General features: G+C 56.2%; 52 protein-coding genes (2 of these 52 cut by a window edge). 17 read left to right on the top strand and 35 right to left on the bottom strand.

Annotation, left to right across the window (positions count from 1 at the left end; translation table 11 throughout):
- Both abgT and AC6I8I_RS01525 read left to right on the top strand, forming a co-directional pair.
- A protein-coding gene (gene abgT, locus AC6I8I_RS01530; RefSeq protein WP_312056354.1) for a p-aminobenzoyl-glutamate transporter crosses the window boundary here: on the top strand, positions 1–344 show its 3' portion. 1,174 nt of this gene lie to the left of the window's left edge; the window shows 344 of its 1,518 coding nt (coding positions 1,175–1,518); its start codon lies off the left edge, out of view; the stop codon is at positions 342–344.
- Between the two features lie 179 nt (positions 345–523).
- Positions 524–1,936 carry an MFS transporter gene (locus tag AC6I8I_RS01525; protein ID WP_312056353.1) on the top strand — a complete coding sequence of 471 codons (1,413 nt, stop codon included), beginning with the start codon at positions 524–526 and terminating at the stop codon, positions 1,934–1,936.
- A 47-nt stretch (positions 1,937–1,983) separates the two neighbouring features.
- Here the strand turns inward: AC6I8I_RS01525 and AC6I8I_RS01520 are convergent, their stop codons facing one another.
- Genes AC6I8I_RS01520 through AC6I8I_RS01510 form a run of 3 tightly spaced genes read right to left on the bottom strand, consistent with a single transcriptional unit; the run spans position 1,984 to position 5,827 of the window.
- Positions 1,984–3,294: a c-type cytochrome gene (locus tag AC6I8I_RS01520; protein ID WP_312056352.1), complete on the bottom strand. Its 1,311-nt coding sequence runs from the start codon at positions 3,292–3,294 to the stop codon at positions 1,984–1,986.
- 11 nt (positions 3,295–3,305) lie between these two features.
- Positions 3,306–5,090 (bottom strand): GMC family oxidoreductase, encoded by a 1,785-nt coding sequence (locus tag AC6I8I_RS01515; protein ID WP_312056351.1) that lies wholly within the window; start codon positions 5,088–5,090, stop codon positions 3,306–3,308.
- Positions 5,091–5,092: 2 nt separating this feature from the next.
- Positions 5,093–5,827: a gluconate 2-dehydrogenase subunit 3 family protein gene (locus AC6I8I_RS01510; protein ID WP_046288559.1), complete on the bottom strand. Its 735-nt coding sequence runs from the start codon at positions 5,825–5,827 to the stop codon at positions 5,093–5,095.
- A gap of 272 nt (positions 5,828–6,099) precedes the next feature.
- On the opposite strand from AC6I8I_RS01510, the gene sbmA reads away from it, so the two are divergent.
- Positions 6,100–7,341, top strand: coding sequence for a peptide antibiotic transporter SbmA (gene sbmA / locus AC6I8I_RS01505; protein WP_312056350.1), 1,242 nt, complete (start codon positions 6,100–6,102; stop codon positions 7,339–7,341).
- Positions 7,342–7,521: 180 nt separating this feature from the next.
- Here the strand turns inward: sbmA and yncE are convergent, their stop codons facing one another.
- The 3 genes from yncE to AC6I8I_RS01490 form a co-directional block, all read right to left on the bottom strand.
- Positions 7,522–8,574 carry a 7-bladed beta-propeller protein YncE gene (yncE, locus tag AC6I8I_RS01500; protein ID WP_312056349.1) on the bottom strand — a complete coding sequence of 351 codons (1,053 nt, stop codon included), beginning with the start codon at positions 8,572–8,574 and terminating at the stop codon, positions 7,522–7,524.
- 207 nt (positions 8,575–8,781) lie between these two features.
- Positions 8,782–8,991: a YdgH/BhsA/McbA family protein gene (locus AC6I8I_RS01495; RefSeq protein WP_094122178.1), complete on the bottom strand. Its 210-nt coding sequence runs from the start codon at positions 8,989–8,991 to the stop codon at positions 8,782–8,784.
- A gap of 212 nt (positions 8,992–9,203) precedes the next feature.
- On the bottom strand, positions 9,204–10,391 hold the full coding sequence (locus tag AC6I8I_RS01490) for an MFS transporter (protein ID WP_312056348.1): 1,188 nt from the start codon (positions 10,389–10,391) through the stop codon (positions 9,204–9,206).
- A gap of 105 nt (positions 10,392–10,496) precedes the next feature.
- On the opposite strand from AC6I8I_RS01490, the gene AC6I8I_RS01485 reads away from it, so the two are divergent.
- Entirely contained in the window at positions 10,497–11,462 is a 966-nt protein-coding gene (locus AC6I8I_RS01485) for an AraC family transcriptional regulator (protein ID WP_312056347.1), read from the top strand.
- Here the strand turns inward: AC6I8I_RS01485 and AC6I8I_RS01480 are convergent.
- The 4 genes from AC6I8I_RS01480 to gltP form a co-directional block, all read right to left on the bottom strand.
- Positions 11,459–13,003, bottom strand: a complete 1,545-nt coding sequence (locus AC6I8I_RS01480; RefSeq protein WP_312056346.1) for a methyl-accepting chemotaxis protein — start codon at positions 13,001–13,003, stop codon at positions 11,459–11,461. The genes AC6I8I_RS01485 and AC6I8I_RS01480 overlap by 4 nt on opposite strands.
- A 240-nt stretch (positions 13,004–13,243) precedes the next feature.
- Entirely contained in the window at positions 13,244–14,674 is a 1,431-nt protein-coding gene (gene murP, locus AC6I8I_RS01475) for a PTS N-acetylmuramic acid transporter subunit IIBC (RefSeq protein ID WP_312056345.1), read from the bottom strand.
- Positions 14,674–15,585, bottom strand: coding sequence for an N-acetylmuramic acid 6-phosphate etherase (gene murQ / locus AC6I8I_RS01470; protein WP_312056344.1), 912 nt, complete (start codon positions 15,583–15,585; stop codon positions 14,674–14,676). Before murQ ends, murP begins: the two co-directional genes overlap by 1 nt.
- Positions 15,586–16,152: 567 nt before the next feature.
- On the bottom strand, positions 16,153–17,454 hold the full coding sequence (gene gltP / locus AC6I8I_RS01465; protein ID WP_312056343.1) for a glutamate/aspartate:proton symporter GltP: 1,302 nt from the start codon (positions 17,452–17,454) through the stop codon (positions 16,153–16,155).
- A gap of 585 nt (positions 17,455–18,039) precedes the next feature.
- On the opposite strand from gltP, the gene acs reads away from it, so the two are divergent.
- The 3 genes from acs to actP all read left to right on the top strand — a co-directional run bounded on the left by acs (position 18,040) and on the right by actP (position 22,117).
- Positions 18,040–19,995 carry an acetate--CoA ligase gene (gene acs, locus AC6I8I_RS01460; RefSeq protein WP_312056342.1) on the top strand — a complete coding sequence of 652 codons (1,956 nt, stop codon included), beginning with the start codon at positions 18,040–18,042 and terminating at the stop codon, positions 19,993–19,995.
- A gap of 140 nt (positions 19,996–20,135) precedes the next feature.
- Positions 20,136–20,465, top strand: coding sequence for a DUF485 domain-containing protein (locus AC6I8I_RS01455; protein WP_312056341.1), 330 nt, complete (start codon positions 20,136–20,138; stop codon positions 20,463–20,465).
- On the top strand, positions 20,462–22,117 hold the full coding sequence (gene actP / locus AC6I8I_RS01450; RefSeq protein WP_497828249.1) for a cation/acetate symporter ActP: 1,656 nt from the start codon (positions 20,462–20,464) through the stop codon (positions 22,115–22,117). The genes AC6I8I_RS01455 and actP overlap by 4 nt, the downstream gene beginning before the upstream one ends.
- 72 nt (positions 22,118–22,189) lie before the next feature.
- On the opposite strand, the gene AC6I8I_RS01445 is transcribed toward actP, so the two are convergent.
- The 3 genes from AC6I8I_RS01445 to AC6I8I_RS01435 form a co-directional block, all read right to left on the bottom strand.
- On the bottom strand, positions 22,190–22,735 hold the full coding sequence (locus tag AC6I8I_RS01445) for a YfaZ family outer membrane protein (RefSeq protein ID WP_031375496.1): 546 nt from the start codon (positions 22,733–22,735) through the stop codon (positions 22,190–22,192).
- Between the two features lie 142 nt (positions 22,736–22,877).
- Positions 22,878–23,579 (bottom strand): LrgB family protein, encoded by a 702-nt coding sequence (locus AC6I8I_RS01440; RefSeq protein WP_312056339.1) that lies wholly within the window; start codon positions 23,577–23,579, stop codon positions 22,878–22,880.
- Positions 23,572–23,997 (bottom strand): CidA/LrgA family protein, encoded by a 426-nt coding sequence (locus tag AC6I8I_RS01435; protein WP_312056338.1) that lies wholly within the window; start codon positions 23,995–23,997, stop codon positions 23,572–23,574. The genes AC6I8I_RS01440 and AC6I8I_RS01435 overlap by 8 nt, the downstream gene beginning before the upstream one ends.
- A 103-nt stretch (positions 23,998–24,100) precedes the next feature.
- Here AC6I8I_RS01435 and AC6I8I_RS01430 point away from each other — a divergent pair, with 103 nt between their 5' ends.
- Positions 24,101–25,003, top strand: coding sequence for a LysR family transcriptional regulator (locus tag AC6I8I_RS01430; RefSeq protein ID WP_312056336.1), 903 nt, complete (start codon positions 24,101–24,103; stop codon positions 25,001–25,003).
- A gap of 44 nt (positions 25,004–25,047) precedes the next feature.
- Here AC6I8I_RS01430 and AC6I8I_RS01425 read toward each other — a convergent pair whose 3' ends face one another.
- The 4 genes from AC6I8I_RS01425 to soxR form a co-directional block, all read right to left on the bottom strand.
- Positions 25,048–26,697, bottom strand: coding sequence for a Na+/H+ antiporter (locus tag AC6I8I_RS01425; RefSeq protein ID WP_312056335.1), 1,650 nt, complete (start codon positions 26,695–26,697; stop codon positions 25,048–25,050).
- A 147-nt stretch (positions 26,698–26,844) separates the two neighbouring features.
- Positions 26,845–28,194, bottom strand: coding sequence for an NCS2 family permease (locus tag AC6I8I_RS01420; protein WP_312056334.1), 1,350 nt, complete (start codon positions 28,192–28,194; stop codon positions 26,845–26,847).
- 362 nt (positions 28,195–28,556) lie between these two features.
- Positions 28,557–29,222, bottom strand: coding sequence for a glutathione S-transferase family protein (locus AC6I8I_RS01415; RefSeq protein ID WP_312056371.1), 666 nt, complete (start codon positions 29,220–29,222; stop codon positions 28,557–28,559).
- A 39-nt stretch (positions 29,223–29,261) separates the two neighbouring features.
- Positions 29,262–29,747 (bottom strand): redox-sensitive transcriptional activator SoxR, encoded by a 486-nt coding sequence (gene soxR, locus AC6I8I_RS01410; RefSeq protein WP_312056333.1) that lies wholly within the window; start codon positions 29,745–29,747, stop codon positions 29,262–29,264.
- 100 nt (positions 29,748–29,847) lie between these two features.
- On the opposite strand from soxR, the gene soxS reads away from it, so the two are divergent.
- Both soxS and AC6I8I_RS01400 read left to right on the top strand, forming a co-directional pair.
- On the top strand, positions 29,848–30,273 hold the full coding sequence (gene soxS / locus AC6I8I_RS01405) for a superoxide response transcriptional regulator SoxS (RefSeq protein ID WP_031375503.1): 426 nt from the start codon (positions 29,848–29,850) through the stop codon (positions 30,271–30,273).
- 253 nt (positions 30,274–30,526) lie between these two features.
- Positions 30,527–30,808: a YjcB family protein gene (locus tag AC6I8I_RS01400; protein WP_046288557.1), complete on the top strand. Its 282-nt coding sequence runs from the start codon at positions 30,527–30,529 to the stop codon at positions 30,806–30,808.
- A gap of 92 nt (positions 30,809–30,900) precedes the next feature.
- On the opposite strand, the gene AC6I8I_RS01395 is transcribed toward AC6I8I_RS01400, so the two are convergent.
- Both AC6I8I_RS01395 and AC6I8I_RS01390 read right to left on the bottom strand, forming a co-directional pair.
- Positions 30,901–31,851: an ATP-grasp fold amidoligase family protein gene (locus AC6I8I_RS01395; protein ID WP_094122158.1), complete on the bottom strand. Its 951-nt coding sequence runs from the start codon at positions 31,849–31,851 to the stop codon at positions 30,901–30,903.
- An 8-nt stretch (positions 31,852–31,859) separates the two neighbouring features.
- Positions 31,860–33,116: an oligosaccharide flippase family protein gene (locus AC6I8I_RS01390; RefSeq protein ID WP_312056332.1), complete on the bottom strand. Its 1,257-nt coding sequence runs from the start codon at positions 33,114–33,116 to the stop codon at positions 31,860–31,862.
- 525 nt (positions 33,117–33,641) lie between these two features.
- On the opposite strand from AC6I8I_RS01390, the gene AC6I8I_RS01385 reads away from it, so the two are divergent.
- A complete protein-coding gene (locus tag AC6I8I_RS01385; protein ID WP_031375507.1) occupies positions 33,642–34,037 on the top strand; it encodes a transposase in 396 nt (131 codons plus the stop codon).
- A 924-nt stretch (positions 34,038–34,961) separates the two neighbouring features.
- Here the strand turns inward: AC6I8I_RS01385 and AC6I8I_RS01380 are convergent.
- Together AC6I8I_RS01380 and AC6I8I_RS01375 are read right to left on the bottom strand one after the other, a co-directional pair.
- Positions 34,962–35,921 carry a DMT family transporter gene (locus tag AC6I8I_RS01380; protein ID WP_312056331.1) on the bottom strand — a complete coding sequence of 320 codons (960 nt, stop codon included), beginning with the start codon at positions 35,919–35,921 and terminating at the stop codon, positions 34,962–34,964.
- 75 nt (positions 35,922–35,996) lie between these two features.
- On the bottom strand, positions 35,997–36,824 hold the full coding sequence (locus AC6I8I_RS01375) for an AraC family transcriptional regulator (protein WP_312056330.1): 828 nt from the start codon (positions 36,822–36,824) through the stop codon (positions 35,997–35,999).
- Positions 36,825–36,951: 127 nt separating this feature from the next.
- On the opposite strand from AC6I8I_RS01375, the gene AC6I8I_RS01370 reads away from it, so the two are divergent.
- Positions 36,952–37,482, top strand: a complete 531-nt coding sequence (locus AC6I8I_RS01370) for an isochorismatase family protein (RefSeq protein WP_312056328.1) — start codon at positions 36,952–36,954, stop codon at positions 37,480–37,482.
- A gap of 87 nt (positions 37,483–37,569) precedes the next feature.
- On the opposite strand, the gene ssb1 is transcribed toward AC6I8I_RS01370, so the two are convergent.
- Positions 37,570–38,124, bottom strand: coding sequence for a single-stranded DNA-binding protein SSB1 (gene ssb1, locus AC6I8I_RS01365; protein WP_094122154.1), 555 nt, complete (start codon positions 38,122–38,124; stop codon positions 37,570–37,572).
- Positions 38,125–38,348: 224 nt separating this feature from the next.
- Here ssb1 and uvrA point away from each other — a divergent pair, with 224 nt between their 5' ends.
- Both uvrA and AC6I8I_RS01355 read left to right on the top strand, forming a co-directional pair.
- Complete coding sequence (gene uvrA / locus AC6I8I_RS01360) at positions 38,349–41,177, top strand: excinuclease ABC subunit UvrA (RefSeq protein ID WP_312056327.1); 2,829 nt, start codon at positions 38,349–38,351, stop codon at positions 41,175–41,177.
- Between the two features lie 233 nt (positions 41,178–41,410).
- Positions 41,411–42,475: an NAD(P)-dependent alcohol dehydrogenase gene (locus AC6I8I_RS01355; RefSeq protein WP_031375512.1), complete on the top strand. Its 1,065-nt coding sequence runs from the start codon at positions 41,411–41,413 to the stop codon at positions 42,473–42,475.
- Positions 42,476–42,527: 52 nt separating this feature from the next.
- Here the strand turns inward: AC6I8I_RS01355 and AC6I8I_RS01350 are convergent, their stop codons facing one another.
- The 6 genes from AC6I8I_RS01350 to dnaB all read right to left on the bottom strand — a co-directional run bounded on the left by AC6I8I_RS01350 (position 42,528) and on the right by dnaB (position 47,498).
- Complete coding sequence (locus AC6I8I_RS01350) at positions 42,528–42,851, bottom strand: MmcQ/YjbR family DNA-binding protein (RefSeq protein ID WP_312056326.1); 324 nt, start codon at positions 42,849–42,851, stop codon at positions 42,528–42,530.
- A complete protein-coding gene (locus AC6I8I_RS01345; protein ID WP_312056324.1) occupies positions 42,851–43,270 on the bottom strand; it encodes a secondary thiamine-phosphate synthase enzyme YjbQ in 420 nt (139 codons plus the stop codon). The genes AC6I8I_RS01350 and AC6I8I_RS01345 overlap by 1 nt, the downstream gene beginning before the upstream one ends.
- Before the next feature lie 119 nt (positions 43,271–43,389).
- Complete coding sequence (locus AC6I8I_RS01340; RefSeq protein WP_312760440.1) at positions 43,390–44,583, bottom strand: amino acid aminotransferase; 1,194 nt, start codon at positions 44,581–44,583, stop codon at positions 43,390–43,392.
- A 42-nt stretch (positions 44,584–44,625) separates the two neighbouring features.
- Positions 44,626–45,240, bottom strand: coding sequence for a YitT family protein (locus AC6I8I_RS01335; RefSeq protein WP_159861699.1), 615 nt, complete (start codon positions 45,238–45,240; stop codon positions 44,626–44,628).
- Between the two features lie 242 nt (positions 45,241–45,482).
- On the bottom strand, positions 45,483–45,962 hold the full coding sequence (locus tag AC6I8I_RS01330) for an Lrp/AsnC family transcriptional regulator (RefSeq protein WP_312056322.1): 480 nt from the start codon (positions 45,960–45,962) through the stop codon (positions 45,483–45,485).
- Positions 45,963–46,091: 129 nt separating this feature from the next.
- Entirely contained in the window at positions 46,092–47,498 is a 1,407-nt protein-coding gene (gene dnaB / locus AC6I8I_RS01325) for a replicative DNA helicase (RefSeq protein ID WP_031375516.1), read from the bottom strand.
- Positions 47,499–47,594: 96 nt separating this feature from the next.
- Between dnaB and AC6I8I_RS01320 the strand changes: the two genes are divergently transcribed.
- Complete coding sequence (locus tag AC6I8I_RS01320) at positions 47,595–48,578, top strand: quinone oxidoreductase (protein WP_312056319.1); 984 nt, start codon at positions 47,595–47,597, stop codon at positions 48,576–48,578.
- Positions 48,579–48,784: 206 nt separating this feature from the next.
- On the opposite strand, the gene pspG is transcribed toward AC6I8I_RS01320, so the two are convergent.
- The 3 genes from pspG to AC6I8I_RS01305 form a co-directional block, all read right to left on the bottom strand.
- Complete coding sequence (pspG, locus tag AC6I8I_RS01315; protein WP_069729440.1) at positions 48,785–49,051, bottom strand: envelope stress response protein PspG; 267 nt, start codon at positions 49,049–49,051, stop codon at positions 48,785–48,787.
- Between the two features lie 178 nt (positions 49,052–49,229).
- Positions 49,230–50,225, bottom strand: coding sequence for a tRNA dihydrouridine(20/20a) synthase DusA (gene dusA, locus AC6I8I_RS01310; RefSeq protein WP_312056317.1), 996 nt, complete (start codon positions 50,223–50,225; stop codon positions 49,230–49,232).
- A 106-nt stretch (positions 50,226–50,331) separates the two neighbouring features.
- Complete coding sequence (locus AC6I8I_RS01305) at positions 50,332–51,582, bottom strand: conjugal transfer protein TraF (protein ID WP_312056315.1); 1,251 nt, start codon at positions 51,580–51,582, stop codon at positions 50,332–50,334.
- A gap of 450 nt (positions 51,583–52,032) precedes the next feature.
- Here AC6I8I_RS01305 and zur point away from each other — a divergent pair, with 450 nt between their 5' ends.
- Positions 52,033–52,554, top strand: a complete 522-nt coding sequence (gene zur / locus AC6I8I_RS01300) for a zinc uptake transcriptional repressor Zur (protein ID WP_072051006.1) — start codon at positions 52,033–52,035, stop codon at positions 52,552–52,554.
- 72 nt (positions 52,555–52,626) lie between these two features.
- Here zur and AC6I8I_RS01295 read toward each other — a convergent pair whose 3' ends face one another.
- From AC6I8I_RS01295 to AC6I8I_RS01280, 4 genes are all read right to left on the bottom strand, one after another.
- Entirely contained in the window at positions 52,627–52,839 is a 213-nt protein-coding gene (locus tag AC6I8I_RS01295; protein WP_159861694.1) for a CsbD family protein, read from the bottom strand.
- Positions 52,840–53,010: 171 nt separating this feature from the next.
- Positions 53,011–54,333 carry an MATE family efflux transporter DinF gene (gene dinF, locus AC6I8I_RS01290; RefSeq protein ID WP_312056313.1) on the bottom strand — a complete coding sequence of 441 codons (1,323 nt, stop codon included), beginning with the start codon at positions 54,331–54,333 and terminating at the stop codon, positions 53,011–53,013.
- Between the two features lie 104 nt (positions 54,334–54,437).
- The gene (gene lexA / locus AC6I8I_RS01285; protein WP_497828248.1) at positions 54,438–55,052 is read right to left on the bottom strand and encodes a transcriptional repressor LexA; all 615 of its coding nucleotides are present in this window, start codon (positions 55,050–55,052) and stop codon (positions 54,438–54,440) included.
- A 105-nt stretch (positions 55,053–55,157) separates the two neighbouring features.
- Complete coding sequence (locus AC6I8I_RS01280; protein ID WP_312057378.1) at positions 55,158–55,526, bottom strand: diacylglycerol kinase; 369 nt, start codon at positions 55,524–55,526, stop codon at positions 55,158–55,160.
- A 129-nt stretch (positions 55,527–55,655) separates the two neighbouring features.
- Here AC6I8I_RS01280 and plsB point away from each other — a divergent pair, with 129 nt between their 5' ends.
- A protein-coding gene (gene plsB / locus AC6I8I_RS01275) for a glycerol-3-phosphate 1-O-acyltransferase PlsB (protein ID WP_312057403.1) crosses the window boundary here: on the top strand, positions 55,656–57,671 show its 5' portion. The gene runs 408 nt beyond the window's last position; the window shows 2,016 of its 2,424 coding nt (coding positions 1–2,016); it begins with the start codon at positions 55,656–55,658; the stop codon falls past the right edge of the window.

Raw genomic sequence — 57,671 nt, 5'->3', positions numbered from 1 at the left:
CGGCGTTTCTCTGTATGTTTATCGCCAGCGGCTCGGCTATCTGGTCGATTCTGGCCCCGGTGTTTGTACCGATGTTTATGCTGCTCGGCTTTCATCCCGCCTTTGCGCAGATGATTTTCCGTATTGCCGATTCAGCGGTGCTGCCGCTGGCGCCGATGTCACCGTTTCTGCCGCTGTTTCTCGCTTTTTTGCAGCGATACCAGAAAGATGCGCAGCTCGGCACCTATTACGTGCTGATCTTCCCCTATCCACTGGTGTTTTTTATCAGCTGGATAGCGCTGCTGGTGGTGTGGTACTGGCTGGGACTGCCGATCGGTCCGGGCATCTATCCGCAACTGCCTTAAGGCACATCGCCACGGACGGCGAAAAGTGCAACATACGTTGCTAAAAACTCACCATCATCCCTCTCGGCAACCGCAGGCGAATTGATTATTCTGCTATTTCTTCGCGTGCTAAGGGTTAACTATTTTAATAAGCATCAGCCCTGCGACACCTGCAAACACTGCCCGAGGTTTAACCTGACATGACAACCACCTGCACCACCGGGATCACGCCGATTGCCACCGCATCGGCTGACCGTTCCAGCTTAGCCGGCCGCATTGATGCGCTGCCCTCCTCCGCCGGATTATGGCGGTTTATCACGCTGCTGGCGCTCGGCGGCTTTTTCGAACTCTACGATCTGTTTGAAACCGGCTATATCAGCTCCGGCCTGCTGGCGGCCGGACTGTTTCACACCGGCGGCGCTGGCGTGTTCGGGTTTTCCGATCAGGCGGCGTTTGCCTCCGCCACCTTTCTCGGTCTGTTTATCGGTGCCAGCCTGCTGGCTCCTTACGCCGACCGTTTTGGCCGCCGTCTGACCTTTATGTGCGCGCTGCTGTGGTACGGGCTGTTTTCACTGCTGATGGCGTTTCAGCAGAGCGCGGAGATGATCATCCTGTTTCGCCTGCTGGTCGGTATCGGTCTCGGGGTCGAACTGGTGACTATCGATACCTATCTGTCGGAGTGGGTGCCCAGCCATCTGCGCAGCCGGGCGTTCGCCTTTTCCTTTTTTGTGCAGTTTCTGTCGGTGCCCGCCGTGGCCCTGATGTCATGGTGGCTGGTGCCACAAACGCTGCTGAACCTCGAAGGCTGGCGCTGGGTGGTGATCGCCGGTGCCGTCTGTTCACTGGTGATCTGGTTTATCCGCAAGAACCTGCCCGAATCGGCGCGCTGGCTGGCACAGCAGGGCCGTCATCAGCAGGCACACCAGGTGTTATCCACCATGGAACAACGCTGCGGCCTGACGCCCGGCGCGCCCTTTCCGCCCGATGACGCCGCGGCACAGTTGCCAAAACGGGGGCGTTTTCGTGAAATCTGGTCACCCGCATATCGCCAGCGCACCCTGATGCTGGTGGTGATGAACTTCTTCCAGGCGATCGGCTTTTTTGGTTTCGGTAACTGGCTGCCTGCGCTGCTGTCGGGCAGCGGCACCACGGTGACCCACAGTTTGCTGTATGCCTTTTTTATCACCCTGGCCTATCCGCTGGGATCGCTGATCTGCAGCCGCTATGCGGATAAGCTGGAGAATAAATGGCAGATCGTGCTGTCGTCGCTGATGACCGTGGTGTTCGGTACGCTGTTCGCCTTCCAGACCAATCCGCTGTTGTTGATCGCCTGCGGGTTCCTGATCACCTGGTCCAACGCCTGGCTGACCTTCAGCTTCCACGCCTATCAGACCGAGATTTTCCCGACCCATATTCGGGCGCGGGCGGTCGGCTTCTGCTACTCCTTCAGCCGCCTCTCTACGGTGTTCAGCAGTATTCTGATTGGAGTGATCCTGCAGTATGCCGGCACGCCAGGTGTGATTACCTTTATCGTGCTGAGCATGGTGATGGTGATGCTGTCGGTAGGGATTTACGGGCCGAAAACGCGCGGTATCGATCTGGAGAATATCTAAAAGAAAAGGCCGTCATCCTGATGATGACGGCCTTTTTTTACTGCCGATTATTTGCCTTCCAGTACCCGGATATCGGCGCTGCCCAGACGATCTTTCTCATCTTTACGCAGCGCAGCGACCTGCTTCGCGCTGACCGGTTCAGACGCCTTGTTGCCCCAGCTGTTACGCACGAAGTTGACCACGTCGGCAACCTGCTGATCGTTCAGACGCCAGCCAAACGCCGGCATGGTGATGGTCGACGGCGCGCCCTGTACGCCAGGCAACTGTCCGCCCACCAGCACGATATGGATCAGCGAGGTCGGATCATCGGCCTGCACCACCGGATTGCCACGCAGCGCCGGGAAGAAGCGCTGATAGCCGCTACCGTCGGTTTTATGGCAGGCGGCACAGCTGTCGACATAGGTGGCTGCACCGGTCGCGCTGTCATCACCTTTCCACAACGCTTTGGCGGTGGCGTCATCGACGCTGAAGACCGTCTGGTGCGGATCTTTCGCGCCCAGCGACTTCAGATAACGCGCAATGGCAGTGATATCCGCGTCGCTCAGATGCTGCAGGCTGTGTTCAACCACCTCGGTCATGCCACCAAATGCGGCGGTCTGATCGTTGCGGCCATAGCGCAGGAACTGCCGCAGATCGTCTTCACTCCAGCGACCCAGTCCATCACGGTTGTCGCCACGCAGATTGCTGGCGGTCCAGCCATCAATCGGCGCGCTGCTGCCAGCCAGATAGTCACTGCCTTCCTCGTTGGTCAGCGCCTTCTCCTGCATGGTGACGCTACGCGGCGTGTGGCAGGCGCCACAGTGCCCGAGACCTTCCACCAGGTAGCGGCCGCGCGCCAGCACCGGATCTTCCTGTGCAGCAGGCTGGAACGCCTTCACCTCAGGAGCAAACACCGTACGCCAGATCGCCAGCGGCCAGCGCATCGACAGCGGCCACGGAATGTCGCTCTCTTTATTCGGCTGCTTCACCGCCGCCACGCCGTGCATGAAGTAAGCATACAGCGCCTTCATGTCCTCATCGCTGACCACCGCGTAAGAGGGAAACGGCATCGCCGGGTAGAGCGTATCGCCATTTTTCGCCACGCCATGACGCACCGCCTTCTGGAAGTCGTCGTAGCTGTAGTCGCCAATGCCGGTTGCCGGATCGGGCGTAATGTTGGTGGAATAGAGGGTGCCAATCGGCGTAGCCATCGGCAGGCCGCCCGCAAACGCCGCGCCGTCTTTTGCGGTGTGACAGGCAACACAGTCACCGGCACGCGCCAGATACTCACCTCGTTTCACCAGCTCGTCGCGGTTGTCGTCCGCCAGCGCGGCGAAGGTCAGGGTGCCCAAAATCAGGGCCAGAATGCCATTTTTCATCGCCATGTTCCTTATGCCTGCACCAGTGGACCTGGGTTCTTCAGGTACTGCTCACGAATCGCTTTAGCTGACCAGTAGGTCAGCGCCGCCACCATGCCGGTCGGGTTGTAGCCCAGTCCCTGCGGGAAGGCGGAAGCGCCTGGCACAAACACATTCGGCACATCCCAGCTCTGCAGATAGCGGTTTACCGCGCTGGTTTTCGGATCGTCGCCCATGATCGCCCCACCACTGATGTGGGTGGTCTGATAAACGGTCGAATCGAAATGGGTGCCCGGCTTTTTCGCGCCGCCAATGATCATTTTCGGGTTCATTGCTTCGGCGATTTTATGCATCTTGCCGACCATGAACTGCGCCATTTTGATGTCGTTCTCCTGCCAGTCAAAGGTCATACGCAGCAGAGGCTGACCGTAGGCATCTTTGTAGTTCGGATCGAGATCAAGGTAGTTAGCGCGATAGGACTGGTGCGCACCGTGGGCATCCATCGACAGGTGATGGGTATAGGTGTCGGCCACCGCGGCTTTCCACTGGCTGCCCCAGTTCGGCGTACCCGCCGGCACCGGCAGGCCGGAGATCGGTTTGGTACCCGCCTGGTTAACCCAGAATGGCGATCCCCCGACAAAGCCGTGCGGACCGTGGTCGAAGTTATCGGCATTGAAATCATCAACCCCGACGCCCGCGCCACCCGCACCGATAAATGGGTTAGTGGTGGTGTTTTTGTCGAACAGTGCCTTCAGCGTCGAAAGGTTCTGATAGGCGAAGTTACGGCCGACGGTGCCTTCGTTGGTGATCGGGTTGTAAGGCTGCCCAATGCCCGACAGCAGCATCAGGTGCACGTTGTGGAACTGGAAGGCGGAGAGGATCACCAGGTCAGCGGGCTGAATCTGCTCGCGGCCCTGACCATCAACATAGGTCACGCCGGTGGCGCGTTTTTTGTCGTCGCTAAGGTTAACCCGCAGCACATAAGAGTTATTGCGCAGCTCAAACTTTGGCTCCTGACGCAGCGCAGGCAGGATATTGACGTTAGGCGACGCCTTGGAATACATGTAGCAGGCATAACCACTGCAGTAACCGCAGAAGTTGCACGGGCCCATCTGTGCGCCGTAGGGATTCGTGTATGGGCCGGAGGTGTTAGCGGACGGCAGATCGTAAGGGTGATAGCCGACCGATTCTGCTGCCTGGGCGAACAGCTGCGCCGAATAAGTGCGCTTCTGGGCGGGCAGTGGGAAGTTATCTGAGCGATCGGGCGCAAACGGGTTACCGCCCTTGTCTTTCCCCACCACCTGGCCTTTGATGCTCCAGGCGCTGCCTGAGGTACCAAACACCTTTTCCGCCTTGTCGAAGAACGGCTCCAGTTCGTCATAGCTGACGCCAAAGTCCTGAATCGTCATGCCCTGCGGAATGAAGTTCTTGCCGTAACGCTCTTCGTAATGGCTGCGCATCCGCAGTTCAATCGGATCGACGCGGAAATGGACGCCGGACCAGTGCAGGCCGGCACCGCCGGTGCCGGTACCCGGCAGAAACGCTGCCAGCTGGCGATAAGGCACCGCGGTCTGCGAAGCATCATGACGAATGGTGACGGTGCTTTTAGAGAGATCCTGGAACAGTTTTTTGCGGACGTTGTAGGTCAGCTCATCAATTGACTGTGGGTAAGAGCCGTCAGGATAGGTATCGCGATGCGGTCCGCGTTCCAGTGCCAGCACGTTGAGACCCGCTTCGGTCAGCTCTTTCGCCATGATCGCGCCTGCCCAGCCGAAACCGACGATCACCGCATCCACTTTTTTCATTTCGTTTGCCATGCTTACGCTCTCTCCCCGCGAATCGACACTGACGGGAACGGATAACGTTCGCCGCGCTCTACCCAGTCCATGAAATCGGCGCGTGCGCCAGGGAAGTTGATCAGCTTCCAGCCCACCATTCCCTGATTACCGCCGTGGATAGGATCGCTGAAGAAGCCTTCGCGGGTGTTTTGCAGCAGAAACGCAAAGAAAGTTTTGGCCGGCAGCTGGCTGAATTCAGCGCTGCCGCTCTCCATCGCCTGCAGTAAGGCATCCTGCTGCTCGCCGCTCAGCTGCGCGAACACCTTGCCATGTTGCTGTTTGCTGTAGCCATCGGCGTCAGCAATGCCCAGGCGGTAGATCTGCTGCGGCACCAGCGGCAGCTGATAGCCCAGCTCTTTTGGCAGGTCGGGATTAAACGGTCCCTGCATATACCAGTTAGAGCCGGTGGCGTATGGGGTATTCATCTGGCGATCAATGAACTCTGGTACGCCGGCTTCCAGCGCACCCGGGCCGCGCTCATCGCGCGGGATCAGACGTGCAACCGCGGCAGAGATAAAGGCGAACTCTTCGGCGGTGAACCAGGCTGGCTGGTAGTCACGCGCCTGCTGGGGCGCGGCCGGGGTCTCAGCCGCCTGTGCCGCCAGCGGCAGCGACAGTGCGCCCATCGCCGTACTGCCTACCGCCATTGCTGGCGCCAGGGTAATAGTCTTCAGCAAAAAATCCCTGCGTGAATGACCCTTTTTTTGTTCTGACATGACATTGCCTCATTCCCGCCAGGGGCGGTATGAAAGGGTAAATGGGTGCGTTGTTATGATTTTTATTTGCGGATTAAGGGTTACAGCTTCATTGTTACCGGTAACAATGCGCGCTAGTGTAACACCACTGTCGATAAAGATTTAGTTCCTGGAAACAAAACCGCACAATTTCATTAACATCCATTTCTTTTCTGTCATCAGCAGAAACAACAGACTACAGACATCAGGCAGGCAAAACGTTATAACAAGCAACACACAACAGCGGAGTGCCTATGTTTAAGTCTTTTTTCCCGCGGCCAGCGCTGTTTTTCAGCTCAGCGGCCCTCTGGAGCTTATTAGCGATTTTTGCCTGGTTTGGTTTTGCCGCGCATCTGCCCGGCATGTGGCCTACCTTTGACGCAGCGATGAAACAGCCGTTACCCACCAGCGCCGCGCGGTTTATTGCCGCCAGCCAGCTGTGGTTTTATCTCTATTACTGGGTCATGGTGGCCCTTTTTGCCCTCGCCTGGCGGCTGATTGACAATCATCCGTGGCAGCGCTGGTCTGTCTGGGGTTCGGCGCTGATTATTTTTGTCACCTGGTTTGGGGTGCAGGTCGGCGTAGCGGTTAACGCCTGGTACGGGCCGTTTTATGACTTAATTCAGAAGGCGCTGACGAAAGCTGGATCGGTGCAGATCGTTGAGTTTTATCACGAAGTGCGCGCCTTTCTCGGCATCGCGTTGATCGCGGTAGTGATTGGCGTGCTCAATTCGTTCTTTATCAGCCACTGGGTATTCCGCTGGCGTACCGCCATGAACAATTACTACATGCACAACTGGCAGCGACTGCGTCATGTCGAAGGCGCCGCGCAGCGTGTGCAGGAAGACACCATGCGGTTCGCCTCTACGCTGGAAGACTGGGGCGTCAGTTTTATTCAGGCGATCATGACCTTAGTGGCCTTTTTGCCGGTGCTGGTGGCGCTGTCGCACCATGTCAAAGATGTGCCGTTCCTCGGTAATATTCCGTATGCGCTGGTGATTGCCGCCATACTGTGGTCGGTATTCGGCACCGGTTTACTGGCGGTAGTCGGCATTAAGCTACCCGGACTGGAGTTTCGTAATCAGCGGGTGGAAGCGGCTTACCGTAAAGAGCTGGTGTATGGCGAGGATAATGCAGACCGCGCCCGGCCACAGACGGTGCAGGAACTGTTCGGTCGGGTGCGGTTCAACTACTTCCGCCTCTACTTTCACTATCTCTACTTCAACATCACCCGCATTCTCTATCTGCAGGTGGATAATGTATTTGGCCTGTTCCTGCTGTTTCCGTCGATTGTAGCGGGCACTATTACGCTGGGCCTGCTGAACCAGATTACTAACGTGTTTGACCAGGTACGTGGTTCATTCCAGTACCTGATCGCCTCATGGTCAACGCTGGTTGAACTGATGTCGATCTACAAGCGTCTGCGCAGCTTTGAGCAGATTCTGGATGATATCCCTCACGATGAGATGATGCGCGAAGCGTCAGAAGAGGTCTGATCGATTGAGGATAGCGTCGCTGCCGCTAGCGTGATCGGTTCCCGCCTCGGGCGGGAATGACCTCAACTCATGGCCCGCGTCTGCGGGCTTTTTTATCGCAAAAAGCCACCTGTCAGGATGGCTTCAGATAACACAACACCGGGGCTAAACGCCCCTGCGCCGCTAAGCGGCAATCACTTTTTACAAGGCAATACGCATGACGCTGTCGGGATCTTTTGGCGGCGCTTTACGCGAACCTGGCTGCTTGACGCTGACATACAGGGTGTTACCGTCGGCGGACAAGGCGAGGCTGTTCGGCAGACCCGGGGTTTTCACGCTCCGCTTCAGGCGGTAGTTGCTGGCGTCAATGATGCTGACTTCGCCCGCTTTACGGTGAGTGACATAAAGCTCATTGCGATCCTGGTTGAACAGCACCGCCAGCGATTCCGGCACGTCAATCCGTTGGATCACCTGCTGAGTGCTCAAATCAACCACCAGCACCTGAGCCTGCTTTGAATCGCTGAGGAAGGCACGCTGACCGCGCGTATCCAGCGCAATGTTCAGGAAAAAGTGTTCTTTATCGCCGTCGATCTTCTGCTTCTTCTCAATCGCGTTGGTGCGGGCGTTAAGGGTAACCAGTTCACCGTCGCCGTTGGTGACGTAAACTTTCTGCGCCGCGGAATCTACCGCCAGACCGGTCGCCATTTTGCCGGTATTCGGCACGGTACTGATCAGTTGCAGCGTACTGCCATCCACCACCCAGACCACGCTCTGCCGACCCAGTCCGGTAACATAGACACGATTGGTTTTCACATCGACGGCTACCTGACGCGGCTGCAACGGACGCACCGTTTCACTGCGCTTGCGGCCATCGAGTAGCAGGCTGTTGATCACTTTTCCGCTACTGGCATCAATGGCGGTCAGTGACCCTTCAACGGTATTGCCAATGTAAAGCACGTTAGTCTGCGGATTGATCGCTGCGCCAAACGCTTTCAGGTCACTATTAATCGACTGCTGCACCGCCAGCGTAGTGGGATCGAGACGGAAAACCGTGCCGCCGTTACCGCTGCTGTTCTGCGCCGTGGCGACAAAAACCGCGTTATCTTTCGGGCTGAAGGCCAGTTCGTACACGCCTTTGCCGATCGGCTGATTAAGTTCATCTGCCTGCACCGCCGATAAGCCTGACGCAGAAAACAGTGCTGTTGCCAGCATCAGAGGACGCAGCGCCCAGCGCGTATTGATTATCGCTTTCATAACTTCTCCATAGTAAATCCACCGCAGACACGGTGAAAAGAAAGCCCGACATTGCAACCAGAAAGCATCTGAACCGCGATCAGATGAGAATGTTTTTGAGAATAATAATTATTTCGGTGGGAAAGTGACAGGATTATTATTGGTCAGCAACCAACGCCGCCAGGACGCCCGGGGGCGTCCTGTCAGCACAAGCGGAGAATGCGCAGTTTATTTCAGCAGCTCAGCGGTCATGTGAACGCCGTTGTTGGTGTAAGCTTCAGTGATTTTATATGAAGCACCGTGTTCCTGCGCCTGAGCAGCGATTTTCGCTTCAGCGCCATCAAGCGTAGAGTCGATAGCGGTCACAGACTGGGCGAAGCTGGCGAATGGCAAAACTGAAAGGGCGATAACTGCTGCAAAAGTTTTGATAGATTTCATGGTCAATTCCTCGATTACGTTTTATCAGGTAAGGCGTGTTGCCTTGTTGATAGATATATTAGGCCGAATATTGATCAGTAAAAAGCGGAGACTTTTGCTTATCTCTTTCAATAAAACTGATGATGAAAAGCACATTTCGCATAGTTATTGCTCAAAAGGTTAATAATCCACAGCCAATAAAAAAGGCAGCACAAATAGCTGCCTTTGATCGATTATCCGTGATGCCGCACCCGGCTGAAGATGGTCAGCGCCGCCAGCAGCATCAGCACCCCGCTGGCGAGGAATACGCCACCCGCTCCGCGCAGGTCAAACATCCAGCCACCCGCTGCGGCACCGACGGTGATCGCCAGCTGGATAGTCGCCACCAGTAAACCCCCGCCTGATTCGGCATCATCCGGCACCGCGCGCGAAATCCAGGTTGACCAGCCGGTTGGCATCGAACCAAACGCCATGCCCCATACCGCCACACCCACGCCCACCAGCCAGCTGACGTCGCCGAAGCTCACCAGCAGCAGCGCGGTGAGGCTCATCAGCAGCGCCATGCCGCTGAGGGTCAGCGAGACGCTGCGGGTCACCAGGTAGCCAGCCAGCGAGGTGCCGAAAAAGTTCGCCACGCCAAAGGCCAGCAGCGCCAGCGACAGCTGATTGAGATTCAGCTGAGCGACGCCTTCGAGGAACGGGCGCAGATAGGTAAAGAAGGCGAAGTGGCCGGTAAACATCATGATGACGGCCAGCATGCCCCAGCGCATCACGCCGATCCGCAGCAGATCGAGCACCCCGCCGCTGCGCGCCTTATTCTCTGCCGGCATCGCGGGCAGGGTGAAAAATTGCCACAACAGCGCCACCGCTCCCAGACCGGCAGTCAGCATAAAGATGTTGCGCCAGCCGACCAGCCCACCGAGATAACTGCCGAGCGGCGTGGCGATAATGGTCGCCAGCGAGATACCGCTAAAGACGATGGAGAGCGCGCGCGGCACCTGATCGGCCGGCACCAGCCGCATGGTAATCGCGGTCGACAGCGTCCAGAAGCCGCCAATCGCCATGCCCAGCAGCACGCGCGCCAGCAGGATGGTTGTCAGGTTCCCGGCCAGCGCCACCATCAGCGCTGAAGCGATCAGCAGCAGTGAAAACACCAGCATCACAATGCGGCGATCAAGCCGTCGGGTGACGCTGGCGGTGATCAGGCTGGTAAATAGCGCGACCAGCGCGGTAATGGTAACGGTCTGACCCGCCTGACCTTCGGAGACGCCAAGGCTCTGGGCCATCGGCGTCAGTAAACTGACCGGTAAAAATTCGGCGGTGATCAGGCTGAATACGCCAAACGCCATTGCAAATACCGCGCCCCACGCGGGACGGGCGGGCGAGGAAACCTCATCAGCCACTTCGGTTGTCAGACTCATGCTGCTTCTCCGGATGCAAAAAAAAGTAAGTGTGATGATAGTGGGCAGCCGCCAGACGATCTATGATGCTTACACCGTCATTTTTGATAATTCGTCTGGAATCGTATGAGCCATTATGAAGACCTGACCAGTGAACTGCTGATGGGAATGCGGCTGTATGGGGTTAACTATCAGCGCATTGCCGTCAGTGCTCCGTTCGGATTGCGCTTTGACAACGCGCCGGGACGGGCGCAGTTTCACTTTGTCGGACGCGGCGCGTTGCAGGTGCGCAGCGCCTCCGGCGAGGTATTCCAGCTTAACAGTGGCGATGCGCTGTTAGTGCCGCACGGCAAACCGCACAGCCTGATCTCCAGCGAAGAGGTGGAGTGTCAGTGTGTCGCCAATATGGCGAGCAAACCGATCTGCGACAGCGTCTGCGCCATCACCGCCCCGGCCGATGCCAGTGACGACGAACACAGCGTGCTGTTGTTCAGCGCCTGTATGGCGTTTGAACTCGGCGGCATGCAGCCGCTGATTAATACCATGCCGGATGTGATGCTGGTGAGCACCCTGCTGTCGCAGTACCCGGAGATCCGGCCGATTCTGGAGGCGATGGAACGCGAGTCGCGTACCCGCCAGGCGGGCTTCGCTGGCATCCTTTCGCGTCTGGCGGATGTGGTGGCGGCGCTGATTGTGCGTGGCTGGGTGGAGAATGGCTGCGGTAAAAGCAGCGGACTGGTACAGGCGATGCGCGATCCGCGGCTCAGTCAGGCAATTGCCGCCATGCACCGCGAACCGGGCGAGAACTGGACGGTGGCGCGGCTGGCCCGCGTGGCGGGCTGCTCACGTTCGGTATTTGCCGAGCGCTTTCTTAACGCCACCGGCATGACGCCGCTGCGTTACCTGACCGAGCTGCGGATGCGGCTGGCGGTGCAGCGCATTGTCAATAACGGTGAAGCGGTGGAAGCCGTTGCCTTTCATCTCGGCTACGGCTCGATTGCGGCTTTCAGTCGCGCCTTCAAGCGCATTGTCGGTCAGTCACCTGGCGCGCTGCGTGCCGGACGCGACGCCAGCCAGGCGCTGGCCTCTTAGCGAAATACGCTGATCGCTTCCACCAGGCGGTTGGCCTGATGCGTCATGCGGCCGGATGCTTCGGCGCTTTCGGCTACCCGGGCAGCGTTCTGGTGGGTGATGTCATCCAGATCTTCCACCGCGCTACTGACTTCGCTCAGCGCGGTGGCCTGTTCGGCGGTGGCCGCGCTGATCTGCGCAATCAGTGTGGTGACGTTCTGCACCTGCGAGACGATATCCTGCATCGTCCGGCCGGCTGCGCTGGCGTGCTGATTGCCGGAGCTGACCCGGCTGGCGCTGGTCTCTACCAGCGTTTTAATCTCGCTGGCGGCTTTAGCACTGCGCTGCGCCAGGCTGCGGACTTCGCCTGCCACCACCGCAAACCCTTTACCCTGCTCGCCCGCCCGCGCCGCTTCAACCGCGGCGTTGAGCGCCAGGATATTGGTCTGGAAAGCAATGCCGTCGATCACGCTGGTAATGTTGGCGATGCGCTTTGAACTGTCAGCAATTTCGCCCATCATCTGCATCATCTCTTTCATTACGTCGCCGCCTTTTATCGCTGCGTTACTGGTATCGGACGACAGGGTGTTCACTTCATGGGCGGTTTCGGTGTTGCTTTTCACCGTCGCGGTCATCTCATTCATGGTGGCGGCGGTTTGCTGCACGTTGGCGGCGGCCTGTTCGGTACGGCGGCTCAGTTCGTTGTTACTGCGGGCGATGGCATCGCTGGCGCTGAGCACGTTTATCGCCTGCCCACTGACATCATCCACCAGCCAGCGGAACATTAATCCGAGCTGGCCAATGGCGCGCAGCGTGACGCCGACTTCATCAACCCGATCCATCTGATCGACCTTATGGCTGGCACCGGTCGCCACGCTCAGCGCCTGTTTGCACATCCGTTCGATAGGCCGTGAGATCTGCTGCTCCAGCCACAGGCTGGCCAGCGTCAGCAGCGCCACCATCCCCGCCGTGAAGCCACCCAGCGCCGCCGGCGTGACGCCCAGCGCCCAGACGCCGGCCACCGATAGCGGCAGTAAGGCCAGCAGGGTGCTGCGAATGCGCCAGCGAAGCGGCAGCGTTTTCAGGATAGAGGCAGGCCGCCGCCAGCCGCTGCGCACCACCAGGCCTTTATAAAAGCGTCGTCCTTTCGCACGCCCTGCCTGGAAATCCTGATACAGCGCCTCCGCCTGACGCACTTCTTCCGCGCCCGGTTTGGTGCGCACCGACATATACCCCTGCACCTTCCCGTCGCGCACCACCGGAATGGCATTGGCGCGCACCCAGTAGTGATCGCCATTTTTACGGCGGTTTTTCACCAATGCCGTCCAGGGTTCGCCCTGTTTCAGCGTGGCCCACATATCGGCAAACGCCTCTGCCGGCATATCCGGGTGACGCACCATATTGTGTGGCTGGCCGTTGATCTCTTCGGTAGAAAAGCCGCTCGCCTCAATAAACGCATCGTTAGCATAGGTGATGTAACTATTGAGATCGGTGGTCGACATCAGGGTTGCATGATCATCGAACAGATATTCACGCTGGGAAACGGGCTGGTTGTTACGCATCTCAAAAGTCCTTGAAGACCCACTCTCCTGCACGCTGGGGGTGATGCTGTCAGCGCGGAAGCGTTGGGCGAATAAATAACGATTACCTTTTTTTATGTTTTCGGCATGCTTTCCTACTCTCTTTAGCGATTCTGTTAAATTAGTGGTAATAAAAAAGCCGCTTTGCAGCGGCTTTCACATTTTCGCGTCATGTCATTCGTTAGCGTCACTGGAGGGTAGCGACCCGGCGGTATTCCCGGCTCAGCTGAGATCCACATTACGGGTACCGAACCACCAGGTCAGGAGGAATCCTCCGACCCATGCCACCATTAGCCCCACCAGATAGATTGCCATGCCGGCAAAAATGCCCTGGCTGGAGGTCATCAGCGGCAGCGTGACCAGACCCGACGGGCCAAACACGGTGTTCATGCCGATCGGTAAGCCCAGCCACGCCACCAGGCCGATAAAGAAACCGCCCAGCGCCCCGCCGCCACAGGCGGTGATAAACGGCTTGAGTCGCGGCAGCGTGACGCCGTAAATCAGCGGTTCGCCCACCCCGAGCAGCCCCGGCACAATCGCCCCTTTGATTTGCGCCCGCAGCAGCGCCCCTTTTTCTGCCTTACACCACAGCGCCAGCGAAGCGCCGACCTGGCCTGCCCCGGCCATCGCCAGTATCGGGAACAGTGAGTTGAATCCCTGGGTTTCCATCAGCGCGAAGTAGACCGGAATAAAGCCCTGATGAATGCCAAACATCACCGCGATCAGGAACAGCCCGGCCAGTAGCGCGCAGCCAAAGGGGTTGTTATTCAGGTGGATGAACAGCCAGGACATCCCTTTAAACAGTTCGCCACCCAGCGGCATGATCAGCAGGTAAGTAATCGCACCGGTAATCAACAGGGTAAACATCGAGGTGAGGATCATATCCAGATTATCCGGGATGATTTTGCGGATCTGCTTTTCAATCCACGCCCCGATAATGGCCGCCAGCAGCACGCCGATAATATTGCCGCGCGGGTCGATAGTCAGGCCGAAAAAGCTTTCCATCCCGCTGTAGTAGCCGACCGTGGCGGTCGGGACGTAGCCGAGAACAAACAGTGAGGCGATGATCGCGCCATTCACCCCGCTGCCGCCAAAGGCTTTCTGGGCGTTATAGCCGATCAGGATGCTGAGGAAGGTGAACAGTCCTTTGCCGAATACTTTCATGTACGCCACGCTGTGCAGCAGCCAGGGCGCGTGCTCGCCCGGCGCATTCAGGTGCAGACTCTGTTCAAGCAGAGTGGCAAATCCCAGCAGTAAGCCCGCGCCGATAAAGCCGGGAATGAGCGGAGTAAAGATAGTGGCGAAGCGCGACAGAAACTGATGCAGGCCGCTGGTCTGTTTAGCCTTCATCTGCTGCTTGTGCTGTGCGGCCAGTTCGCTGAGCGCAGGTGCTTCACCCTGTGCCAGTAAGTTCTGCATCCCTTCTGCTGCGGTCTGCGCTTTGCCGGGGCCGAGCACAATCTGCAACTGGGCGTCACTGTCGATCACCCCCAGCACACCCGGCAGGCTTTTCAGCCGGGTGAGATCGATCCGTTCAGGTTGATTGAGCGTCAGCCGCAGTCGCGTCATGCAGTTGCCGCAGTTGGCGATATTTTGCGCCCCGCCGACCGCCTGCAAAATGTCGCGTAATAGTGCATCGGTAATTTTCGCCATCAGCGTGCTCCCGCTGCCTGAAGGGCATGGCGGATAAAGCCCTGATGCTGTGCGAGCAGCGCCTGCGCTTCATCAGCGCTCAGCCCGGCCAGTACCATCAGAATGGCCGTTTTGCAGTGCCCGCCACAGGCGCTCAGTGCAGTGCTGGCGGTCGCCTCATCACAGTCGGTTGCCTGCCTGACGATGTTCACCTGGCGCTGTACCAGCTTCTGATTAGTTGCTTCAACATCTACCATCAGGTTGCCGTAGACTTTACCGCTGCGGATCATTGCCCCGGTGGTCAGCATGTTAAGCACCAGCTTCTGGGCGGTGCCCGCCTTCATGCGTGACGAGCCGGTGACGACTTCGGGTCCCACGACCGGCGTCAGGGCAATCGCCGCGGCCTGCGACATCGGGCTGTCGGGATTACAGGTCAGAGCGACGGTGGTGGCACCGAGCTGACCGGCATACTCCAGCGCGCCAAGGACGTAAGGCGTGCGGCCACTGGCCGCGATGCCGACCAGCACATCCTCGCGGCTGAAGTTGATATCCCGCAGATCCTGTGCGCCCTGCGCCCGGTTATCTTCAGCATTTTCTACCGCCTGTAGAATCGCCCGATGGCCGCCGGCGATCAGTCCAACCACCTGTTCCCGCGGCGTACCAAAGGTCGGCGGACACTCGCTGGCATCCAGAATACCCAGTCGCCCGGACGTTCCTGCACCGCAATAGATCAGGCGTCCACCGGCCTGAAACGCAGCGCTGATGGCGTCAACCGCGTCGGCTATCTGCGGCACAATCGCTTCAACCGCCAGCGCCACCTTCTTATCTTCGTCATTAATGACGCGCAACATCGCTTCGGTCGACAGCTCGTCAATGTTCTGACTGGCAGGATTACGGCCTTCGGTGATCATCTGGCTGAGGTCAATTTTCATAACAGGCTCCGCATAGGAATAATTTATTCAATATATGACTCATCATAACGAATGATTAATTCATGGGTGAGATCTTTTTTGCATGGATGCGAATAGGGATCAAATAAAGCGGGGATTCTGGCTGGCGGGTGTTCGCTTCAGGTTGGGTGATGGGATTTAGTGATGCATCTGACCCTGAAGGTGTGAGCCAGAAGCGTGCGTGCTTCACGCCGGGTGCAGGGGCAGAGAAGATTCACCCGATCGTAAAGACGCATTCGTCATCCCTGACGCTCGGCCCACGCCTTCCCTGGCGTGGGACGCTTTACTCTTCGGGTGAACCTGCTCTTCCCGCGGACTTTTGGATCGCTTTTGAAAAGAGAAGAGACAAGGTCAGGTATCAGGTATCAGGTATCAGGTATCAGGTGTCAGGTGTCAGGTGTCAGGTGTCAGGTGTCAGGTGTCAGGTGTCAGGTGTCAGGTGTCAGGTGTCAGGTGTCAGGTAAGGTGTGCGGTTGAACCGGTCACAGTCATTTGCCGGAAACAAAAAAGGCCCAACTTTCGTTGAGCCTTTTTTATTAAGCAGTGCGATTAACTGGCGGTCTGAGTGCGCAGTTGCAGTTCATACTCTTTCGCCTGTTCGGCGTCGAACTGGTTTTCCCAGCGGGCAATGACCAGTACCGCCAGGGCGTTTCCAATCACGTTCAGGGCAGTACGCGCCATGTCCATAATACGGTCGACACCGGCAATAAACGCCAGCCCTTCCAGCGGAATACCGACGCTGCCCAGCGTCGCCAGCAGCACCACGAAGGAGACGCCTGGTACGCCAGCAATGCCTTTCGAGGTGACCATCAGCGTCAGCACCAGAATAATCTCGTCGCTCAGCGACAGATCGATGCCATACAGCTGAGCGATAAAGATGGCGGCGATACTCTGATACAGGGTTGAGCCATCAAGATTAAACGAATAACCGGTCGGCACCACGAAGCTGGTGATCGCTTTCGGCGCGCCGTAGGCTTCCATCTTCTGCATGATGCGCGGCAGTACCGTCTCTGAGCTGGAGGTGGAGTACGAGAGAATCAGCTCATCTTTCAGAATGCGCATCAGCGTGGTGATACGCAGCTTACAGAAGCGCGCAACCCCGCCCAGCACCACAAAAGCGAAGAACAGAATCGCCGCATAGACCAGCAGCACCAGCTTAGCCAGCGGCCACAGCGAGGCGAAGCCGAAGTTAGCGATGGTGACGGCAATCAGGGCGAACACGCCGACCGGCGCATAACGCATGATCATGTGCGTCACTTTGAACATGGTTTCAGAGATGCCACGGAACAGGTTCACCAGCGGATCGCGCTGTTCTGACGGCAGCGATGACAGGCCTAAGCCAAACAGCACCGAGAAGAAGATAATCGGCAGCATGTCACCTTTCACCATCGAGGCGAAAATGTTCTGCGGGATCAGCGACAGAATGGTGGCGACCAGGCTGTGCGGACCGCCCTGCACTTCTGCGGTGGTGGCTTCGTATTTAGAGATGTCCACCGTTGCCAGCGTTGACATATCGATGCCGGTGCCGGGTTGAAATACGTTGGCCAGGGTAATCCCGACCACAATGGCAAGGGTGGTGATCACTTCAAAGTAGAGAATCGTTTTGACGCCGATGCGCCCCAACTTTTTGGCATCGCCGACGCCGGCAATGCCGACGATCAGTGATGAGATCACGATCGGTACCACAATCATCTTTATCAGGTGAATAAAGATGTCGCCCGCCGGGCTGAGAATATTGGTGACTAACCATTCACGATCGTCTGGCTGATTATGCAGCACGGCACCCACAACGATGCCAAGCACCAGGGCTATCAGAATCTGCCAGGCAAGGCTGATTTTAAAACCTTTCATAACGCGTAATTTCCTCAGTCAAAACCCGTTTCTCTCTACTGCGAAGGTGCAGAAGACAATACACACAGGGAAGTGAGCAAAAAGCCCGGTAAATTAGAGGGTGTTTGGAGACAGCGCCTCGCACGAAAATCTGATGATTCCCATACCCATTTTCAGACGCGGTCTGAGTTGATACCTGCAGAACAGGGGCGAGATAAGTACCATTTTCACTGTGGTAAATGCAACCCTTGGCGTCTTCGTTTAAAACTTCACCATCTGAGTAGCATAAAATGCTGCGCCAGCCGCAAATCCCTAACCTGCTGTTATGAAAAGTATTAGTTCGATGAATTAACGCATAGCTATGCAGGATCGCGCAAAAACTCGCCCGGCGCGTTTGCTCGCTTTTTAAACACAGCCAAACACAAAAAGTTACACCTTTATTCCCTATATCAAGCAGGGACTTATCGCTGATTCCTGCTTGATGACCCCCTTATTGTGTGCGCTGTTGAGGGCGTGATCTACGGCGCAAAAAAGAAACAAAGCCTCATGGTGGGCTTTAATTAACCATTGATTGACATATCATTAACAACTTCAAGGAGATCCGCCATGAGCCAAATACATAAACATCCTGTTCCAGAGAATATTGCAGCAAACGCGCTGATTACCGCTGAACAGTATCAGTCGATGTATCAGCAATCTGTCGCCGATCCAGATACGTTCTGGGGCGAACAGGGCAAAATCCTCGACTGGATCAAGCCCTACAGCAAAGTGAAAAACTGCTCATTTGCGCCAGGCAACATTGACATTCGCTGGTACGAAGATGGCACGCTCAATCTGGCGGCAAACTGCCTTGACCGGCATTTGCAGACCCGTGGCGACCACCCGGCGATTATCTGGGAAGGCGACGACGCCAGTGAGAGCAAAACCCTGACCTTCCGCCAGCTGCATGCTGAAGTCTGTCGTTTCGCCAACGTGCTGGAATTGCTCAAGGTAAAGAAAGGCGATGTGGTGGCGATCTATATGCCAATGGTGCCGGAAGCCGCCGTGGCGATGCTGGCCTGTGCGCGTATCGGTGCTGTCCATTCGGTAATTTTCGGCGGCTTTTCGCCGGAAGCCGTGGCCGGCAGGATCGTTGATTCCAGTGCCTCGCTGGTGATTACCGCCGATGAGGGAGTGCGTGCCGGTCGCAGCATTCCGCTGAAGAAGAACGTCGATGATGCGTTAAAAAACCCTAACGTCACCAGCGTGAAAAACGTGGTGGTGTTCCAGCGCACCGGCAATGATATCGGCTGGGTCGAAGGTCGTGACCGCTGGTGGCATGAGCTGATGCTGAATGCCAGCACCAACCATTCTCCAGCCGAAGTCGGAGCGGAAGATCCGCTGTTTATTCTTTATACCTCCGGCTCGACCGGTAAGCCGAAAGGGGTGCTGCACACCACCGGCGGCTATCTGGTTTACGCGGCAACCACCTTTAAATTTGTCTTCGATTACCATCAGGACGACGTCTACTGGTGTACCGCCGACGTCGGCTGGATCACCGGCCACAGCTACCTGCTTTACGGTCCGCTGGCCTGTGGCGCGACGACCCTGATGTTTGAAGGGGTGCCGAACTGGCCAACCCCGAGCCGCATGGCGGAAGTGGTGGATAAACATAAGGTGACGCTGCTTTATACCGCGCCTACCGCGATCCGCGCTCTGATGGCCGAAGGTGATAAAGCGATCGAGGGTACCGACCGCAGCAGCCTGCGCATCATGGGTTCAGTCGGCGAACCGATTAACCCGGAAGCCTGGGAGTGGTACTACAAGAAAATCGGCAACAGCCGCTGCCCAATCGTCGATACCTGGTGGCAGACTGAAACCGGCGGCTTCATGATCACCCCGCTGCCGGGCGCGACCGAACTCAAGGCGGGTTCGGCCACTAAACCGTTCTTCGGGGTACAACCGGCGCTGGTGGATAATGAAGGCCAGCCGCAGCAAGGCGCCTGTGAAGGCAATCTGGTGATCACCGAATCCTGGCCGGGTCAGGCCCGTACGCTGTATGGCGACCATGAGCGCTTTGAACAAACCTACTTCTCCACCTTTAAAAATGTCTACTTCAGCGGCGACGGCGCGCGTCGTGATGAGGATGGCTATTACTGGATCACCGGTCGTGTGGATGACGTGCTCAACGTTTCCGGCCACCGTCTTGGCACCGCCGAGATTGAGTCGGCGCTGGTGTCGCACCCGAAAATTGCTGAAGCCGCCGTGGTGGGTATACCGCACAGCATTAAAGGCCAGGCGATTTACGCTTACATCACCCTGAACCACGGCGAGGAGCCGTCGCCCGAACTCTATACCGAAGTGCGTAACTGGGTACGCAAAGAGATCGGCCCGATTGCCACCCCGGATGTACTGCACTGGACCGACTCGCTGCCGAAGACCCGCTCCGGCAAGATCATGCGCCGTATTCTGCGCAAAATCGCCACCGGTGATACCAGCAATCTCGGCGATACCTCTACTCTCGCCGATCCTGGCGTAGTGGAAAAACTGCTTGAGGAGAAACAGTCGATCAAAATGCCTTAAGCGCACCTTATCCGGCGGGAAGATCATTTCCCGCCCTGCCCGCCCTACGCAGTGTGTTTCTGTAGTCACAAATAAAATTACCAGCCGAACCCGCGCTCTGGCGTGAGGTTTATGCCTGCAAGACCTCTGGAGAAAATGTGATGAATGACGCCCTTTCGAAACAGGATGCAATCTATCAACAGATTGAACGTAATCCCCGCTTTCATGAATTAGTCCGTAAGCGCCAGGCGTTCGCCACGCTGCTGTCACTGATCATGCTGGTGCTGTATGTCGGTTTTATCCTGCTGATCGCCTTTGCTCCTGGCTGGCTCGGTACGCCACTGTACCCAGGAACCAACGTGACCCGCGGTATTCCGATCGGTGTCGGACTGATTGTCATGTCGTTTGTGCTGACCGGCATTTACGTCTGGCGCGCCAACGGCGAGTTTGACCGGCTGACCAAAGCGATCCTGAGCGAGGTGAAATCATGATGCGTCTCTGCTTATGGATGCTGGCGGCGCTGCTGCCGTTTTCGGCGCTGGCCGCCGATGCGATTACCGGCGCGGTGCAGCGTCAGGCGGTTAACTATCAGGCGATCGTCATGTTTGTGATTTTCGTCGGGGCCACGCTGGGCATTACCTACTGGGCGTCGAAGCGTACCCGTTCGCGCAGCGACTATTACACCGCGGGCGGTAATATTACCGGCTTTCAGAATGGGCTGGCGATGGCAGGCGACTTTATGTCTGCCGCCTCGTTCCTTGGCATCTCGGCGCTGGTATATACCTCCGGTTATGACGGTCTGATCTACTCGCTCGGCTTTTTAGTCGGCTGGCCGATGATTCTGTTTCTGATTGCTGAACGATTGCGTAATCTGGGGCGCTACACCTTCGCCGACGTCGCCTCGTATCGCCTGAAGCAGAAACCGATCCGTACCCTCTCCGCCTGCGGCTCGCTGGTGGTGGTGGCGCTCTATCTGATTGCCCAGATGGTCGGTGCCGGTAAACTGATTCAGCTGCTGTTTGGCCTCAACTACCACGTGGCGGTAATACTGGTCGGCATTCTGATGGTGATGTATGTGCTGTTTGGCGGCATGCTGGCCACCACCTGGGTGCAGATTATCAAGGCGGTGCTGCTGCTGTTTGGTGCCACCTTTATGGCGGTGATGGTCATGAAGACCACCGGCTTTAGCTTCAATACGCTGTTTACCGAAGCGATGGCGGTCCATCCGAAAGGGATTGCGATTATGCAACCGGGCGGGCTGGTGAAGGATCCGATCTCGGCGCTGTCACTCGGTCTGGGACTGATGTTTGGTACCGCCGGCCTGCCGCATATTCTGATGCGTTTCTTCACCGTGGCCGATGCCAAAGAGGCGCGTAAAAGCGTGTTCTGGGCCACCGGCTTTATGGGCTACTTCTACTTCCTGACCTTTATTATCGGCTTCGGTGCGATTTTGCTGGTCGGCGCGAATCCAGCCTTTAAAGATGCCAGCGGCGCGCTGATTGGCGGTACCAATATGGCAGCGGTGCATCTGGCTAACGCGGTGGGCGGCAGTACCTTCCTCGGCTTTATCTCGGCGGTGGCCTTCGCCACTATTCTGGCGGTGGTGGCGGGCTTAACGCTGGCCGGTGCCTCGGCGGTCTCACACGACCTTTACGCCAGCGTCTACCGTAAAGGCCAGGCGAGCGAACGTGATGAGCTGCGGGTCTCTAAAATCACCGTGCTGGTACTGGGCGTGGTGGCGATTGCGCTGGGCATTCTGTTTGAGAAGCAGAACATCGCGTTCATGGTCGGACTGGCCTTCTCGATAGCCGCCAGCTGTAACTTCCCGATTATTCTGCTGTCGATGTACTGGTCAAAGCTGACCACGCGCGGGGCGATGGTCGGTGGCTGGCTGGGGCTGCTTACCGCCGTGCTGCTGATGATCCTCGGACCGACGGTCTGGGTACAGGTGCTGGGTCATGCTAAGCCGATCTATCCGTATGAGTATCCGGCGCTGTTCTCCATGGCGATTGCGTTTATCGGCACCTGGCTGTTCTCAGTGACCGATCATTCGCAGCAGGGCGCGGAGGAGCGTTCACGCTTCCGGATGCAGTTTATCCGTTCGCAGACCGGCTCCGGCATCGATCAGGGCAGAGCGCACTAGTTTTCAGTTAAGCGCGAGATAAAAAAAGGGCGGCACCCCACAGGGTGCCGCCCTTTTTCTGCATCAGCAGAATCAGAAACGCAGCGATGCGCCGACGTACGGACCGTCGACCAGCACGTTATCTTTACGGCCATCTTTGTTGTTCAGCTCGATGTACTGATAACCGACGCGCAGGTTAAGCAGTGAAATCGGGGTGAAGCTCAGGCCACCGCCTGCTTCCTGATAGCTGTCGAGCTGATCGGTGAAAGATTCTGGCGCGTAGTAATACTCGCCATACAGACCCCACATGCTGTTGAAGTTGTATTGCGCTGCGCCACCCAGCGCCACCGCAAATCCATCTTTTCCATCTTCAGGATGGGTGAAGATCGCTTTTGCGGTCGGCGCCAGACGCAGAGGTCCGAAATCAACGTTGTAGCCCAGACCGGCACCGTAGGTGCTGCCGTCATGGTCGCTGCGCAGCCAGTTGCCTTTCAGAAACAGGCCTGGGGTTGTGGTGCCGAGACCGACATTCAGGTTGGTGTTGTGCTCGCTGACGTCAACACTGCCTTCGATTGCCTGAGCGGCACCGCTCAGTAAAACGAGGCCAAGTGCGCTCCCGGTAACAAGTTGCTTAAACATGATTCCACTCCGTGAAGGACAATTAATTCGGCCGCAAGGTTAACAGTCTGAAACGCGGAGACAACATTATTTAGCAAGCTTTACGTAAAAATACGTGTCACCGGTCCGGTGTCGCGCCACGGCTGGCAGCACGACGCGCCGGTTACGCCGGTATTGCCCACATCAGGTGGCCAATCAGCGGGGCCAGTACCACGGTAACAACGCCGGACAGCATCATCACCAGGCTGGCCACCACACCCTCCTGTGGGCCCATCTGATAGGCGCGTGCCGTACCGGCACCGTGCGAGGCGGCACCTAATCCTGCCCCTTTTGCCACGCCCTGCTTAATGGCGATCCGCAGAAACAGCACATCGCCGACCGCCATGCCAAACACGCCGGTGATCACCACGAACAGCGCCACCAGATCTGGCTGGCCACCAATCGGCCCGGCCGCCGCCAGCGCAAACGGCGTGGTAATGGAGCGCACCGCCAGGCTGCGCTGAATCGACTCCGGCAGCGTTAACAGACGCGCCAGCCATACTGAGCTGCACACCGCGACCACCGTGGCGGTGAGCACCCCAGCGCTGAGCGACAGCCAGTGGCGTTTAATGATGGCTACGTTCTCATACACCGGTACCGCAAACGCCAGCGTCGCCGGACCCAGCAGCCACAGTAACCAGTGATTTTCAGCAATATAGTCTTGCCAGCTGATGTGGGTCAGCAGCAGCAGCGCCACCAGCACCACCGGCGTCATCACCAGCGGCATCAGCAGCAGCGTGCGCCAGCGGCGATAAAGCCGTTTATTCAGCGCGTAGACCAGCAGCGTCACCGCCACGCACAACAGGCTGATGATCAGATCACGCATCGCTGGCCTGCTTACGTGCAGCGCGCGCGATTTCATAGCGGTAGAGCCGATCAACCACCAGCGCCGTCGAGGCCAGCACCAGCAGTGTGCTGACGCCAATCACCACGCAGATGCGCCAGCCGTCCACCCGCAGCAGGTCGCCGTAATTCACCACCGCCACCACCGCCGGAATAAAGAACAGCAGCATCTCGGCCAGTAACCAGCGGGAGCCCGCTTTAACCCAGCTCAGCGGCACGATCCGGGTGACGATGAGCACCAGCATCAGCACCATGCCGACAATATTGGCGGGCAGCGGCAGGTGCAGCCAGTTGACCAGTTGCTCGCAGGCGACAAAGACGCCGATGTACAACCCCAGCTGAAGCGGCAGGCTGAGCCAGTGCAGCCGGCTGGGTCTGCGTGAACTGATTGCGAATGCCATCGCCTTTTCTCCCCGTTTAAATTCAGGAGGACAGTATAAATCGCCGACAGAAGGTGAAAAAAATGAATTAATATTATTGGAATCATGCCGAAAAGGAATAGTTATGGACGTTCGTGCCCTGCGTTACTTTACCGAAGTGGTACGCCAGCAGAGTTTCACCCGCGCGGCGCAAAAACTGTTCGTCACCCAGCCGACCATCAGCAAGATGCTACGCCAGCTGGAAGAAGAGCTGGGCTGTACCCTGATCCTGCGCGATGGCCGTCGCCTGCACCTGACCGACAGCGGCCAGGCGGTCTATCAGCGTGGCGTGGCGATTCTGCAGGAGTTCCATCAGCTTGAGGCGGAGATCGGCGACATTAACCAGCTGAAGACCGGTGAACTGCGGCTCGGTATTCCGCCAATGGTCGGCATGCAGATTGCCGGTTCGATCTCCGCCTTTCGCCGTCGTTATCCCGGCGTGAAGCTGAAAATCTCTGAGTTCGGCGGCCTGACCGTGCAGCAGGCGGTGCTGGCCGGCAGCCTTGATATCGCCCTGACGGCGCTGCCGGTCGATGCAGAACTGCCGTTGAATACTCTGCCGCTGATGCATCACCCGCTGTGCGTGCTGCTGCCGCGTCGGCCAGAGTGGCTGAGTCGCCGCCAGATTGGGCTGGCCGAACTGGCGCAGCATCCGTTGCTGATTTTTAATGAGGAGTTTTCGCTGAACCGACAGCTGATGCAGGCGTTTCAGCGTCAGAATCTGACGCCAACGGTAGCGGTTCGCAGCGGTCAGTGGGATTTTCTGGCGGCGATGGTGCAGGCGGAGATGGGGCTGGCGATCCTGCCGGAACCCATCTGTCAGCGACTGGATAAACAGTCACTGCTGTGGCTACCGCTGGAATCGGAGCTGAAGTGGAGTCTTGGGTTGATTTGGCGTGAAGGTAACTATCTGTCGCGCAGCGCCCAGGCGTGGATCGCCTGCTGCCGCGAACACTGGCCAGACCAGGTACCGCGCCTGTCGGTCTGAACCGGCGGCCCGCTGCACAGGCGGTGCAGCGGGCCGGCAGAGGCTTACTCTTCTTTTTCGATCAGTAATGCTTCAAGCAGGTCGAGATCGTGCAGCAGTTTCTGCATCGTCTCATTGGAGATCTGCTGGGTCGCGCGCAGATGGTAGACCTCGGCCCGTTCGGCACGCAGGCCGGTCAGGCGGAAGCGGCGCTCCAGGTTCTCCGCGAACAGCGCGTGCTCAAGGTCGTTTTTCCCTTCAGCGCGGCGGCGTAAGTTGCCGATCACCCGCAGACTCACCTCTTTCAGCAGTTCCGGATCGATGTTCTGGTCCGACTCTTTTTCCAGTCGCGCTTCCATCTTATGCAGGCTCTCAATCGCCACGCTGGCCATTACCGCGCGGGCATTTTGCAGCTCACGACGATGCGCACCTTTATCAATGGTATCAATACCGCGCAGCAGAATCGGCAGGATCACCACTCCGACCAGCAGTGAGAACAGGATCACCCCGGTGGCGATAAACACCAGCTCATAACGCGCCGGGAACGGATCACCGTTGCTGAGGAACAGCGGAATCGACAGCACACCGGCGAGGGTAATCGCCCCGCGGACGCCGGCAAAGGACGCGATAAGCAGTTCACGCAGCGAGTAGTTGGAGAACTCCAGCGGCTTCTTCTTCAGCAGGCGTTTGCTGAAGCGCTGCATGATAAACAGCCAGCCAAAACGCACCAGCATCAGCGCCAGATAGACCAGCCCGATATCAGCGAACAGCATCCACAGCTCGACGTTGGGATCGGCATTGGCCTGATCCACCGAGGTTTGCAGAATGTCCGGCAGCTGCAGGCCCAGCATCAGGAACACCATGCCGTTGAACACGAACTCCAGCATCTGCCAGACGCTATTGGCGCGCAGGCGCATCGCCAGCGGTGCCTGACGGATAATGCCGGAACGGGTGATGGTCATCCCCGCCGCGACGGCCGCCAGGATACCTGACACGCCGAGATGTTCCGCAATCAGGTAAGAGGCGAACGGCAGCAGCAGCAGCAACACGGTCTGGGTGGCCGGGTCGTCACCGCTCCAGCGGCTGAGAAGGCGCAGCGATTTACCGTACAGCCAGCAGACCGCTACACCGGCGATCAGACCACCAATCGCCACTTTCAGGAATTCGACGCTGGCACCGCCCCAGGTAAATACCATGGTGCCCATCGCGACGGCGACCGCAAATTTCAGCGATACCAGACCTGACGCGTCGTTCATCAGGGCTTCGCCCTGCACAATCGACATGATTTTCTTTGGGATACGCCCTTCGCCGACAATGCCGGAGAGCGCCACGGCATCGGTCGGAGACAACACCGCCGCCAGCGCAAAAGCCGGGATCAGCGGAATGCCCGGCACCATCCAGTAGATCAGATAGCCAATGCCGACCACGGTAATCAATACCAGCACCAGCGCTAAGCCAATAATCTCGCGGCCATGATGCAGGAACTCGCTGATGGGCGTTTTCCAGCCGTCAGCAAACAGCAGCGGCGGGATAAACAGCACCAGAAAAAGTTCCGGGTCAAAATCTACATGCAGACCAAAAGTGGGCCAGGCCAGCAGTGCGCCAGCGGCGATCTGCACCAGCGGCAACGGGATCTGAAAGGGCAAAATACGGGCAGCGACGCCAGAGAGCGACACCACCAGCGTCATGATGAGAATAGTAAAAAAGATTTCCATGCTTTCCTTAGGCGCGTCGTTATCTTTCAATCATTGTTGAGCGCTAAAGTGTAAAACAAACCGAAGCCTGAAGGGTCAGCTACGCGTGCGGCTGGCGGGAAAAAAGTGAAAAATTCCGGACGCACCGCTGCGCGCCCGGTTGATCAGTCAGATCGCCCAGCCGCCGGCGTAAAACGCCACCAGCACTACGGCGATCAGCACCGTCCCGAGGTTCAGCTTGCGCCATTCACCCGCAAAAACGCGGCCGACCACCAGCGAGGCAAAGCCGATCATGATGCCGGTGACGATGTTGCAGGTCAGCACGATAATCACCGCGGTCAACAGGCCGGACATCGCATCGACGAAGTCATTAAAGTCGATTTTCGCCACGTTACTCAGCATCAGCAGACCGACATACATCAGCGCGGGTGCGGTAGCGTAAGCCGGTACCAGCCAGGCCAGCGGTGACATAAACAGGATCACCATAAACAGCAGGCCGACCACAATGGCGGTCAGGCCGGTTTTGCCGCCCGCCGCAGTACCGGCCGCTGACTCGATATACACCGCCGCAGGTGACGCGCCGACCAGGCCCGCAAACAGGCTGCTGACCGAATCGGTCGTCAGGGCGCGACCGCCATTGATAATCTGGCCCTGCTTATCCAGCAGATTGGCCTGCCCCGCCACCGCGCGAATGGTGCCGGTGGCGTCAAATACTGCGGTCATTACCAGTGCCAGCACGCTCGGCAGCACCACCGGCTGCAACGCGCCCATGATGTCGAGGCTGAACACCAGCGATTGACCGCTGGCGTCACGCAGGCTCGGCAGAGCAAACAATCCTTTGTAGCTCACCGCCGGATCGAAGATCAGCCCGAGCAGCGAAATGGCGATAATCGTCATCAGAATGCCGCCCGGTACCCGCCGTTTTTCCAGGCCAAAAATCGCCGCCAGTCCCAGCAGCGTCATGATCACCGGGAAAGTAGCAAACTGACCCAGCGCAACCGGCAAACCCGGTGCCGGGTTTTTTACCACCAGACCGACGCCATCCGCCGCGATCAGCAGCAGGAACAATCCAATTCCGACGCCGGTGCCATGCGCCACGCCCATTGGCAGGTTGCGCAGGATCCACGCCCGAATGCCGGTCACCGAGATCAGGGTAAACAGCAACCCCATCAGGAATACCGCGCCGAGCGCGACCGGTACGCTGATGTGCTGGCCCAGCACCAGGCTAAAGGCGGTAAAGGCGGTCAGCGAAATGGCGCAGCCAATCGCCATCGGCAGATTGGCCCACAGCCCCATCAGGATGGAGCCGAAACTGGCCACCAGGCAGGTGGCGACAAATACCGCGGTTGGCGGGAAACCGGCTTTACCGAGCATGCCTGGTACCACAATCACCGAATAGACCATCGCCAGAAAAGTAGTCAGTCCGGCCAGAATTTCCTGACGCACGCTGCTGCCGCGCGCCGAGATCGCGAACCAGGCGTCCAGTTTTCCACTGGCCGGGCGTGATTCAATTGACATAGTTGAGCCTCAAAGATTTTTTGTAGTGTGGATCGCTCTGCGACCGTCGCTGTCCCTGAAATAAGCGGGTAATCCGGCTGCGCTGATGGAGTAATTCCGCCAGGCAAACGTTTACCTTGCCGCAGATAGTTGGCAGTCAAAGGACCGCCAGATAAAAAGGCAAACGATTATCCGGCGTTTACCGGCACATTTTCAACTGGCGGAAGGACATTAATCAGCATAAAGATCAGGTGGTGACGGCCGTTTTCAGCCAGGCAGCGGCTGGCCGCATCGGCTGAGGCGTTGAAGTTACAGGCATTTTTAAACGCTGAACGGCTGGCAGCACCGCACGAAAAAAAAACGGAGTGCCAGCAGAGGGAGGATTAACCTGGCAGAGAGAGTTCACCGCCCTGATCGATAGCCCGCTGCCAGGCGGCGCGCTGCTGGACGGTTTGCAGCCACTTCTGACTGGCTGGCATCTGCTCCATCCCGACACGTTGCGCCAGGGCCAGCAGCGGAAAGCTCATCTGAATGTCGGCGATACTGAAGCGCTGACCGGCGAACCACGGATTAGCCGCCAGATGCTGCTCAATCATTTTCATATGCGGTTGCAGCTGTTTATCGAGCCAGGCCTTCTGCACCCCTTTGCCAAACGCCGCGCCAACCGGGCGCAGCAGCCAGGGCACCGGCGCTTTCCCCATCTGTCCGAAGATCAGCTTCATCACCAGCAGCGGCATCAGCGAACCCTCGGCGTAGTGCAGCCAGTAGCGCGACTGCAACAACGACTCTTCGTCACTGAGTTTCAGCCGGAACTCGTGGTCATATTTCTGTTCCAGATATTCGAGAATCGCCCCGGATTCCGCCACCACCCGGTTTTCATCGGTAATCACCGGTGATTTGCCCAGCGGATGCACTTTTTTCAGCGCGTCGGGCGCCAGCATGGTCGGCTCGCGTTGATAACGTTTGATCTGATACGGCACTTCCAGCTCTTCCAGCAGCCATAGCACCCGATGTGAACGTGACTGCTCAAGATGGTGAACGGTGATCATCATGATTCCCTGTGTGTTGACCTTCCACCAGTATAGACGTCACTCCGGGTCCGGATGGTTGCCGTCCTGTTCCGGATCGAGCAGCACCGCTCCCGACCCTTGTTGACCGAGCCGATCGCCCGGATTGCGCAGCGGACAATCGCGCATCGACAGACAGCCGCAGCCGATACAGCCATCAAGGTCGTTGCGCAGCCGGGTCAGGGTTTCGATGCGCTTATCCAGCTCTTCGCGCCAGTGCTGAGTCAGGGCGTCCCACTCCGGGGCCGACATCCGCTTATTGGCCGGAATATGCTCAAGGCTGTCGCTGACGGTCGCCAGCGGAATACCGATGCGTTGCGCAATTTTGATGATAGCCACGCGTCGCAGCACATCACGACTGTAACGCCGCTGATTACCGCCGTTACGGGTGCTGGATATCAGCCCTTTGGTTTCATAGAAGTGCAGCGCTGACACCGCGACACCGCTGCGGCGCGCCACTTCGCCCGGCGTTAATACCGGTTTGGGGTAGTTGCGATCTTTTTTCATCTGGCTCTTTACCTCAAGTTAACTTGAGGAATTATACTCGCATCCCATCAAAACGACTAAACTCCCATTACCGCTTATTAAGCACCAGAAGGATGAGGCCATGATGCAAGAAGAGATCATTCATTCCCTGACGCACTGGATTGACCAGAATCTGGACAAAAGTTTGTCCATTGATGAAGTGGCAGCAAAATCGGGTTATTCGAAATGGCACCTGCAGCGGATGTTCCGTACCGTCACCAAACAGACGCTTGGCGGCTATATCCGTGAACGCCGCCTGACGCTGGCAGCCGAAGCGCTGTCTCAGACCCAGCGCCCGGTGTTTGATATCGCGATGCAGTACGGCTATGACTCGCAGCAGACCTTCTCGCGGGTGTTTCGCCGCCAGTTCTCGCAAACCCCTACCGCCTACCGTCACACCATGCGCCGTCAGGCGATTCAGCGCCCTCGCCTGCTGAGCTTCGGCTGCAATGACAGCATGGCCAGCTTTACCCAGCGCACCACCGGCGAGTGCTGCCCGGTCCGTTAACTGTCAGGACGCCCGTCTTCGGGCGTGCCTGATCGCCTCTTTGATTTGCCCTTCCCGCTGTTCATATCTGCAACAATTTCCTGCCATACCAGTGTCAAATTTTGTTCAAAATTTCAAATCGGGTGATATAATGTGACCCAAGTCACACTATGAACCTGGGTTGACGGCGCTAAAGCACTTCCTGACACGCTTTTCCGCCGCCGGTGATGTCCGCAAACTGTCAGGAATACTTACTGATATTGAGGTCCGGCCGATGGCTACGTTAACCACCAGTCTTCTTGTTATGCGTTGGGAATTGTTGAGCGCCGTAATGATGTTTTTCGCCAGCACCCTGAAAACCAAACTGCGTCAGGATAGTCACCATGTGATGGCGTTCATGTGTGGCGGGATTGGTTTAGGCATGACCTGCTGGTTCGTCACCGGTCTGATGGGGATTACCCTGAGCATGGAAAACGTGCATAACTTCATGGAAATCTCTAAGCACGCCTTCATCGACGTGATGAGTCAGGCGCCTGCTGAATGGCCGATGCCCTGATCGAATGACACCCTGACACTATTGCGTTGATCGCCTGATTTTTGCCAATAAAAAACCCCGCTTAGCGGGGTTTTTTACATTGCTGTGTGTGCTTAAACTTTCTTCAACATGGCAGGGATATTAACATCCTGCACTGTGACGCCCGGTCTCTGCGTTCCGCGGCGGTCCTGAATCCACATATCTCCCATCATCTGGTTTAAACCGCGATCCAATCCGGTCACCAGGCCTGCACCCGGCGTGAAAGTGAGTTCACCGAAATAGATCTGTTCGTCATGGATATACCAATCGACCCGCACGTAATCGAAATCACTGGCCAGCTTTTTGCTCAGATCGAGCGCATGTTGCAGTGACGGCAGAATCGGCGAGACATCCAGGCCGGTATCGCGAATCTTGTGAAACGCCTCGTTGAGGTTATTCACGTAGAAGTTCATCGACAGCAGCGGCTGGCAGCGGTTGTAGATCACCTGCAGCACATATTCGAACTTGCCATCACGCTTGTTGAACATGTGGAACTTGTAATCAATCGGCGCGCTTTTGCCATCACCGATGTATTTCTCCACCAGGATGCGCGGCTTGATGTAGCGATAGTGGATCTCACGTGCTTCGTTAGCGAAGTCGGTCTTCAGCCAGCGGTAGCAGTCGTGAATAATCTGCTGTTTGCGCAGCGCGTCTGGCTCTTCCAGCAGAATCTCCACCATGTTGGAGGCGTGGTTCGGCTTAATCACCGTCCCTTTCCAGCACGGTAAGCTGTTCAGCGTGGTCGGGTCAGTGGTTTCGTGTACCAGCGGAATCAGGTATTCATTACCGATTTTTTCGGCAATAAATTCACGCACCGAATATTTGTCCGACAGGCGGCCATAGTTCTGGTAATCGCCATAGACAAATTTACGGTACAACACCTTTTCGTTGAACACTTTTGGCTGACGCAGATTGGGCAGCTTTCTGAACTTGTGGAAGTAGTAGATGCGGTCCTGGTACGCCCAGGGCATCTTCTTAATAAAGTACTGCACACTTCTTCTGAGTTCTTCTTTCAACTTGAGCATATCGGACCTCATTTGTAGGTTTTGTAGTTGAGTGAGGAAACTTGAATCTTTTGAATGACGCCGTTTTTAAAGAAGTAATTCATGACGGTCAGGGACAAAAGCTCTGAAAGGAAAACGCTCCACGCGGCTCCCATGATGCCGTGGCCCTGAATCAACCACCATGAGAGCGGCAAACTGATGACCATCAGACAAATGATTTTCTTCAGCAGATAGTTAAACCCTCCCTCCTTAACCATGTAGCGATAAGCTACTGTCCCCATTGCCGAAAAGCTGGTCGCTATCGACAGCAACGTTATGAGACTTCCTGACTGTGTAAATTCCGGACCATACAACGCGATAATGATCTGCTCGCCGAATAACGAAATGACCAGCAGCATCAGCAATGAAACACCCATAACGTAGCCATTGAGCCGCGCGGCCAGCTTGATCGCCACCTCGCCACGTTCTCTGAAGATTTCAGTGAAGCAGGAGGTAATCAGCGCCACCGGGATGAAAATCCACGAGGCGGAAATGGTATTGGCCGCGGCAAACAGCCCGAGATCGCGCGCCGGGGCGGTGCCTGCCAGGAACATCTGCGCCGCTTTAACCTGCACAGAAATAAAGATGCTGGAGATCGCCAGCGGCAGGCCGGCATACATCAGGTAGCGCAGATAGGCGGTGCGCTTTTCACGCGGCGGCATCTGATCCTGATGTTCCTGATAAAAGTTGTGCCGCTTGATCAGGTAAGGCACCAGCGTCACCGCCACAATCGACAGCGTCAGCCACAGCGGATTGAGACGCAGCCAGGCGACGGTGAAGCTGATAGCGAAACTCAGCAGCATGCCGACCGCATTGGCAATGGTGTTCAGACGCGAGGCAAGACGCGCATTGTTGTAAACGCTGAACGTATCCTGAGTGACAAAAACTGAGGCAACAAATGAGGCCAGTGCAAATGCCAGGAAGTTTTCCTGCATGTTGTACCAGACCCAGATTAAGACTGGCACCGAGGTGAGCAGTAATAGCACCATGCGCAGGGTTCGCGCGATGGTCATCAGGCGTAAGCCTTTCGACGCATTTTTACTGACACGCTTAAACAGAATGGTTTCGGTGCCAAAGATTGCCACGGTTTGCACCATTGCAAATAGTGAGGTTGAAAACGCCATTTGGCCAAACACCGTTGGGCCAAAGGATTTCGCCACGTAAGAAGTCACAAAGATGACGCCAAACACGGAGATGATCTTCTCAGACATCATCCAGGCGGCATTCGACATTACGCTCAATTTCATCGACTCTTCCTTAGTATTACTCAACTACAACCGCTTCGGTACAACATCCCTGTAACGAATTAATAAGCGCTCAGTGGGCCTGGCGAAAATGTAAGACTTCAAACCAAACTGGTCCGAAAATTGAGAATCAAATCATGATCCGGAGAATAACTTCAGGATAATTCTTATTATATTTGGCGCGAATCGGTTCGTCTGGAAACGATTTCAGGCTGAAAATAGTGCAATCTTCATGAGACATAACCGCTGAATTAATCAAGTCGGTTATGCTAAATATCCAACGTACGTAGAATTTTTTCGTATTTGGGATGCGATGAATTTATAACAAAAAACCGCCTCCAGGAAGGCGCGCCCCCCTGATCGGAATAAAATAAGATTTATCCCATGATGATATTTATTCTAAATATCTTAATTTAACCTTCGCAATTCAATACGCACACTTTAATACTGCATTAATAGAAACTTACAGTGCCAGGAATTATTAAAGTCATTCTCATCCATTAATCGATAAGAAAGGTAAGAGCATTTATGAGAAAGTCACGATACAGCGAAGATCAAATCACAAATGCCATTAAAGCTTCTGAATCGGGCGTAAAAGTCAGAGAGATTTGCGAAGAGCTGGGTATCTCTGAAGCAACTTTCTACAGCTGGAAGAAGAAGTTTTCTGGGCTGTCTTCTGAAGAAGGCAGAAAAATCAAAGAGCTGGAGGAAAAACTACAGAATCTCACCCGTGAACTGCAAACCCTGAACTCGGATAAGGAGATGCTGCAAAGCGTCCTGAAGAACTTCTTTACCACGAATGAGAAACGTCAGGCCGTCGACTTCCTGCAGAGCACTTTCGACATCGGCACCCGTCGTAGCTGCCGTTTATTAGATATCAGCCGCAGTGTTTACCATTATCCGTCAGGCACAGAGAACCGTTAAACCCAATGCTACCGCGCTTTTTAGACTTAACGCTGAGATTTGTTCTTACCAGAAGAGATGAAGATCATTTAACAGGACAATTGCGGCACCCTTTTCCGCTCCATTTATAACTAATGAATGGCTTCACGGCTAAGCTTCTTTTTTTGCGGTAAAATTGATTCACAACAGCAAAAGTCTCGCATTCTACGCACCTTTCCCCTCTCCCAATCCCGTTTCGACGGGATTGGGATCTCTCATTTGTTCGGTAAGCTCGGCTAATCTTCGGAACTAATTACAGTCAGGTTCATTAAGCCGACTTAAACATCACGCAAAGAATACCCTCTCCCCCTTTAAGTTAATGATGGATCTAATCGCCATTTTTGCGGTTACGCTTTAATTGCGCCGTAGTGTTATCTGACAAAACTTTCTCCAGGATTAATCCAGGATAAATAGTTTATTGATGCTTATCACTAACGTGATGTGCCTACTCATTTTGCACCCTGAGTGCGCATCAATGATGCCAGACATTAACCTTTAAATAAAAACGCAGCGGCGGAATTCTCTTACTCTTTTATCAATGAATGAAGTTAATAGTGGTTTTTAGTCGCCGTTCTTCAGGTCCATAGGGCAATAACAGCAGGGGGTTAATCACATAATCGCCATTATCTGGCCGAAATTCGCCTCATTAATGGATGAATTTCAACCACCGCCCCGGCGTTATACAACAAAAAGGATCTGATTCTGACCCGCCCTGGCTGTTTTTTAGCCTGGGCTTGTCGTCAGCAGCGGAAAGATGACGCGGTCTGTCCGGACTGGTGGGAGCTATGAAATCGATTACGTAGTGAAAATGGGTGCAAAATCGTTCGAATCGGAATGCGACTTAATCTTAAAAAGCCGCACGGACCGCTGATCGCGCGACAGAACAAAGATTATCCGTTGGCAGCGTTACTCGTTGATCGCCACCACCAGCGGTTGCGGTTTTATCCGCATCGCCCACAGCACGCCCGCCATCAGAAAAATTATGCCGGCCACGGTCAGCAGCGGCGGCCAGCTTTGATGCCAGAGAAAAGTCCACAAAAGGCCAAAGAGGATTTCAAAAACGATCAATGGCCCCATCAATACGGTGGGTAAACGCTGGCTGGCGGCATTCCAGCACAGCGTCCCCAGCCAGGAGCAGAGCAGACCAATTGCCAGCATTAGCGGAATGAAGACCTGAGGATGCGGCCCAAACGGCAGCGTGAAGTCAGGCTGCTGCCAGGCGAGCTGAGCGCTGACCAGCGCATACAGCACCAGCGCCATCGGCAACGTGACCAGCCCCTGCGCTGTAGCCCAGGTAGAAGGCCGATGTTCAGGATGCGTGCGCAACCAGCGCGCGTTACGCAATGGATACCAGGTCCAGCACACCACGGCCAGCATCGCCAGCACAATCCCGGTGAGATACCGGCCAGGGTCCAGCGTGCTGCCATGGGCCTGCAACTCGGCAGCATTCACGCACACCAGCCCGGCCGCCATCAGTATCAAGGCAGGAAACAGCCGCCGCCACGGCAGGCGCCCTTCAAGGTGACCGTAACAGAGGTTCGCGGTGACGGCGATCACCACCGGCAGCGTACCGATAATCATGGTCGAGACCGGCGCACCAGTGCGCTGAATGGCATTGGCGAGAAAGGCGTAATAAAGAAGGTTGCCCACCAGCGAAAGCTTTACCGCTTCCCGCCAGTCAGCCACAACCAGCCGCTGCAATCGACGGCGGTCATGCCACGCCAGCGGCAGCGCAATCAGGCCAAAGGCGACATAGCGGCCAGCCGATTGCAACGCTCCGGGATAGTCCGGCACCAGCAACGGGCCAACAAAGATCAGTCCCCACATCAGACCTGCGGTTACAGCAAACAGTACGCCAGCGAGCATAATTTTTCCCTTAATCGTTTGTCTGGCGCAGTGTGGCGAAATGAGGCAGGAAAGGCTTGTAGCAGATTGCGATTCTCAGGCCTGGCGCACCTGTTTCTGATAGCGGACCGGAGTAATGCCGTACCGGTTGGCGAAGGCGCGGGTCAGGTGTGCCTGATCGGTCAGCCCCACCGCGGCCGCCACGCTGGCTGCACTCTCCCCCTGCGCCAGCCGCTGTTTGGCATCATACAGCCGAAAGGCCATCAGCATCTGATGCGGCGTCACATGATAATGCTGACGAAAGGCACGTAAAAAGTGCCAGGGCGATAACGCTGCCAGCGCCGCCAGCTCCTCAAGACGCACCGGTTGCGCCAGGTTTTCCCGCAGATAATCACGTACCTTATCGAAGCGATGCGCTGGCTGAAGCCGGGCGGACGACGCCATCCGCGCCAGCGGCCGAATCTGCAACAACAGTTCCGACAGCAATCCCTGACGTGCCAGCACCGAGTCCGCCTGCCACAGTGCCGCCAGGGTGCGCGACAGCGGCTGGGCCAGGCGGGAATCAGTCAGCAGCGCCTCATTAAACCACCAGCCGCGATCGCCGGTCAGCTCATCCATTAACTGTGGCTGGATATAGATCATCTGATAACGCCAGCCTTCGGCGCAGGCGGATTCCCCGGTATGCAGTTCATCCGGATTCATCATCACCAGCGAATCTTTGGGGGCGGTGTATTGGGTGCCGCGATAGCGAAAGCGCTGCGCGCCAGCTTCTATAGTGCCGATACCAAAGGCTTCATGCGTATGCGGTTCAAAGGCGTAGCGAGAGATGTGAGCCTGATACAGTTCCACACCGGGTAACTCAGACTGCTGCTGAAACTGCGCGCGATCTGTCTCGCAGGGAAAAATAGCCGGAACGCCCTCCACTTCACTCTCCTCATTTAACCGACAGATGGTTCAGCATGCCTGTGATGGGCGATAAAATGCAAAATATTGCTATCCATCTAGCGCGCCCCGGGCAACACTGCTTTTTTCCATCGCGACAGGATCAAGCATGGCACAGCGGGTGGTGTTGGTTATAGATATGCAAAATGGCGTGTTCGCTACGCCGCGTTTTGACAGGGAGGGACGAGTGGCACAGATAAATCGTCTGACTGAACGGGCCGATGTCACGGTGTTTATCCAGCACACCGAAGAGAGTCTGCCTGAAGGCAGTCATGCTTTTGCGCTGTTACCCGAGATCCACCAGCCTGCCGGCGCGCATTTTATCATTAAAACGGCCTGTGACAGCTTCTGGCAGACCGGCCTGGCTGCGTTGCTTCAGACGCTGGCGGTGAAGGAATTTGTGGTTTGCGGCTGTGCCACAGACTACTGCCTGGACACCACCATTAAAGTCGGTGCCAGTGCCGGCTATCGCATCACCGTGGCGGCGGATGCGCATACCACCGCCGATCGCCGCTGGGTGAGCGCGGAACAGCTGATAGGCCAGCATAATGAAGTGTGGTCGTCGCTGCTGATACCCGGCAACGTGCCGCGCGTGCTGAGTTGTGACGCAATCCTGACCGAATGGGCGTCCCGCGGCTGATCTGTATGTGCAGCCGCTATGACAGGCAATAAAAAGGCCCGGTATAAACCGGGCCTGTTCGCTATCAACGTCACGCTGTTACGCGGATCAGAACGGGATATCGTCGTCAAAATCCATTGGCGGTTCGTTGTTGTTGCTGGCAGGTGCGCTCTGTGGCTGCTGCTGCGGACGAGACTGCGCGCCGCCGCTGAACTGATTATTGCTGCCCTGCGGCTGCTGTGGCTGGCCCCAACCGTTGTTGTTACCGCCGCCCTGCGCGCCGCCTGCCGGTGCACCGGCGTTACCGCCCTGCTGACGGCCGCCCAGCATCTGCATGGTGCCGCCGACGTTAACCACCACTTCGGTGGTGTAACGTTCCTGGCCGCCCTGGTCCTGCCATTTGCGGGTGCGCAGCTGGCCTTCAATATAGACCTGCGAACCTTTACGCAGATACTCGCCCGCCACTTCGGCCAGCTTGCCAAACAGCACCACACGGTGCCATTCAGTGATCTCTTTGTTTTCACCGGTCTGCTTGTCGCGCCAGCTTTCCGACGTAGCCAGCGTAATGTTGGCAACAGCGCCACCATTTGGCATGTAACGTACTTCCGGATCCTGACCCAGATTCCCGACAAGAATCACTTTGTTAACGCCACGACTGGCCATGTTGCTGTCTCCCGATGAGTTAATGCTGAAAGTCTAAACGATCAATTCTAACACGTCCTGCTGACTGTTTCCCACTTTAGAGCGGGGTTCCAATTTTAATCATCCGCCGCCAAAAGGCAAAGAGTACTGGATATTTATTCAGTCTATTTTTTGTGCCATAATGATGCGTTTATTCTGGCCGTGTCGGCAAGGCGCGGTGAGTGCTGCTAATCCGGGAAAGGTGAATGGATAAGATCGAAGTTCGTGGTGCCCGCACCCATAATTTGAAAAACATCAACCTGACCATCCCACGCGACAAACTCATTGTGGTTACCGGCCTGTCGGGCTCAGGTAAATCCTCACTGGCGTTTGATACGCTGTATGCGGAAGGTCAGCGCCGCTATGTGGAGTCGCTCTCTGCGTATGCGCGCCAGTTTCTTTCGCTGATGGAAAAACCGGACGTCGATCATATCGAAGGTTTGTCGCCCGCCATATCCATTGAGCAGAAATCAACCTCACATAACCCGCGATCTACGGTCGGTACCATCACCGAGATCCACGACTATCTGCGCCTGCTGTTTGCCCGCGTCGGTGAGCCGCGCTGTCCGGATCACGATGTGCCGCTGGCGGCGCAGACCGTCAGCCAGATGGTTGATCAGGTACTCTCTCAGCCGGAAGGCCGCCGCTTAATGCTGCTGGCTCCGGTGGTGAAAGATCGTAAAGGCGAGCACACCAAAACGCTGGAGAACCTGGCGACGCAGGGCTACATCCGTGCGCGTATCGACGGTGAAGTGTGCGATCTCTCCGATCCGCCCAAGCTTGAACTGCAGAAGAAGCACACCATTGAAGTAGTGATTGATCGTTTTAAGGTGCGTGCCGATCTGGCAACCCGGCTGGCCGAATCGTTTGAAACCACGCTGGATCTCTCTGGCGGCACGGCGATCGTGGCGGATATGGATGACAGCGCGGCTGAAGAGCTGCTGTTCTCTGCCAACTTTGCCTGCCCGATTTGTGGCTACAGCATGAGCGAGCTGGAACCGCGCCTGTTCTCGTTTAACAACCCGGCGGGCGCCTGTCCGACCTGTGATGGGCTGGGCGTGCAGCAATATTTCGACCCGGATCGGGTCGTTCAGAACCCGGAACTCTCGCTGGCGGGCGGTGCAATCCGCGGCTGGGATCGCCGTAACTTCTACTATTTCCAGATGCTGCGCTCACTGGCGGAACATCTCGATTTTGATATCGAAGCGTCGTTCGGCAGCCTGCCGGATAACGTGCAGAAAGTGATCCTGTACGGTTCCGGTAAAGAGACCATTGAGTTTAAGTACATTAACGATCGGGGTGACACTTCAGTGCGTCGCCATCCGTTTGAAGGCGTGCTGAACAACATGGAACGCCGTTACAAAGAGACCGAATCATCAGCGGTGCGTGAAGAGCTGGCGAAATTTATCAGCAACCGGGCCTGTGCCACCTGCGATGGGACGCGTCTGCGTCGTGAAGCGCGCCACGTCTTCGTGGAAAACACCACGCTGCCGACCATCTCGGAGATGAGTATCGGCCATGCGATGTCGTTCTTTGAAAATCTGAAGCTCAGCGGCCAGCGCGCCCAAATCGCGGAAAAAGTGCTGAAAGAGATCAGCGATCGCCTGAGCTTCCTGGTGAACGTCGGCCTGAACTACCTGTCGATGTCCCGTTCGGCTGAAACACTTTCCGGCGGTGAAGCGCAGCGTATCCGTCTGGCCAGCCAGATCGGTGCAGGCCTGGTGGGCGTGATGTACGTGCTGGATGAGCCTTCTATTGGTCTGCACCAGCGCGATAACGAGCGCCTGCTCGGCACCCTGATTCACCTGCGCGATCTCGGTAACACGGTGATTGTGGTTGAGCACGATGAAGATGCGATTCGGGCGGCTGACCACGTGATCGATATCGGTCCCGGCGCGGGCGTACATGGCGGCCAGGTGGTGGCCGAAGGCACCGTGGATGAGATCATGGCGCAGGAAGCGTCACTGACCGGCCAGTTCCTCAGCGGCAAACGCGAAATTGCCGTGCCGCCGCAGCGGGTTAAAGGCGATCCGGCCAAAGTGCTGAAGGTGACGGGCGCACGCGGCAACAACCTCAAGGATGTGACGCTGACGCTGCCGGTCGGTCTGTTTACCTGCATCACCGGCGTATCGGGTTCAGGTAAATCGACGCTAATCAACGATACCCTGTTCCCGATTGCCCAGCGTGCGCTCAACGGCGCCACCATCGCGGAACCGGCGGCCTATCGCGAGGTCACCGGCCTCGAGCATTTCGATAAGGTCATCGACATCGACCAGAGTCCGATTGGCCGGACACCGCGCTCTAACCCGGCCACCTACACCGGCATCTTCACGCCGGTGCGTGAACTGTTTGCCGGCGTGCCGGAAGCGCGCTCGCGTGGATACAACCCGGGCCGCTTCAGTTTCAACGTGCGTGGCGGACGCTGCGAAGCCTGTCAGGGCGATGGCGTACTGAAAGTCGAAATGCACTTTTTGCCGGACATTTATGTGCCGTGCGATCAGTGCAAAGGCAAACGCTATAACCGCGAAACGCTGGAAGTGAAGTACAAGGGCAAGAGCATCCACGAAGTGCTGGAAATGACCATTGAGGAAGCGCGTGAGTTCTTCGATGTGGTACCGGCACTGGCGCGTAAGTTGCAGACGCTGATCGATGTGGGTCTCTCTTATATCCGTCTCGGCCAGTCCGCGACCACCCTTTCCGGCGGTGAAGCGCAGCGCGTTAAGCTGGCGCGTGAGCTGTCGAAACGCGGCACCGGTCAGACGCTCTATATCCTTGATGAGCCAACGACCGGCCTGCACTTTGCCGATATCCAGCAGCTGCTGGAAGTGCTGCATCAGCTGCGCGACCAGGGCAATACCATCGTGGTGATTGAGCACAATCTCGACGTGATTAAGACGGCCGACTGGATTGTCGATCTCGGTCCGGAAGGCGGCAGCGGCGGCGGTGAAATTCTGGTGGCCGGCACGCCAGAAACCGTGGCGGAGTGTGAAAAATCACACACCGCACGCTTCCTTAAGCCGTTGCTGAACAAGTAATCTGTCAGGCCCGCCTCGTGCGGGCCTTTTTTTTACCGGCTGCTCATTCAGCCAGAGAAATGCAGAATCAGGCAAGATTCAGACATCTATAGGCATATACGCTTTTCGCTACGCTGACTATCCTTAAGCGGTTCCTCTTTGGCACGCCCTGCGCGTCGCCCTGTTTTCGCTGCAGCACACTGCTGCCGCACTTCACCGAACAACACGCACGACACATCGAAACTGGAGACACCATGAATATTACGCATGCGTATGCTGCTCAGGATGCTAAATCCAAACTGGCACCGTTCGATTATCAGCCGCGTGAGCTTCGTGCTCATGACGTACAGCTTGAGGTCCTGTTCTGTGGCGTCTGCCACTCAGACCTGCATCAGGCACGTAATGAGTGGAAGAACACCATTTTCCCGGTGGTGCCAGGCCATGAAATCGTGGGTCGCGTCACCGCTGTGGGTCCACAAACTCAGAAGTACAAAGTGGGCGACCTGGTCGGCGTCGGCTGTATGGTCGACTCCTGCCGCAGCTGTCCAAGCTGTCAGGAAGGGTTAGAGCAGTATTGTGAAAATGGCTTCGTCGGCACCTATAACGGTGAAGATCGCGAAACCGGCGCCATTACCTATGGCGGTTACTCAACGGCGATGGTGGTGGATGAGAGCTTTGTGCTGCGCATCCCTGAAAACCTGGAACTGGCTGGCGTTGCGCCGCTGCTGTGTGCCGGTATCACCACTTACTCACCGCTGCGTCACTGGAATGTCGGTCCCGGCAAAAAAGTAGGCATCGTGGGATTGGGCGGTCTCGGCCATATGGGCGTCAAAATTGCTCATGCGATGGGCGCGCATGTGGTGCTGTTCACCACCTCGCCGTCTAAAATTGAAGACGGTAAACGCCTGGGCGCAGATGAAGTGGTGATTTCGAAAGATCCGGAGCAGATGGCACAGCACGCCAACAGCTTCGACTTCATTCTGAATACCGTGGCGGCACAACACGATCTCAACCCGTTCATTACCCTGCTGAAGCGCGATGGCAACATGACGCTGGTCGGCGCACCGGAGCACGATCACCCTGCTCCGCAGGTATTTAACCTGATTTTCAAGCGTCGCAGCATCGCCGGTTCACTGATTGGCGGCATTGCCGAAACGCAGGAGATGCTCGATTTCTGTGGTGAGCACGGCATCACCTCAGATATCGAACTGATTGCGATGGATCAGATCAACGAAGCCTACGAACGTATGCTGAAAAGTGATGTGAAATATCGTTTCGTAATTGATATCAACACCTTGCGCAATCAGTCCGCCGCATAATCGCTGCACATTGTCACCCTCTTCCAGCCGGAAGAGGGTTTTTTATTGCCGCTTATTTGACCGTCGCAATCTGATCAAATGAGGCATCAACCAGATAGTAGATCTGCGAATCTTTCAGGGAGCCATCAAGATACAGCGTGCTCCAGTGAGATTTGTTCAGATGCTCGCTGGGAAAAATGTCTTTATGCTCTTCACGCAGTAATTCCGCCAGCGCCGGGGTCGATTTCAGTGAAACCGCCGGACGCCCTTTCACCTCATGCACCATGGCAAACAGTACGCCGTTGCTTTTAATCTGCGTGGCTTTCCAGTCACTGTGGACGCTCTGTTCCGCGCCCGGCTTGCTCATGCAATAGGTCAGTAAGTCTGAATTCGTCATTACGATTCCCCTTGTAAAGTGGCGACAATTCGCCGCGCACCGCCATCAATGCGGTGTTCGCCCAGCCAGATCCCCTGCCAGGTGCCCAGCACCAGACGTCCGCGCTGAACCGGCAGTAGCAATGATACCCCTAAGGTCGATGATTTAATGTGCGCCGGCATATCGTCACGTCCTTCGTAGTCGTGCTGATACGGCGCATCTTCCGGAACGTGCCGCATGAAATGCTGCTCCATGTCGCTGCGCACCGTCGGGTCGCAATTCTCGTTTAAGGTTAACGAGGCCGAGGTGTGCTGTAACAGCAGATGCAACAGGCCGGTGTTGATGTTACGCAGTGCGGAAAGCGCATCGACGATCTCATCGGTGACCAGATGAAATCCGCGTGGTTTCGCGCTAAGCGTCAGAATTTGTTGATGCCACATAGCTTTTTCCTGAAACGGTCTCCCGTTTAAGTGTGCAGCATGTCGGCGAAAGGTAAACCCTGCGGGCAAATAAAAAACCGCCGAACAGGGTCGGCGGTCTTTACACAGCGTAACGGCGATTACATCACAGCAGCAAATGCTTCCGCGACCTGATGCACATTTTTGCTGTTCAGGCCGGCGACACACATCCGGCCGCTGCCGACCAGATAGATGCCGAACTCGTTGCGCAGGCGATCAACCTGCTGCGCGCTCAGGCCGGTATAGCTGAACATACCGCGCTGCTTCAGCAGGTAGTCAAAGTTTTTGCCTGGCAGTGCGGTGCTCAGCACCTCTACCAGCGACTGACGCATCGCCAGAATGCGTACGCGCATCGCTTCAACTTCCGCCAGCCAGTTCGCTTTCAGAGCATCATCATTTAACACTCGCGCCACGACCTGAGCACCAAAATTCGGTGGGCTGGAGTAGTTGCGGCGCACGGTCGCTTTTAACTGGCCCAACACCCGGCCGGCTTCTTCTGCGCTGTCGCAGACAATAGACAGGCCGCCGACGCGCTCACCGTACAGCGAAAAAATTTTCGAGAAGGAGTTGCTGACCAGCGCTGGCAGGCCCGCGGCAGCTACGGCGCGCAGTGCATACGCATCCTGCTGCATACCCGCACCGAAGCCCTGATAGGCAATGTCGAGGAACGGGATCAGCTGCTGCGCTTTCAGCACCTCAACGGTCTGATCCCACTGCGCATCGGTCAGATCGGCACCGGTCGGGTTATGGCAGCACGGATGCAGCAGAACGATGCTCTGCTTCGGCAGGGTTTTCAGCGCGCTGATAAACGCATCGAACCGCACGCCGTGGGTCTCCGCGTCATACCACGGATAGGTATTCACCTCGAAACCGGCACCGTTGAAAATCGCCACGTGGTTTTCCCAGGTCGGATCGCTGACCCAGACCGCTGACTGTGGGAAATAACGTTTAAGGAAATCCGCACCCACTTTCAACGCGCCAGAGCCGCCCAGCGTCTGAATAGAGGCGATCCGGCCCGCCTGCAGCATCGGATGGTCGGCACCAAACAGCAGGGGCGCAATCGCGCTGCGGTAGCTGTTCAGCCCTTCCATTGGCAGATAGAGCGACGCCTGCTGTGGCTCAGCGTGCAGCTGCTGTTCAGCAGTCGCAACCGCTTTCAGCTGCGGGATGATGCTCTGCTCGTCATAGTAAAGCCCGATACTGAGGTTAACTTTGTGTTCGCGTGGGTCTTGTTTAAACGCTTCCATCAACGACAGAATCGGGTCGCCAGCATAGGCATCAACGTTTTGAAACACGGTGTAGGTCTCCATGAGTGGTCTTCGGGTAACAGAGTGTCATTAAACCAGGTAGCGTCCTGGACGGTGGTTCATCGCGATAATCAGATTAAGAATAACCGCGCCGCCAATCGAGGCGAGCAGAATCGGCACGCTCACCACAAACAGGGAGGCCAGTACCACGCAGGTATCCACCGCCATTTGCAGCTTGCCGGCGCGAATGCCAAAGCGATCCTGTAGCCACAGCGCCAGGATATTGATGCCGCCCAGGCTGGCTTTATGACGAAACAACACTATAAACCCGATTCCCATGATGACGTTACCGAACAATGTCGCATAGAACGGATCGAGGGCGGAAAAATGGACAAACAGCGGATGCAGATGGGTAAACAACGACACCAGCCCAACGGCACAAAAGGTTTTCAGGGTAAATTCCCAGCCCATGCGTTTTACCGCCAGCCAGTAGAACGGAATATTGATCAGAAAGAAGGCGCTGCCGAAGGATAACGGCGACAGGTAGCTGATCAGAAAAGCGATGCCTGCAGTACTGCCGGTCAGCGCGCCTGCCTGTTTCAGCATAATGACGCCGAACGAGACCATCAGGGTACCAAGCACAATCGCCAGCGCATCTTCAATGCGGGAATGGGGAATGCGGGAGGGTTCTGCAACGTTATCCATGTGGGTTATCTCAGTGCAAATGATGCGGTTCAGATGCAAAAAACGCACCATACCGGCAGCCTTTGACGGCCACCGGTAAGGTGCCAGCGATTATCCCATTGATATCTAAGGCGCTTTATTGCAGGTTTTTGTGAGAAAAGTTTCGGTAAAACCGTTAATTCATGCACAAAAATCTGTTCTGGTGCGCGTTCTTTGCATTATTTGCCGCGAGTTTGCACCAAAACGGCAAAATACGCACCTTTTTAGCGCGTCTTGTGCTCAGGAGTCATCATCAGCCCGTTCTCTTTCATTCGTCCCAGCACTACCGAGGTTTTTACATGAGAAACGCTCTGGTGGCCAGCGACCAGCTGACTGATTAAGGCGCTGAGCGAATTGAGATCGGCTACTGCCACTTTCAACAGATAGTCGGCATCGCCGGTGGTTTTGTAGGCGTCGACGATCGCCTCTTCCTGCTCCACCATCCGATGAAAACTGTCGACATATTCAGCAGTATGGTTAATTAAGCGCACCTCAATCAGCCCGACCATACCCAGTCCAATCGCATCCGGCGACAGCCGGGCGTGATAACCAAGAATAAGATTGGCCTGTTCCAGGTTAATCCGGCGGCGTGAGCATTGTGAAGCCGACAGGCCGACCAGATCGCTTAATTCCTGATTGGTCAGGCGGCCATTAGATTGTAATAAAGTCAGGATTTTAAGGTCGTAATCGTCTACGTGAGTCATTCCGTTTCCACAGCGTTATTGGCGTCGCTTTGTTACAGATAACCCGATAATCGGCGGGGTTGTCCAACACTATTTTCTGATGATGGGGGCTGTCATGCACAGATCGTGCATGACAGCACAAAGAAGAGATTATTCGTCGTCGTATTGCGGGCCAGCGTAGTTATCAAAACGCGACCACTGGCCGTTAAAGGTCAGCCGCACCGTGCCGATCGGGCCGTTACGCTGTTTACCGAGGATGATCTCGGCGATCCCTTTAAGATCGCTATTTTCGTGGTAAACCTCATCGCGATAGATAAACATGATCAAATCCGCATCCTGCTCGATCGAGCCCGATTCACGCAGATCCGAGTTCACCGGCCGCTTATCGGCACGCTGCTCCAGCGAGCGGTTAAGCTGCGACAGCGCCACCACCGGCACATTCAGCTCTTTGGCTAACGCTTTCAGTGAGCGCGAGATCTCGGCTATCTCCAGCGTACGGTTATCCGAAAGGGAAGGCACGCGCATCAGCTGCAGGTAGTCGATCATAATCATGCTTAAGCCACCGTTTTCACGGTAGATACGGCGGGCGCGCGAGCGCACTTCGGTCGGCGTCAGGCCAGAAGAGTCATCAATGTACATGTTCTTCTTCTCCAGCAGGATGCCCATGGTACCGGAGATACGCGCCCAATCCTCATCATCCAGCTGGCCGGTACGAATACGGGTCTGATCGACCCGCGACAGCGACGCCAGCATACGCATCATGATCTGTTCGCTGGGCATTTCGAGGCTGAAAATCAGCACCGGTTTGTCCTGCAGCATCGCGGCGTTTTCGCACAGGTTCATCGCGAAGGTGGTTTTACCCATTGAAGGACGCGCGGCGACGATAATCAGGTCAGAGCGCTGCAGGCCCGCGGTCTTCTTATTGAGATCCTGATAGCCGGTATCCACGCCGGTGACGCCATCGTGCGGCGTCTGATAAAGCGATTCGATACGTGAGACGGTCGCCTCAAGGATCTGCTCAATATTTTTCGGGCCGGCATCCTTACTGGCGCGGGCTTCGGCAATTTTGAAAACGTTGGATTCGGCGAAATCCAGCAGCTCTTCGCTGTTGCGGCCCTGCGGATCGTAGCCGGCATCGGCAATCTGGTTGGCGACCGAAATCATCTCACGCACTACTGCACGTTCACGCACGATGTCTGCATAAGCGCCGATGTTAGCCGCGCTGGGGGTATTTTTCGCCAGTTCGGCCAGGTAAGCAAAGCCGCCTGCCATCTCCAGCTCGCCGCGGGTTTCCAGCGATTCAGAGAGGGTGATCAGGTCGATTGGCTTGCTGTTTTCCAGCAACCGCTGCATCTCGGAAAAAATCAGCCGATGCGAGCGGTTGAAAAAATCATTGGCGACCACGCGCTCGGAGACGTTGTCCCAGCGCTCGTTATCCAGCATTAACCCACCGAGCACCGATTGCTCCGCTTCCAGCGAATGCGGGGGCATTTTCACGCCTTCCAGCTGGCGATCCTGCGTTTCGTTCGATTTGTTGGTGGGTTTATTTCCTGCCATAGTGAATGCATTACCGATGTTCTGTGGGGACGCGCAAGTATACCTCAGTTGGGGTGCGCGCCTCACCCTCATGATGAAACAATCACAGGAGTCAGAATGGCAAAGCGTATTCAGTTCAACGCGCACGGCGGTCCGGACGTTCTACAGTGGGCTGATTTTGAACTTGCCGATCCTGCCGGTAATGAGGTGCAGGTAGAAAATCGCGCCATCGGCATTAACTACATCGATACCTATCTGCGCAGCGGCCTCTATCCGGTGGCAGCCTTCCCGTCCGGTCTCGGTACTGAGGCGGCGGGTGTCGTTACCCGGGTCGGCCGTGACGTGACGCTGTTTAAGCCCGGCGATCGGGTGGTCTATTGTCAGGCAGCCCTCGGTGCCTATAGTGAAGCGCACAACGTGGCAGAAGATCGGCTGATGCACCTGCCCGATGCGATCGGTTTTGAGCTGGCCGCCGCCAGTTTCCTGAAAGGGCTGACCACTCAGTATCTGCTGCGCCAGACCTATAAAGTCAAAGCGGATGAGACCTTCCTGTTTCATGCCGCCGCTGGCGGTGTCGGCCTGATTGCCTGCCAGTGGGCAAAAGCGTTGGGCGCGCACCTGATTGGTACCGTCGGTTCAACTGAAAAGGCGACGCTGGCGAAGAATGCCGGCGCCTGGGCAACGATTAACTATCGCGAAGAGGATATCGCCGCACGCGTCAGCGAACTCACCCAGGGGAAAAAAGTCGGCGTGGTGTATGACTCGGTCGGTAAAGATACCTGGGAAGCGTCGCTGGACTCGCTGCGTCGTCACGGATTGATGGTGAGTTTCGGCAACGCTTCCGGCCCGGTGACCGGGGTCGATCTGGGCATCCTGAATAAGAAAGGCTCGCTGTTTGTTACCCGCCCGTCGCTGTTCGGTTACATCACTAACCGTCAGGAGCTGGAAACCGCCAGTGCCGAACTCTTTTCGCTGCTGGCCAGTGGCGCGATTAAAGTGGAGGTGCCGGAACAGCAGAAGTTTGAATTGAAGGAGGCGGGTAAAGCGCATCAGATGCTGGAAAGCCGTGCCACCCAAGGGTCGAGCCTGCTGATTCCCTGATAGCCGGTACCCCGTTCAGCATACAAAAAGGGCTTCCCGCAGGAAGCCCTTCTCTTTTTTTATTTTCGTTCGCGCTGGTGTAGGGACAGCGGCGATGAATTCGTTTCGACTCAACGACAACTATCCTGCCAGAAAACATAAGTAAAAAATATGTTTAAATGCAGGTATTGTCTAAGCACAACGTCAAATTGTGATCATCTCCGCAATTAACGCCAGCCTTTTCGGTCTAAGTTATTGATCTTACGCTTTAGCTTACGCCATTCTCGCGTATTACGATCGCCGAAAAAGGCGCGATGCAGCCAGACAGCGACCACTGCCAGCACCAGCCACGGCAACACTTTGATAACAAGTGCAAACAGTCCACCGACGAACATTACCAGCGTGGCGACCACCAGCGCAGCCAGTACGCCGAGCAATGAAACACCGGTTAGCAACAGCATCAGGAAAAAACCCAATACAAATAAAATTTCCACGTTAGCGCTCCTTATTGAGACTCATTGTGACGATCTTTACAAGAAGCGTGCCAATCTGTAAGCGATTGTTTTTGCTGATAACAGGCCAGTCTGATTAACCGGTGAACAGTCAAAATAACCAAAACCTGGCGTAAAAAAAACCAGCCATTGCCGGCTGGTCTCTTTGGGTACAGGTCGATCAGGCTTCCTGCGGAATTTTATCCGCCACCAGTGCCAGTGCGGCTTCCAGTACGCGCACATCCGCGCCAGGTTTGTGGGCATTTTCACTCAGGTGGCGTCGCCACTGGCGTGCTCCCGGGATCCCCTGGAACAGACCGAGCATATGACGTGTCACATGGCCCAGATAAGTGCCCTTCGCCAGTTCGGCTTCAATATAGGGGTACATGGCGCGGACCACCGCCACCGGATCGGCCGCCGGATGCTGACGCCCAAACAGTTGCTGATCTACCTGCGCCAGAATGCCAGGATTTTGATAGGCTTCACGCCCCATCATGACGCCATCAAGATGCTGCAGGTGGGTTTGCGCCTCTTCCAGCGTTTTCACACCGCCGTTAATCGCCAGCGTCAGGTGTGGGAAGTCCCGCTTCAGCTGATAAACCCGTGGGTAATCAAGCGGTGGAATTTCGCGGTTCTCTTTCGGGCTGAGGCCAGACAGCCAGGCTTTACGCGCATGGATGATAAACGTCTCGCATCCGCCGCGCTCGGCCACTGTCCCGACAAAATCGGTCAGAAACTGATAGCTGTCCTGTTCATCAATCCCGATGCGCGTTTTTACCGTCACCGGAATCGACACCACATCACGCATCGCTTTGATGCCGTCAGCGACCAGATCGGCTTCTGCCATCAGGCAGGCCCCGAAGCGGCCATTCTGCACCCGGTCAGAGGGACAGCCGACGTTCAGATTCACTTCGTCGTAACCGCGCTGCTCTGCGAGACGGGCGCAGTGCGCCAGAGCCGCAGGATCGCTGCCACCCAGCTGTAAGGCGACCGGATGTTCATCCTCGCTATAGGCCAGGTAATCGCCCTTACCATGAATAATCGCGCCGGTGGTCACCATTTCGGTGTAGAGCAGCGTATCGCCGGTCAGCTGACGATGAAAATAGCGGCAGTGGCGATCGGTCCAGTCGAGCATCGGGGCAATCGAGAAACGTTGCGAAGAAAAAGTATCGGTCATGAAGCGCAGGCAATCCGGTAAATGAGGGTGATTGAATTCTGTGCAAGGATAACACAAGGACGGGCGATAGTGCATCGCCCGCCCCGAACTGCGGCATGAAAGAAGATCAGAAATTGAAGCCCAGCTGCATCATCGCGCCCCAGGTATTATTCGCTCCAACCGAGCCAGCCAGATCCAGATGCACCGCTTTGTTAAACGGTGACAGGCCGAAACCGGCGGTTGCGACATTTTCATCGTTCGAACGCATATCCGCACGATAACCGGCACGCAGCTGTAACCAGTCGAGCACCCGATATTCCGCACCCACCGCCGCATACTGGCTGTTTTCCTGCGTTTTGAAGCGTTTGGTTTCGGTCAGGTCGACATCGCCGGTCACGGTGAACGGGCCTTTATCCCAGGCCAGACCGGTGGTGACCAGTGGACGGATCTGATAAGTATCGCGGAAGCCGTTGACCTCTTTGGTCTGCAGATCGCGGGATACCAGGTTTTGTCCGGTGATGCCCAGCGTCCAGTTTTCAGCAAACGTGGTCGCCAGACCGGCATCAACGTTAAAGCCGGTATCCGTACTGCGATACTGGCTATTGTTGATGTCACTTTTGTCATAGTTGTAAATGCTGGCGGTGTAGTTATACAGCCAGGTTTTTTGCACTTTCGGCGTGACGCCCACCGACACCGGCTGACCGGCAATGGTGAACTCATGTGCCAGTGCGACGCCATAGTCGGTGACCAGCGCCGCTAAACCGTTGGCGCTGGAGCGCAGGTTATTCTGGTCGCCCGGACGAGGAAGCACCGTGCCGTTAGCAACACCACGCAGATAGTCGATATCGCTCTGGACCACGTTGGCCCGCACGTGTGCTGTTCCATAGGCTTTGGTGATAAAGGCGAAAGGCAGCGTCTCGTTGGGAATAGTGACCGCCAGCGCCACCCCGGCGTTGCCGTCCGCTTTGTTGCCGCGCAAATCACTGAGCTGATTGGCGACATCGCCTGAGGCAGCGCGCACTTCAGGATAGCCCCGCAGATAATCGGCGAAGGTCAGGTTACCGATCACCTCGCGGTAGCGATCAACGGTATCGGTGATGTCATCCACTTTGTCGATCAGGTGATCTTTATCGGTGACCTGAATACCGGCGGAAGGGAAAATAATACTGACGCTATCGTCGGGTTTGGCTCGTGTCATTAAAGCCGGGTTGGCCAGCACGGCTGAGCCATAAAGAGAAGATGCAACGCCGGTTCCGCCCATGGCGTCATTGCGTGCATCGTACCAGGTCCCCGCCGCCATGGCGGAAGAAGAAAGGAAAAGCGCATTCACTACAGCGGTGTACTTCAGCGCTGAGCGTTGAGCGGATTTTTTCACCATTTGCCTGCCATCACCTGAGAAAGTGCCGTTGAAACATTCAACGACTGAATAGTTTGTTAGCCCTATTGTGAACCCTGGCTAACGCGTTATTGCTGTGAATTCAAAGGAAACAGTCGCTTAATTCAAAGGATTGGACGTTTTCCAATCAGTAAAACATTATTTTTGTTCAAAATACCCGATAATAAATAAAATAATACCAGACATTTCTTAAGTCTTTCTGAACATTACTTCTTAACTCAGTGAGATGCAAAGCAAAAGCGCGACAAAGGCCACCTTAGCCGGTCGACGAGTGGATCTGATTTGGGGCTGATAGCGGCCTCGCCTGCGCCTGAACTCGCGTTTTTGATCGACGTCCGAGCAGAATTTGCTGTTTTATCAGGCAACAACCAACCTCTGCGCCGCAAAAATTTGTGTGATAAAATAACATCACTTATCCAGCGGAGAGTTTCCATGTCAAACATGACGTCACAGCAAATAATGACCCAGGCGGAAAAACTGTGCCTGCAGCGCGGTGTGCGTCTGACATCGCAGCGGGCTGAAGTGTTGCGATTAATGGCTGAGCAGCCAGGATCGATCAGCGCTTATGATCTGCTGGATCAACTTCGGGTTAGCGAACCTCAGGCCAAGCCACCTACGGTCTATCGGGCGCTGGACTTCCTGCTGGAACAGGGCTTTATCCATCGGGTAGAGTCCAATAACAGCTATGTGATGTGTCACCATTTCGAGGCACCGGCACACACCTCAGTAATGCTGGTGTGCGATCGCTGTGCGGCAGTAACCGAAAAGCAGGCGCAGGGAGTAGAGAAGATTATTGCGACGCTGGCTGGAGAGGCGCAATTTGCTCTGCGTCACAGCGTGATTGAAGCACATGGATTATGTGAGAATTGTGTCGAAGTCGAAGCCTGCACCCATCATGAAAGTTGTCAGCACGATCATCAAAGTGAAGGTAAAAAGCGGGGAAAACGCGGGTAATGTGCACATCCTTGTGCGGGTGCCGGTATGAGCGTACCGGCGGGTAGGAGCTTTATCCGTAAATCTGTGTGATTACCAGCGGTAATCTTTGTTCTGACTTTCCCAGTCTGTTACTTCGCGCTCTGCATCTTCTTTGGCATAGCCGTAACGTTCCTGAATTTTTCCGACCAGCTGATCGCGTTTGCCTTCGATAACCTGCATATCATCGTCGGTCAGCTTGCCCCATTTCTCTTTCACTGTGCCTTTGAATTGCTTCCAGTTGCCGCTCGCTTGATCTTTATTCATGGCAGACCTCTATGTCATCCTTTGGTTACATCATTTATCTTGAAAGAAAACAAAATGACGATATAAAGCGCTGGTTCACTGCGCTGCTTACGGTTAATTGTAGTAGAAGATTTTAGGTTTGCCGAAACAATACAGAATAATCTGTAGCCTGAGCGCGTCAGAGGCTGGCTATCAGGCGTTAAACCAGCTGTTCTGCTGCCAGTGTTTACGCCAGATCAGCCACAGCGACAGACCACGCAGCGCCAGGAAAACGGTGACCGCCAGCCACAAGCCATGGTTGCCCAGCAGCGGGACGCTAAGCAGCGTCAGGAAGTAACCGAGTGCCGCCACCACCATGCTGTTACGCATCTCCCGGCCGCGGGTTGCACCGATGAACATGCCATCCAGCAGATAACACCAGACCCCCACCAGCGGCAGGATCACCTGCCATATCAGATAGCGATCGGCCGCCTGTTGCAGCTGTTCGATCGAGGTCAGCAGCGCCACGATGTGCGAACCGAAACACGCATAAATCAATGAGAACAGCAAGGCCACCACCAGCGCCTGTCGGCAGGCAGAGTGCCAGACGCGCAGCAGCCGGCTGCCATCCTTCGCACCATGCGCCTCACCGGCGAAGGCTTCAACCGCGTAGGCAAAACCATCCAGCGCATAGGCGGTAAAGGTGATAAACATCAGCAATACCGCGTTCACCGCCACCACCTGCGGACCGATGCGTGCGCCCAGCACCGTCAGCGAGGCAAAACAGAGCTGCAGCATTAACGAACGCAGCATAATGTCGCGATTAAGACGCAGCAGCCGCTTCATGTCACCGCGCCAGCTCTGCTTCAGCATTGCCGGGGTGATGCCACGCAGTTTCAATACCCGCCAGACCATCACCGCACCGACGGCCAGCGTTATATACTCTGCCAGTGCGGTCGCGGTTGCCGCGCCTGCCACACCCCAGTGCAGGCCCATCACCAGCCACAGATCGAGTACAATATTGACCAGATTGCCGATCACCAGCAGGATGACCGGCGCACGCGCGTACTGCACGCCCAGCAGCCAGCCAAGGATCACCAGATTTGCCAGAGTGGCGGGCGCACTTAACCAGCGGATCTGAATAAACAGTGCCGCCTGTTGCAAAACTTTGGGATCGCCGCCAATCAGATCGGCCGCCAGCGTAGTAATCGGCGAGCGCAGGCAGATGAACAGCACGCCAGCCAGCAGCGCAATAATTAAAGGCTGGGTCAGCGCACGTGTCAGTGCCAATTTATCGCCGGCACCAAAAGCCTGCGCCGTCAGGCCGGTGGTACTCATTCGAAGGAACAGCAGCAGCATGAAGAGGAAACTGGTGATTGTCGTACCGACCGCAACCCCGCCGAGGTAGACCGGGCTGTCGAGGTGACCAATGACAGCAGTATCGACCACCCCCAGTAAGGGAACGGTGATGTTAGAAAGGATCATCGGCAGCGCCAGCCGCCAGAGGTTTTTGTCGGTAGCCGTTAAAAAACGCATTCGCAGTTCCGTGCTCGGTGCCGCTGCAGAGAGGGGAGCAGCAGCGACAAAATTAGGGCAGACAGAATAGCATCAGATACTACGAATGCGTGGTTATGTCAGACTCAGAGCCATTCGCCGTTGCGAACCACGCCGACCGCCAGACCTTCGACCGTCAGCGACTGAGCGCGCGTATCGACGATAATTGGCTCAAAATCACTGTTTTCAGGCAGCAGATGCACAATAGCACCCTGCTTCTTCCAGCGTTTAACCGTTACTTCATCATCAATGCGGGCCACCACAACCTGGCCATTACGCACGTCCTGGGTTTTATGTACTGCGAGCAGGTCGCCATCCATAATCCCGATATCTTTCATCGACATTCCACTGACGCGCAGCAGAAAATCAGCAGAAGGTTTGAACAGGCCCGGATCAACTTTGTAATGGGTTTCGATGTGCTCCTGCGCCATGATCGGCTCACCGGCAGCAACCCGGCCAATCAACGGCAGACCTTCAGACGCATCTTCTTCCATCAACAGGCGAATACCGCGTGAGGCGCCAGAAACAATCTCAATCACCCCTTTACGTGCCAGTGCCTTAAGATGCTCTTCTGCCGCGTTCGGCGAGCGGAAACCCAGCTGCGCGGCAATTTCTGCACGCGTAGGCGGCATGCCCGTTTGAGTAATATGGTCGCGAATCAGGTCATAGACCTGCTGCTGCCTGCTGGTTAATGCTTTCATCCCGCCCCCTGGTTGTTTATACAGTCGCTGTGAGTATATACAGGTATTGGTGAAATGGAAACCGATTCTCAGGCAAAACGCGCCATCTGACGCGTTGTGGAAGGCTTATCGCAAATGCGACCAAAGCAGCGCGATCCAGACAAACAGTGCCAGTAAGATGCTGATCAGCACCGCCGCGGAGCCCATATCCTTGGCCCGTCCGGCCAAAGGGTGGCGCTCCTGACCGATACGATCCACTACCGCCTCAATGGCGCTGTTGAGGATTTCGACAATGACCACCAGCACCACAGCGCCGATCATCAGAATGCGGGAGACGATATCGACATCCAGCCAGCAGGCGACAATAATGGCGGCCAGCGCGGCCAGCGCCTCCTGGCGGAAAGCGGCTTCGTGTTGCCAGGCGGCGCGCAGGCCCTGCCATGAATAACCTGCGGCTTTCACTATTCTTACAAAACCGGTGGCATTATTTGCCATAGTAAGTGGAACCCTTTCATCGGATTGACGTCAATGTCTGGGCTGCGTGCAATTGGCACCACCACAGATCTTCGCTGCGCTTTCTGGTATGCTTGCGGCGCTTTGCTAACAAGAGGCTTCATGTTGTCTATGTCAGGTTGGCGTAAACTTTATTACAAATTACTGAATTTACCACTGTCGTTTTTGGTAAAGAGTAAGGCCATTCCGGCCGATCCCGTTTCTGAACATGGTCTGGACCCGACCCGGCCCATTATGTACGTTTTGCCTTACGATTCGAAGGCGGACTTACTGACTTTACGCGCGCAGTGCCTGCGGCATCATCTGCCCGACCCGCTTTCTCCGCTGGAGATTGATGGTTCGCTGCTGCCGCGCCACGTTTTTATCCACGATGGCCCGCGTGTGTTCCCCTATTTTGTCCCCAGCGTTGAATCGGTGAAAATCTTTCACGATTACCTGGACCTGCATCGCAATAATCCCAAGCTGGATATCCAGATGCTGCCGGTGACGGTGATGTTTGGCCGGGCGCCAGGCCGTGAGGTTCAGGGCGAAGATACGCCGCACCTGCGGGTGCTGAACGGTGTGCAGAAATTCTTTGCGGTAATCTGGCATGGACGCGACAGTTTTGTCCGTTTCTCGCCGACTGTTTCGCTGCGCCGTATGGCAACCGAACACGGCACCGACCAATCAATTGCCCAGAAACTGGCCCGGGTGGCGCGCATTCATTTCGCCCGTCAGCGGCTGGCAGCAGTTGGCCCACGCTTACCGGCACGTCAGGATCTGTTTAATCGTCTGCTGCAATCCAAAGCGATTGAAAAAGCGGTAGAAGACGAAGCGCGCAGCAAAAAAATCTCCCATGAAAAAGCGCAGCAAAATGCGGTTGAGATGATGGAAGAGATCGCGGCGAACTTCTCCTATGAGGCGATTCGCGTCACCGACCGCGTCATGGGCTGGCTCTGGAGCCGGCTCTATCAGGGCATCAACGTTAACGGCGGCGAAAAAGTTCGTCAGCTGGCGCAGGATGGCCATGAAATCGTCTATGTGCCTTGCCATCGCAGCCACATGGATTACCTGCTGCTCTCTTACGTGCTTTATCATCAGGGACTGGTGCCGCCGCACATTGCCGCCGGTATCAACCTCAACTTCTGGCCAGCCGGCCCGATTTTCCGTCGTCTGGGCGCATTCTTTATTCGTCGTACCTTCAAAGGCAACAAACTGTATGCCACGGTGTTCCGTGAGTATCTCGGTGAGCTGTTCACCCGCGGTTACTCGGTTGAATACTTTGTTGAAGGAGGACGGTCACGTACCGGTCGCCTGCTCGATCCGAAAACCGGCACCTTAGCCATGACCCTGCAGGCAATGCTGCGCGGCGGTAATCGCCCAATCACCCTGGTGCCGATTTACATCGGCTATGAGCACGTGATGGAAGTGGGTACCTACGCCAAAGAGCTACGCGGTGCGGCGAAAGAGAAAGAGGGTTTCATGCAGATGCTGCATGGCTTACGTAAGCTGCGCAACCTCGGCCAGGGCTACGTTAACTTTGGCGAACCGCTGCCGCTGGTTAACTATCTCAACAAGCGGGTGCCGGAATGGCGTGAGTCGATCGATCCTATCGAACCGCAGCGCCCGAGCTGGTTAACCCCTACCGTGAACGACATTGCGGCGAGCTTAATGGTACGTATCAATGAAGCGGGTGCGGCCAATGCCATGAACCTGTGCGTCACCGCGCTACTCGCCTCACGTCAGCGCTCACTAACCCGCGAACAGCTGATTGAGCAGCTTGAGTGCTATACCCAGCTGCTGCGTAACGTGCCTTATTCAGCCAACGCTACGGTGCCCGATCTCTCCGCAGAGGCGCTGCTGGATCATGCGATGGGCATGAATAAGTTTGAGAGCGAGAAAGACAGCATCGGCGACATCATCATCCTGCCGCGTGAGCAGGCGGTGCTGATGACCTACTACCGCAACAATATCCACCACATGCTGGTGATGCCGTCGCTGATTGCCGCCATTGTGCAGCAGCATCAGACCATGAGCGAAGCCGGGCTGTTGCGCCAGGTGAGTCTGATCTACCCGATGCTGAAGAGTGAACTGTTCCTGCGCTGGCAGACCGATGAGCTGCCGCAACTGCTGACCGAACTCTGTCAG

This window comes from Pantoea sp. X-Soil-YNGN-775, from assembly GCF_059730575.1.
The sequence above is the reverse complement of the archived record's forward strand: the minus strand, read 5'-3'. Positions and strand labels throughout refer to the sequence as shown.

Coding starts and splice junctions, on each gene's coding strand:
- AC6I8I_RS01525 (WP_312056353.1), top strand. CDS start 524: ATGACAACCACCTGCACCACCGGGATCACGCCGATTGCCACCGCATCG.
- AC6I8I_RS01520 (WP_312056352.1), bottom strand. CDS start 3,294: ATGAAAAATGGCATTCTGGCCCTGATTTTGGGCACCCTGACCTTCGCC.
- AC6I8I_RS01515 (WP_312056351.1), bottom strand. CDS start 5,090: ATGGCAAACGAAATGAAAAAAGTGGATGCGGTGATCGTCGGTTTCGGC.
- AC6I8I_RS01510 (WP_046288559.1), bottom strand. CDS start 5,827: ATGTCAGAACAAAAAAAGGGTCATTCACGCAGGGATTTTTTGCTGAAG.
- sbmA (WP_312056350.1), top strand. CDS start 6,100: ATGTTTAAGTCTTTTTTCCCGCGGCCAGCGCTGTTTTTCAGCTCAGCG.
- yncE (WP_312056349.1), bottom strand. CDS start 8,574: ATGAAAGCGATAATCAATACGCGCTGGGCGCTGCGTCCTCTGATGCTG.
- AC6I8I_RS01495 (WP_094122178.1), bottom strand. CDS start 8,991: ATGAAATCTATCAAAACTTTTGCAGCAGTTATCGCCCTTTCAGTTTTG.
- AC6I8I_RS01490 (WP_312056348.1), bottom strand. CDS start 10,391: ATGAGTCTGACAACCGAAGTGGCTGATGAGGTTTCCTCGCCCGCCCGT.
- AC6I8I_RS01485 (WP_312056347.1), top strand. CDS start 10,497: ATGAGCCATTATGAAGACCTGACCAGTGAACTGCTGATGGGAATGCGG.
- AC6I8I_RS01480 (WP_312056346.1), bottom strand. CDS start 13,003: ATGCGTAACAACCAGCCCGTTTCCCAGCGTGAATATCTGTTCGATGAT.
- murP (WP_312056345.1), bottom strand. CDS start 14,674: ATGGCGAAAATTACCGATGCACTATTACGCGACATTTTGCAGGCGGTC.
- murQ (WP_312056344.1), bottom strand. CDS start 15,585: ATGAAAATTGACCTCAGCCAGATGATCACCGAAGGCCGTAATCCTGCC.
- gltP (WP_312056343.1), bottom strand. CDS start 17,454: ATGAAAGGTTTTAAAATCAGCCTTGCCTGGCAGATTCTGATAGCCCTG.
- acs (WP_312056342.1), top strand. CDS start 18,040: ATGAGCCAAATACATAAACATCCTGTTCCAGAGAATATTGCAGCAAAC.
- AC6I8I_RS01455 (WP_312056341.1), top strand. CDS start 20,136: ATGAATGACGCCCTTTCGAAACAGGATGCAATCTATCAACAGATTGAA.
- actP (WP_497828249.1), top strand. CDS start 20,462: ATGATGCGTCTCTGCTTATGGATGCTGGCGGCGCTGCTGCCGTTTTCG.
- AC6I8I_RS01445 (WP_031375496.1), bottom strand. CDS start 22,735: ATGTTTAAGCAACTTGTTACCGGGAGCGCACTTGGCCTCGTTTTACTG.
- AC6I8I_RS01440 (WP_312056339.1), bottom strand. CDS start 23,579: ATGCGTGATCTGATCATCAGCCTGTTGTGCGTGGCGGTGACGCTGCTG.
- AC6I8I_RS01435 (WP_312056338.1), bottom strand. CDS start 23,997: ATGGCATTCGCAATCAGTTCACGCAGACCCAGCCGGCTGCACTGGCTC.
- AC6I8I_RS01430 (WP_312056336.1), top strand. CDS start 24,101: ATGGACGTTCGTGCCCTGCGTTACTTTACCGAAGTGGTACGCCAGCAG.
- AC6I8I_RS01425 (WP_312056335.1), bottom strand. CDS start 26,697: ATGGAAATCTTTTTTACTATTCTCATCATGACGCTGGTGGTGTCGCTC.
- AC6I8I_RS01420 (WP_312056334.1), bottom strand. CDS start 28,194: ATGTCAATTGAATCACGCCCGGCCAGTGGAAAACTGGACGCCTGGTTC.
- AC6I8I_RS01415 (WP_312056371.1), bottom strand. CDS start 29,222: ATGATCACCGTTCACCATCTTGAGCAGTCACGTTCACATCGGGTGCTA.
- soxR (WP_312056333.1), bottom strand. CDS start 29,747: ATGAAAAAAGATCGCAACTACCCCAAACCGGTATTAACGCCGGGCGAA.
- soxS (WP_031375503.1), top strand. CDS start 29,848: ATGATGCAAGAAGAGATCATTCATTCCCTGACGCACTGGATTGACCAG.
- AC6I8I_RS01400 (WP_046288557.1), top strand. CDS start 30,527: ATGGCTACGTTAACCACCAGTCTTCTTGTTATGCGTTGGGAATTGTTG.
- AC6I8I_RS01395 (WP_094122158.1), bottom strand. CDS start 31,851: ATGCTCAAGTTGAAAGAAGAACTCAGAAGAAGTGTGCAGTACTTTATT.
- AC6I8I_RS01390 (WP_312056332.1), bottom strand. CDS start 33,116: ATGAAATTGAGCGTAATGTCGAATGCCGCCTGGATGATGTCTGAGAAG.
- AC6I8I_RS01385 (WP_031375507.1), top strand. CDS start 33,642: ATGAGAAAGTCACGATACAGCGAAGATCAAATCACAAATGCCATTAAA.
- AC6I8I_RS01380 (WP_312056331.1), bottom strand. CDS start 35,921: ATGCTCGCTGGCGTACTGTTTGCTGTAACCGCAGGTCTGATGTGGGGA.
- AC6I8I_RS01370 (WP_312056328.1), top strand. CDS start 36,952: ATGGCACAGCGGGTGGTGTTGGTTATAGATATGCAAAATGGCGTGTTC.
- ssb1 (WP_094122154.1), bottom strand. CDS start 38,124: ATGGCCAGTCGTGGCGTTAACAAAGTGATTCTTGTCGGGAATCTGGGT.
- uvrA (WP_312056327.1), top strand. CDS start 38,349: ATGGATAAGATCGAAGTTCGTGGTGCCCGCACCCATAATTTGAAAAAC.
- AC6I8I_RS01355 (WP_031375512.1), top strand. CDS start 41,411: ATGAATATTACGCATGCGTATGCTGCTCAGGATGCTAAATCCAAACTG.
- AC6I8I_RS01350 (WP_312056326.1), bottom strand. CDS start 42,851: ATGACGAATTCAGACTTACTGACCTATTGCATGAGCAAGCCGGGCGCG.
- AC6I8I_RS01345 (WP_312056324.1), bottom strand. CDS start 43,270: ATGTGGCATCAACAAATTCTGACGCTTAGCGCGAAACCACGCGGATTT.
- AC6I8I_RS01335 (WP_159861699.1), bottom strand. CDS start 45,240: ATGGATAACGTTGCAGAACCCTCCCGCATTCCCCATTCCCGCATTGAA.
- AC6I8I_RS01330 (WP_312056322.1), bottom strand. CDS start 45,962: ATGACTCACGTAGACGATTACGACCTTAAAATCCTGACTTTATTACAA.
- dnaB (WP_031375516.1), bottom strand. CDS start 47,498: ATGGCAGGAAATAAACCCACCAACAAATCGAACGAAACGCAGGATCGC.
- AC6I8I_RS01320 (WP_312056319.1), top strand. CDS start 47,595: ATGGCAAAGCGTATTCAGTTCAACGCGCACGGCGGTCCGGACGTTCTA.
- dusA (WP_312056317.1), bottom strand. CDS start 50,225: ATGACCGATACTTTTTCTTCGCAACGTTTCTCGATTGCCCCGATGCTC.
- AC6I8I_RS01305 (WP_312056315.1), bottom strand. CDS start 51,582: ATGGTGAAAAAATCCGCTCAACGCTCAGCGCTGAAGTACACCGCTGTA.
- zur (WP_072051006.1), top strand. CDS start 52,033: ATGTCAAACATGACGTCACAGCAAATAATGACCCAGGCGGAAAAACTG.
- AC6I8I_RS01295 (WP_159861694.1), bottom strand. CDS start 52,839: ATGAATAAAGATCAAGCGAGCGGCAACTGGAAGCAATTCAAAGGCACA.
- dinF (WP_312056313.1), bottom strand. CDS start 54,333: ATGCGTTTTTTAACGGCTACCGACAAAAACCTCTGGCGGCTGGCGCTG.
- lexA (WP_497828248.1), bottom strand. CDS start 55,052: ATGAAAGCATTAACCAGCAGGCAGCAGCAGGTCTATGACCTGATTCGC.
- AC6I8I_RS01280 (WP_312057378.1), bottom strand. CDS start 55,526: ATGGCAAATAATGCCACCGGTTTTGTAAGAATAGTGAAAGCCGCAGGT.